45 protein-coding genes (2 of these 45 only partly in view) are annotated in these 57,671 nt (G+C 63.7%); 18 read left to right on the top strand and 27 right to left on the bottom strand.

Translation table 11 applies throughout. The annotated features are described in order from the left end of the window. Positions 1-331, top strand: partial view of an ATP-binding protein gene (locus RQP54_RS11710; RefSeq protein ID WP_315678483.1) — the 3' end only. 2,180 nt of this gene lie to the left of the window's left edge; only the last 331 of its 2,511 coding nucleotides appear in the window; its start codon lies off the left edge, out of view; its stop codon occupies positions 329-331. A gap of 23 nt (positions 332-354) precedes the next feature. Here RQP54_RS11710 and RQP54_RS11705 read toward each other — a convergent pair whose 3' ends face one another. The 4 genes from RQP54_RS11705 to RQP54_RS11690 all read right to left on the bottom strand — a co-directional run bounded on the left by RQP54_RS11705 (position 355) and on the right by RQP54_RS11690 (position 5,751). Next, positions 355-2,658, bottom strand: coding sequence for a PAS domain S-box protein (locus RQP54_RS11705; RefSeq protein WP_315678482.1), 2,304 nt, complete (start codon positions 2,656-2,658; stop codon positions 355-357). Further along, a complete protein-coding gene (locus RQP54_RS11700) occupies positions 2,655-3,323 on the bottom strand; it encodes a substrate-binding periplasmic protein (RefSeq protein WP_315678481.1) in 669 nt (222 codons plus the stop codon). The genes RQP54_RS11705 and RQP54_RS11700 overlap by 4 nt, the downstream gene beginning before the upstream one ends. Positions 3,324-3,645: 322 nt before the next feature. After that, entirely contained in the window at positions 3,646-4,422 is a 777-nt protein-coding gene (locus RQP54_RS11695) for a sulfite exporter TauE/SafE family protein (RefSeq protein ID WP_315678480.1), read from the bottom strand. A 15-nt stretch (positions 4,423-4,437) separates the two neighbouring features. Further along, positions 4,438-5,751 carry an SGNH/GDSL hydrolase family protein gene (locus tag RQP54_RS11690; protein WP_315678479.1) on the bottom strand — a complete coding sequence of 438 codons (1,314 nt, stop codon included), beginning with the start codon at positions 5,749-5,751 and terminating at the stop codon, positions 4,438-4,440. 71 nt (positions 5,752-5,822) lie between these two features. Here RQP54_RS11690 and RQP54_RS11685 point away from each other — a divergent pair, with 71 nt between their 5' ends. Further along, positions 5,823-6,452 carry a hypothetical protein gene (locus RQP54_RS11685; protein WP_315678478.1) on the top strand — a complete coding sequence of 210 codons (630 nt, stop codon included), beginning with the start codon at positions 5,823-5,825 and terminating at the stop codon, positions 6,450-6,452. A 12-nt stretch (positions 6,453-6,464) separates the two neighbouring features. Here the strand turns inward: RQP54_RS11685 and RQP54_RS11680 are convergent, their stop codons facing one another. Genes RQP54_RS11680 through RQP54_RS11660 form a run of 5 tightly spaced genes read right to left on the bottom strand, consistent with a single transcriptional unit; the run spans position 6,465 to position 14,617 of the window. After that, a complete protein-coding gene (locus tag RQP54_RS11680) occupies positions 6,465-7,238 on the bottom strand; it encodes a hypothetical protein (RefSeq protein WP_315678477.1) in 774 nt (257 codons plus the stop codon). Positions 7,239-7,253: 15 nt separating this feature from the next. Next, positions 7,254-8,705 carry a CHASE2 domain-containing protein gene (locus RQP54_RS11675; protein WP_315678476.1) on the bottom strand — a complete coding sequence of 484 codons (1,452 nt, stop codon included), beginning with the start codon at positions 8,703-8,705 and terminating at the stop codon, positions 7,254-7,256. Beyond that, entirely contained in the window at positions 8,702-10,126 is a 1,425-nt protein-coding gene (locus tag RQP54_RS11670; protein WP_315678475.1) for a CHASE2 domain-containing protein, read from the bottom strand. Before RQP54_RS11670 ends, RQP54_RS11675 begins: the two co-directional genes overlap by 4 nt. Continuing rightward, a complete protein-coding gene (locus RQP54_RS11665; RefSeq protein ID WP_315678474.1) occupies positions 10,123-13,011 on the bottom strand; it encodes a caspase family protein in 2,889 nt (962 codons plus the stop codon). The genes RQP54_RS11670 and RQP54_RS11665 overlap by 4 nt, the downstream gene beginning before the upstream one ends. A gap of 4 nt (positions 13,012-13,015) precedes the next feature. Further along, on the bottom strand, positions 13,016-14,617 hold the full coding sequence (locus RQP54_RS11660) for a ShlB/FhaC/HecB family hemolysin secretion/activation protein (protein ID WP_315678472.1): 1,602 nt from the start codon (positions 14,615-14,617) through the stop codon (positions 13,016-13,018). 174 nt (positions 14,618-14,791) lie between these two features. On the opposite strand from RQP54_RS11660, the gene RQP54_RS11655 reads away from it, so the two are divergent. Continuing rightward, complete coding sequence (locus RQP54_RS11655) at positions 14,792-16,264, top strand: NAD(P)/FAD-dependent oxidoreductase (protein ID WP_315678470.1); 1,473 nt, start codon at positions 14,792-14,794, stop codon at positions 16,262-16,264. A 17-nt stretch (positions 16,265-16,281) separates the two neighbouring features. Continuing rightward, positions 16,282-17,091 carry an SDR family NAD(P)-dependent oxidoreductase gene (locus RQP54_RS11650; protein ID WP_315678469.1) on the top strand — a complete coding sequence of 270 codons (810 nt, stop codon included), beginning with the start codon at positions 16,282-16,284 and terminating at the stop codon, positions 17,089-17,091. A 28-nt stretch (positions 17,092-17,119) separates the two neighbouring features. On the opposite strand, the gene RQP54_RS11645 is transcribed toward RQP54_RS11650, so the two are convergent. Next, positions 17,120-17,464 (bottom strand): DUF3088 family protein, encoded by a 345-nt coding sequence (locus RQP54_RS11645; RefSeq protein WP_315678468.1) that lies wholly within the window; start codon positions 17,462-17,464, stop codon positions 17,120-17,122. Positions 17,465-17,506: 42 nt separating this feature from the next. Further along, positions 17,507-19,066: an aminotransferase class V-fold PLP-dependent enzyme gene (locus RQP54_RS11640; protein WP_315678467.1), complete on the bottom strand. Its 1,560-nt coding sequence runs from the start codon at positions 19,064-19,066 to the stop codon at positions 17,507-17,509. A 126-nt stretch (positions 19,067-19,192) separates the two neighbouring features. Between RQP54_RS11640 and RQP54_RS11635 the strand changes: the two genes are divergently transcribed. Next, a complete protein-coding gene (locus RQP54_RS11635) occupies positions 19,193-19,654 on the top strand; it encodes an Lrp/AsnC family transcriptional regulator (RefSeq protein WP_315678466.1) in 462 nt (153 codons plus the stop codon). A gap of 52 nt (positions 19,655-19,706) precedes the next feature. Beyond that, positions 19,707-20,555, top strand: a complete 849-nt coding sequence (locus RQP54_RS11630) for a DUF2189 domain-containing protein (RefSeq protein WP_315678465.1) — start codon at positions 19,707-19,709, stop codon at positions 20,553-20,555. 62 nt (positions 20,556-20,617) lie between these two features. Here the strand turns inward: RQP54_RS11630 and RQP54_RS11625 are convergent, their stop codons facing one another. The 3 genes from RQP54_RS11625 to kynA form a co-directional block, all read right to left on the bottom strand. After that, positions 20,618-21,976 carry a glutamine synthetase family protein gene (locus RQP54_RS11625; RefSeq protein WP_315678463.1) on the bottom strand — a complete coding sequence of 453 codons (1,359 nt, stop codon included), beginning with the start codon at positions 21,974-21,976 and terminating at the stop codon, positions 20,618-20,620. Between the two features lie 33 nt (positions 21,977-22,009). Next, positions 22,010-23,299 carry an FAD-binding oxidoreductase gene (locus RQP54_RS11620; protein WP_315678462.1) on the bottom strand — a complete coding sequence of 430 codons (1,290 nt, stop codon included), beginning with the start codon at positions 23,297-23,299 and terminating at the stop codon, positions 22,010-22,012. A gap of 125 nt (positions 23,300-23,424) precedes the next feature. Further along, entirely contained in the window at positions 23,425-24,267 is an 843-nt protein-coding gene (kynA, locus tag RQP54_RS11615) for a tryptophan 2,3-dioxygenase (RefSeq protein WP_315678461.1), read from the bottom strand. A 226-nt stretch (positions 24,268-24,493) separates the two neighbouring features. On the opposite strand from kynA, the gene RQP54_RS11610 reads away from it, so the two are divergent. Then, positions 24,494-25,918, top strand: a complete 1,425-nt coding sequence (locus RQP54_RS11610; RefSeq protein WP_315678460.1) for a hypothetical protein — start codon at positions 24,494-24,496, stop codon at positions 25,916-25,918. A gap of 7 nt (positions 25,919-25,925) precedes the next feature. On the opposite strand, the gene RQP54_RS11605 is transcribed toward RQP54_RS11610, so the two are convergent. Beyond that, on the bottom strand, positions 25,926-26,678 hold the full coding sequence (locus tag RQP54_RS11605; RefSeq protein WP_315678459.1) for a hypothetical protein: 753 nt from the start codon (positions 26,676-26,678) through the stop codon (positions 25,926-25,928). Positions 26,679-26,728: 50 nt separating this feature from the next. Here RQP54_RS11605 and RQP54_RS11600 point away from each other — a divergent pair, with 50 nt between their 5' ends. Both RQP54_RS11600 and RQP54_RS11595 read left to right on the top strand, forming a co-directional pair. Continuing rightward, positions 26,729-27,211: an EVE domain-containing protein gene (locus tag RQP54_RS11600; protein WP_315678458.1), complete on the top strand. Its 483-nt coding sequence runs from the start codon at positions 26,729-26,731 to the stop codon at positions 27,209-27,211. Then, on the top strand, positions 27,208-27,531 hold the full coding sequence (locus RQP54_RS11595) for a DUF2322 family protein (protein WP_315678457.1): 324 nt from the start codon (positions 27,208-27,210) through the stop codon (positions 27,529-27,531). Before RQP54_RS11600 ends, RQP54_RS11595 begins: the two co-directional genes overlap by 4 nt. A 63-nt stretch (positions 27,532-27,594) precedes the next feature. On the opposite strand, the gene RQP54_RS11590 is transcribed toward RQP54_RS11595, so the two are convergent. Then, positions 27,595-30,075, bottom strand: a complete 2,481-nt coding sequence (locus tag RQP54_RS11590; RefSeq protein ID WP_315678456.1) for a flagellin — start codon at positions 30,073-30,075, stop codon at positions 27,595-27,597. A 216-nt stretch (positions 30,076-30,291) separates the two neighbouring features. Here RQP54_RS11590 and RQP54_RS11585 point away from each other — a divergent pair, with 216 nt between their 5' ends. Further along, positions 30,292-31,482: an MFS transporter gene (locus tag RQP54_RS11585; protein ID WP_315678455.1), complete on the top strand. Its 1,191-nt coding sequence runs from the start codon at positions 30,292-30,294 to the stop codon at positions 31,480-31,482. A 77-nt stretch (positions 31,483-31,559) separates the two neighbouring features. Here RQP54_RS11585 and RQP54_RS11580 read toward each other — a convergent pair whose 3' ends face one another. The 4 genes from RQP54_RS11580 to RQP54_RS11565 all read right to left on the bottom strand — a co-directional run bounded on the left by RQP54_RS11580 (position 31,560) and on the right by RQP54_RS11565 (position 35,597). Next, positions 31,560-32,291 (bottom strand): peptidase, encoded by a 732-nt coding sequence (locus RQP54_RS11580; RefSeq protein WP_409997560.1) that lies wholly within the window; start codon positions 32,289-32,291, stop codon positions 31,560-31,562. An 85-nt stretch (positions 32,292-32,376) separates the two neighbouring features. Then, on the bottom strand, positions 32,377-33,213 hold the full coding sequence (locus RQP54_RS11575; protein ID WP_315678454.1) for a transglutaminase family protein: 837 nt from the start codon (positions 33,211-33,213) through the stop codon (positions 32,377-32,379). Positions 33,214-33,228: 15 nt separating this feature from the next. After that, positions 33,229-34,170, bottom strand: a complete 942-nt coding sequence (locus RQP54_RS11570) for an alpha-E domain-containing protein (protein WP_315678453.1) — start codon at positions 34,168-34,170, stop codon at positions 33,229-33,231. A 2-nt stretch (positions 34,171-34,172) separates the two neighbouring features. Then, the gene (locus RQP54_RS11565) at positions 34,173-35,597 is read right to left on the bottom strand and encodes a circularly permuted type 2 ATP-grasp protein (RefSeq protein WP_315678452.1); all 1,425 of its coding nucleotides are present in this window, start codon (positions 35,595-35,597) and stop codon (positions 34,173-34,175) included. A gap of 146 nt (positions 35,598-35,743) precedes the next feature. Here RQP54_RS11565 and RQP54_RS11560 point away from each other — a divergent pair, with 146 nt between their 5' ends. The 3 genes from RQP54_RS11560 to RQP54_RS11550 are packed head-to-tail and all read left to right on the top strand — an operon-like array spanning position 35,744 to position 39,594. Beyond that, positions 35,744-36,604, top strand: coding sequence for a peptidylprolyl isomerase (locus RQP54_RS11560; RefSeq protein ID WP_315678451.1), 861 nt, complete (start codon positions 35,744-35,746; stop codon positions 36,602-36,604). Next, positions 36,601-37,620, top strand: coding sequence for a HupE/UreJ family protein (locus RQP54_RS11555; RefSeq protein ID WP_315678450.1), 1,020 nt, complete (start codon positions 36,601-36,603; stop codon positions 37,618-37,620). The genes RQP54_RS11560 and RQP54_RS11555 overlap by 4 nt, the downstream gene beginning before the upstream one ends. 39 nt (positions 37,621-37,659) lie before the next feature. Then, positions 37,660-39,594: a DUF3604 domain-containing protein gene (locus tag RQP54_RS11550; protein ID WP_315678448.1), complete on the top strand. Its 1,935-nt coding sequence runs from the start codon at positions 37,660-37,662 to the stop codon at positions 39,592-39,594. Positions 39,595-39,795: 201 nt separating this feature from the next. On the opposite strand, the gene RQP54_RS11545 is transcribed toward RQP54_RS11550, so the two are convergent. The 4 genes from RQP54_RS11545 to RQP54_RS11530 all read right to left on the bottom strand — a co-directional run bounded on the left by RQP54_RS11545 (position 39,796) and on the right by RQP54_RS11530 (position 44,764). After that, positions 39,796-41,271 carry a DUF1254 domain-containing protein gene (locus tag RQP54_RS11545; RefSeq protein ID WP_315678447.1) on the bottom strand — a complete coding sequence of 492 codons (1,476 nt, stop codon included), beginning with the start codon at positions 41,269-41,271 and terminating at the stop codon, positions 39,796-39,798. After that, positions 41,268-43,070: an acyl-CoA dehydrogenase gene (locus tag RQP54_RS11540; RefSeq protein ID WP_315678446.1), complete on the bottom strand. Its 1,803-nt coding sequence runs from the start codon at positions 43,068-43,070 to the stop codon at positions 41,268-41,270. Before RQP54_RS11540 ends, RQP54_RS11545 begins: the two co-directional genes overlap by 4 nt. Positions 43,071-43,221: 151 nt before the next feature. Further along, positions 43,222-44,190, bottom strand: a complete 969-nt coding sequence (locus RQP54_RS11535) for a LysR family transcriptional regulator (RefSeq protein WP_315678444.1) — start codon at positions 44,188-44,190, stop codon at positions 43,222-43,224. Between the two features lie 73 nt (positions 44,191-44,263). Continuing rightward, positions 44,264-44,764, bottom strand: a complete 501-nt coding sequence (locus tag RQP54_RS11530) for a bacteriohemerythrin (RefSeq protein ID WP_315678443.1) — start codon at positions 44,762-44,764, stop codon at positions 44,264-44,266. Positions 44,765-45,101: 337 nt separating this feature from the next. On the opposite strand from RQP54_RS11530, the gene RQP54_RS11525 reads away from it, so the two are divergent. Beyond that, the gene (locus tag RQP54_RS11525; protein WP_315678442.1) at positions 45,102-46,229 is read left to right on the top strand and encodes an HD-GYP domain-containing protein; all 1,128 of its coding nucleotides are present in this window, start codon (positions 45,102-45,104) and stop codon (positions 46,227-46,229) included. A 131-nt stretch (positions 46,230-46,360) separates the two neighbouring features. Here RQP54_RS11525 and lpdA read toward each other — a convergent pair whose 3' ends face one another. Genes lpdA through aceE form a run of 3 tightly spaced genes read right to left on the bottom strand, consistent with a single transcriptional unit; the run spans position 46,361 to position 52,606 of the window. Beyond that, positions 46,361-48,205 carry a dihydrolipoyl dehydrogenase gene (lpdA, locus tag RQP54_RS11520; protein WP_315678441.1) on the bottom strand — a complete coding sequence of 615 codons (1,845 nt, stop codon included), beginning with the start codon at positions 48,203-48,205 and terminating at the stop codon, positions 46,361-46,363. A gap of 15 nt (positions 48,206-48,220) precedes the next feature. After that, positions 48,221-49,882, bottom strand: coding sequence for a dihydrolipoyllysine-residue acetyltransferase (gene aceF / locus RQP54_RS11515; RefSeq protein ID WP_315678440.1), 1,662 nt, complete (start codon positions 49,880-49,882; stop codon positions 48,221-48,223). Between the two features lie 21 nt (positions 49,883-49,903). After that, a complete protein-coding gene (gene aceE, locus RQP54_RS11510) occupies positions 49,904-52,606 on the bottom strand; it encodes a pyruvate dehydrogenase (acetyl-transferring), homodimeric type (RefSeq protein WP_315678439.1) in 2,703 nt (900 codons plus the stop codon). 147 nt (positions 52,607-52,753) lie between these two features. Between aceE and RQP54_RS11505 the strand changes: the two genes are divergently transcribed. The 4 genes from RQP54_RS11505 to RQP54_RS11490 all read left to right on the top strand — a co-directional run. After that, on the top strand, positions 52,754-55,288 hold the full coding sequence (locus RQP54_RS11505) for a PAS domain S-box protein (RefSeq protein WP_315678438.1): 2,535 nt from the start codon (positions 52,754-52,756) through the stop codon (positions 55,286-55,288). 11 nt (positions 55,289-55,299) lie between these two features. Beyond that, entirely contained in the window at positions 55,300-55,932 is a 633-nt protein-coding gene (locus RQP54_RS11500) for a response regulator transcription factor (RefSeq protein ID WP_315678437.1), read from the top strand. Between the two features lie 72 nt (positions 55,933-56,004). Then, on the top strand, positions 56,005-56,874 hold the full coding sequence (gene folD, locus RQP54_RS11495) for a bifunctional methylenetetrahydrofolate dehydrogenase/methenyltetrahydrofolate cyclohydrolase FolD (protein WP_315678436.1): 870 nt from the start codon (positions 56,005-56,007) through the stop codon (positions 56,872-56,874). A gap of 25 nt (positions 56,875-56,899) precedes the next feature. Continuing rightward, positions 56,900-57,671 carry the 5' end (the start) of a M3 family metallopeptidase gene (locus RQP54_RS11490; protein WP_315678825.1) on the top strand. Its footprint extends 1,277 nt past the window's final position, so the window shows 772 of its 2,049 coding nt (coding positions 1-772); the start codon lies at positions 56,900-56,902; the stop codon falls past the right edge of the window.

Raw genomic sequence — 57,671 nt, 5'->3', positions numbered from 1 at the left:
ATTGCTGCGACACATCTTTGCCAATCTGATTTCGAACGCCATCAAATACTCCCCAGCGGGAGGGGAAGTTCTGATCACCACGTCGGATACCGATGGCGGCATCTGCATCACCGTCAGTGATCATGGCATTGGCATACCGGCGAGCGAGTTGCCCCACCTCTTTGAGCCCTTCAGGCGTGCAAGCAATGTCGGCGCCATTTCCGGAACCGGTCTGGGACTATCGATCGTGAAGCAGGCCACCGAGCTGCATGGGGGCCGCGTCCGTGTGGACAGCCAACCGGGGCAAGGAACGAGCTTTGAAGTGCTACTGCCACTGCGCAGTACAACCTGACACCCCCACAACACCGACTTGCCTTAGCTCAGTCGCGGTAGAGAAACCGTGAAAGTGGTTCCCTCCCCCACCTGGGTGCTGACCGCAATCGTTCCCTGGTGCCGCTCGACCGACCGTTTCACGATCGCCAGCCCCAAGCCAGTACCCGGGATATTGCCTACATTGCCAGCACGATGAAAGCTCTCAAACAAACGTGGCACGTCTTCTGGCGGAATCCCGATTCCGCGGTCGCGCACCCGGAAGACCACAGTGTCAGGAGAACATTCGACGTCAAAATCGACCCGAGCGTCAGACGGGGAGTACTTCAGGGCGTTCGAGAGCAGGTTCTCAAATATGTGGCGCAGAATGGACTCATCCATCGAAGCACTTCTCGCGTCCCCAACAATGGTCAGTTGAATGCGGGAGCGTCCTTCGTGCAAGGCGAGTGCTTCCGCGCTGACGTCATTCACCAGCGCATTGCAGAAGTCTTCAATCGACAGCATCGCGGGGTTGAACATGGCTTGGTCCGCATCCTCCTTGCCAATCGTCAGGATGTCTTCCAGCATCTTGGTCATGCGACGCACGGCTGTCGACACGGTGCCCAACAATTCATTGCGCTCCGTCAGCGGTAGACGATCGAAATAGTGCAGCAGCAGATCTGTAGACGACTGTATGGTTGCCAACGGGGTCCTGAACTCGTGCGAGGCCATCGATACGAATCGCGACTTCAACTGGATCAGCTCCCGTTGGCGTTCCAGCGATACCCGTATTTCTTCCTCGGCTTGCTTACGCTCGGTGATATCCCGGATGAAGGAACAGAACTCGAACTTGTTGGCGTCTTCCAACGCAACGCGCGTGATCGCCAATTCAATCGGAAACTCTCGGCCCGCCTTGTCCACCGCCGATATCTCGATGCGGCGATCTATCACCGTACTCGTGCCGGTACGCATGTATCGCGCCATCCCATGCTGGTGGGCTTGCCGGTATTGCTCCGGAATGATCGTCGATGTCAGGTCGCGGCCAATCGCTTCGTCATGGCTCCAGCCAAAAATGCTCTGCGCTTGTTTGTTCCATCCGACGATCAACCCGTTTGAATCGACGCGCACTACCGCATCCAAGGCGGTGTCGACAATGGCCTGGAGCTTTTGCCGGCTCTCCGCCAAACTCTCGAGCGCCATGGTCATTTCCTGGGTGCGCAACGCGATTCGGGATTCAAGGTTGCTGTTCAGGCTTTGGAGTTCCTGTTCTGTTTGCCTGCGCCGCGTAATGTCCCGCACTGTCGCTTGCAGTACTTTCTTTCCTCCGTACTCAAACGCTGACAGCAAAACCTCGGCAGGAAACGGCTTCCCATCGGCCCGCCTATGCATCCACTCGAAACGACACTCGCCGGTGGCCATGGCCTGCCCGATGCGCTCGTTCGCGGCATCCTTCGAAGTGCGTCCGTCGGGCTGGTGGTCAGGGGACAGGTCGGACGGATGGAAGGTCACGAACTCCTCGCGACTGGCAACGCCGAACATGTCCAAGGTACGCTGGTTGCAGTCAAAAAAACCTTGGTCCGTCAGCAGCATGACCGCATCGTTCGAACTGTCATAGATCGCCTTCAGCTTGTCCGCAATGCCGGCCTTTTCTTCCAACAAGATCTTGGTTTGCTGCTCCATGGCCCGTTGGCTGGACAGGACACTGCGAAACCTTTCGACTGCATCCGACAAACGACCGAGTTGGTCAGGTTGCCCCAGCCGCGAGAGGTGGATATCACTGTCACCCTTGGATAGGTGATCGAGCGCAAGCTCGATTTCCTTGAAAGGGCGGGCGATTTGGCGCCCCAGCACAAACAGCATCAGACAAGTGGCCAGGATCAAGAACACGTTGGCCATGACGAACTGAATGATCTGCTGACGCAGTTTTTGGTCACTGTGCATGGTCGACAAGGACACTTGAACCTGGCCGACACGGTACTCCCGCCCCCGCGACACGTAGCTGATGTCGCGGCCCAGGGTGATGCCCTCGGCGCCTGGGGCAAGGATGCCCCCCTTCTCCACCAGAACGGTCCCATCGGCACCGAGGACCCTAAGACCACGCACCTGGGGATCCCCGCCAACAGATTCGCCAACACTGGCAATCGCCAGGGAATTGAGATCAAAGAGCGGACGCGCCAGTGCCTTGGCCAGCACGGCAACCATGCCATCCGCGCGCTCCTGCAATTCAAGCTCGGCACGCGCAGACAAGGACCGGATGGCCCAAAACGCGTGCAACACGCTGGCCAGGGTCAGCGACAGAAATACCGTCGTTCCAATGCGGAAGAAGACGTCATTGGCCCAACGTTGGCGTAGCTGACGGGTCAGAGTCATGGCACTTTCGCGTTGGCCTTGAAGGCATTGGCTTCCGAACGCTGGTACACCTGTGACTTCCTGGCGGTCTCGATTCCCTTCCAGAGAGCGCTCGCCAACGCCGGACGCGATTCCAGCAAGGCATGGGAGAGCATCAAGAAATAGTGCTTCTCCACCAGAGGAATAGGCAGCAACTCCAATTGCCCCGCTACCTTGCGGTCGGCGTTCAGCACGTTCTTGGCGTCGCCCCCGCCGATGGCTGCCGCTGCTACGCGGCCCGCCAGCAACTTGAGCAGGAGTTCCTGCACCGTCCCACTCCCATCGTCCACCGGCACTTGCATCGCTCGAAGCTGGTCACCCACCGAATAACCCAGCTGCACGCCGACGGCGCCATCCAATCCTTGGATGGTCTTGCCATTCCACTCCACAGCGGAACCTTTCTTTCGCACCAAGACATAGCTGTCCGTGTGCAGGCGCTTGTTGGCATCCGGGACAGCGCCACCAGGAAATGCCCCCAGCTCCAGACGATCAGTCTTGTAGCTGGCTGCAAACGCGCCATCAACACGGTTTGCCTGCAATTCGGCAAGGCAACGTTTCCAAGGCATGGGTGCGTAGCTGATACGCACGCCCGCTGTCTGGGCAGAGCGGTTGATCAGTTCGAAGTTGAGCCCGCTTCCGTCCACCATGCGCCACGGCTTGATGTCTACGTCCTCAAAGCAGAAGACCAGTGTTGGAGTGGCTGCGAAAGATGGCCGCTGCCCCACAGGACCCGCGAGCGTGAAACACAGGAACGCAAAAGGCAATGCGAAGCCCCGCACCACATGTCTAACGCCACACAACGCCATTGAGCGCACCTCCTTGCCTAGCATCCGGGCATTGCGCCATCACGCAACGCAACCCCCTGTGCGATTTCATTCTAGTCCGATGCTTCCGGGGCGAGAAGCCATGGCACCGCCGCTGATGACCGCTGTCAAACCCGTGGGCATCCCGTCCGCCACGACTGTCCCGCTATGCCTGCTTCAGAAAGAACGCCACCGTCATGGCCAACCCGATGCCTATGACGCCACGGCGCAGCCACGGGGCAGGCAGCAGGCGTGACCAGTGGGCGCCCCAGTAGCCGCCCAGGGTGCAGGCCAGCATCATCGCCAGGCCCTGTGGCCAGGCAATGAGGCCGCCGGCCACAAAGGTCGCCACCGACAGCAGCGACAGCACCAGCGAACACAGGTTCTTGAGCGCGTTCACCCGGCTCAGCTCGCTTTCGCCCACCACGGTGTACAGCGCCATGAGCAGGATGCCCAGGCCGCCGTTGAAGTAGCCGCCATACACCGACACCAGCAGCAAGCCAATGCCTCGGGCGCTGCCGCCACGTTGACCACCCTGCCCGCCACGGTGGGCGTTGGCCCAGCGCGCAATGGCGGGGCCGAGGGCAAACAAGGCAGTGGCAAACAGCAGCAGCCAGGGCACTACGCCCGAGAACACCTTGGCCGGGGTAACCAGCAGCAGCAGCGCACCCGCCACGCCACCGGCGGCGGCAATGGCGGCCTCGCGCCACAGCACGCGGGGGTCCATGGCGGCCAACTCCTTGCGAAAGCCCAGCGTGCTGCCCAGGTAGCCCGGGCTCACCGCCAGTGCACTGGTGGCATTGGCCGCGATGGGTGGAATGCCGGCCGCAACCAGCGCAGGAAAGGTAAGAAAGCTGCCACCACCGGCCACGGCATTGAGTACGCCTGCGCCAAAGGCACTCACCATCAGCAGGGCCCACTGCCCCCATTCATGCATGTCCATGGAGTTCCGATTCGATCAGTTGGGGCAGGCCCGTGGGGGCAGGTTGGCAAAGGGGTGCGGCAGCGCCTCCAGAAGGGCCTGTGCCAGGGGCGCGGCCATGCCGTGCACATTGCCCGGCGCGCCATAGCCGTCTTCCGTCACCCAGCCGGGAAAGTTTTCGCCGGGCTTGATGTTCAGGGGGTCAGCCTGGGGACCGAAGATGGCCTTGTAGCGGCTCACCATGGTGTAGTTCAGCGGCTGGGCATTGGCGTACAGCACACGGTTGCGCGCACTCCACCCGGCTGCCTGGGTGGCAATGGTGGCCCCAATGTCCACCCAGAACAACCTGGCCCGGGGTGCCACGGCGCGCAGTTGCTGCAGCAGTTCGGCCTGGGCCTCCTCGAAGGACTGCTCGGTCTGGTTGGTGCCCAGCACCAGCACCACCACGTGTGCTTTGGCCACGCGCTCCCGGTCTTCCAGCAGGCCTTGCAAGGCCGACTTGCGCTGCACCACCCCGGGCTGGGTGATGGAGCGACCCACGTCGTGGTTGATGAACACGTCTCCCCCTAGCTGGGCCTTGAGCTTGTCGGCAAAGCCGTCCAGCTGCAGCCCGTAGGCAATGGAGTCGCCCAGCACGTAGGCGTTCTGGCCGTATTTGCGTTTGCAGGCCTCGCTGGGTCCCTGCCCGGCAACAACCGCTGCGATCAGCGCCTGGCCCAATTCGCCGTAGAAACCATGCACGTTGCCGGGGCCGCCATAGCCGGCTTCGGTGGGCCAATCGGCAAAGTTCTTGCCTCCTTCGATATGCAAGGGGTCGGCCTGGGGGCCGAAAATGGCCTTGTAGCGGCTCACCACCTCGTAGCCCAGCACGGAGGCGTTGGCATAGATGGTGCGGTTGCGCTCGCTCCAGCTGGCGGCCTGGGGCGCAATGGTGGCCCCAATGTCCACCCAGTAATACCGCGCTTTGGGCGCCGCGGCCTTGAGTCGCTCCATGAGCTGCTTCTGGGCATCGGCAAACGATGCTTCCATCTGGTTCATGCCCAGGATGACGATGACTACCTTGGCCTGGGCCAGCAGGGCCTTGTCGTCGTCCACCGCCTGCAGGCCCGAGCGCTTGCTCTGGTTACCGGGGGTGGTGATCGAGCGTGCGCCGTCGTAGTTGATGTGCACGTCGAGCCCAGTGCGGGCCTTGAGCTTGTCGGCAAAGCCGTCGAGTTGCAGCCCGTAGGCGATGGAGTCGCCCAGCACGTAGGCCGTGCCACTGGCTGCTGGTGTTTGCGCCAAGGCATTGCAGGCCCACCATGCCAGCAGCCACACTGCCCACTTTGCCCACCCTGCCCCGCCAGCCACCACAAAAACTCCTTGGAACTTGCGTCCGAAAGCAGGCATTATCCGTGCCGGGACCGATTCACTCGATGGGCATGAACAACTTCACACTCCGAATGCACCGCCGCACGGCGCTGGTGGGACTCTTGGCAACCGCAGCCTGCACTGCCATGGCACAGACTTCGGGCAACCTGCCCCTGAAGAACCTGCTGATCGAGGTACGCCAGACCCAGCAGCAGGACACGCAGACACATGGCGTGAACGTGCTGGGTGGCACGCCACTGCAAAGCAGCAGCCGATCGCTCAACGCCAGCAGCGCGCAGCAGAGCCTTGTGCTCAACGGACGGCCGGTGCGGCTGATGAGCGGCAGCAACACGCCCTGGGCCTTCTACCAGTCCTACCTGCGCAATGGCGTTATCGTGGTACTGCCCAGTACGGTGTGGGTGCAATCCGGCACGGGCTTCATGGCCACGCCGCGCTGGAGTGGCGATGGCTTTGTGGAGCTGGAAATACAGGCCCAGGCCGACTTGGGCAACCGGGGGGCGCAGCCAGGCCAAACCACCCAACAAAGCAGTTCGTCCCAGGTGCTGGTACCGCTGAACGAATGGACCACCATTGCCCGGTCAGACACGGGGCAGGACAGCCAGCAAAGCGGCATAGGACAGGTGCGCAACAGCCAGTCCCAGGGCAGCACGGCCCTGCAGGTGCGCGTCAGCCTGCCCTGAGCACAAGCCGCTTCAGCGGGCCTTGGCGTCTTCCAGCGCCTTGAGCTGCTGGATGGTCAGCTCCATGTTGGGCCGAAACTTGATCTGGTCGAACAGCATGGCCTGCAGCATCAGGCGTTGCTCGGCATCCAGCGGTGCGCTTCGGATGGGTTCGAGCTGGCCGTCAATGGTGGCGGTCTGGTCCGCGGGCAGGGTCTTCCAGCGCCAGGTCTCGGTCGCATCGCCGCGGCGGATGGTGAACACGTAGGTCTGGTCCTGCTCGAGCAGCTTGCGCTCGACCCGCAACGATTCACCCTTCTTGATGGCCTGCGTGAGCACCGGCACGGTGGCAGAGTCCTTCACCAGCTGCACCGAGAGTTCGGCGTCCACGTCCGAGCGGTCCAGCAGCACCAGGCCTTCGGCGGGGATGTAGATCTTTTGCGCGCGCTCGAAACTGACGCTGCGCATGTACGCCGCCTGCTGGCGTTCGCGCTTGGTGGTCAATTCCGACCACACCACCGTTACCGAACGCTCTTCGGCACCGGCGTTGGGCTGCGCTGCCACCCCATTGACGGTAATGGGAATGAGGCGCGGCTTGCCATCCTGCCCCACCCAGCTGGCCTGGGCATTGCCGCTGATCAGCCGCAGGGCCGCGCAGTCCTTGGTCAGGAAGGCGGGGGACTTCTCTCCTTCCACCGACTGCACCTTGGCATCGCGGGCCCCGAGCACCATGCAGTTGGCGCTCCAGCCCCATGTGGGGGCCAGGCTGGCGGCAGCCACAGCAACGGTAATGTAAAGACTTTTCATACCGACCTCCAGGTCTCAATGGGCAAGCAATTCATACACCAGCACGGCAGTGGGCAATACGGTCTGGCCGCACAGGCTGGCAGTGGCCAGTGTAATTTCAGCCACGGCGCGCACGCGGCTCACCGGCAGGGGATTTCCGTCCGCATCCGTGCAATTTGTCGCACTGCGGCCACTCAGCGAAGTCCACGCCGTGCGCAGGCTGGCCCAGTCATCCTTGACCGGTTGCAGGAACCCGTGGTGCCACACGTGCGACACGGTGTGGTGCCCGCCGATGTCGGTAAGGCCCCAGTTCCACACGAAGGCCATGGTGCCGATCACCAGCACGGCCATTTCGGCCGACGGAATCCAGAAGTGGGTGTGTGCGCGAAGTACCGCCAGCAGTTCGGACACCAGCCCTACCTGCAGCACCACAAACAGCACCAGCAGCAAGGGCCACAGGCGCAGCTTGAAGAAGCGGTGACCGGTGAAGGATTCCATCCAGGGGTCCACGGCCCGCTTCATCCAACCCTGCACCGCACCGATCTGCAGGGCAATGAGCGCCACCACGATCCACGCGACCGTGATCTGGAACAGGAACGAGGCCTGGCGCTCGCCCTGGACATGCCCCTGCAGCGCCGCTGCATGCAACTGTGCGCCGTAGCGTTCGCCCATGGGGGTGTTGAGCAGATCGGTCACTCCCCAGGTACCGCCAATCACCACCCACTGCGGGTCGATGCCTGCCACCGTCTGTGCCAGCAGGTCCAGGTCACCCTGGAAAGGCACCACCAGCCCGTGGTTCACATAGTCCGGCGCCATGAGGGCCGTGCTGCGCTTGAGCACCGGATTGGCATCGCCCTGTTCCAGGTCTGGCAGGCGCGCGCAGCCGGCATCGGGATGCAGGGCAACGTCCACCAGCGAACCCCGGTACTGCTGGGTACTCACCACATAACCGAACTCGGTAGGCAGGTAGGGCAAGGCCATGCGTACCCCTGCGGCGCACAGGCGCTCGCGCCAATGGCGACGCACGTCGGTGTCGTCGGAGCGTTTGCGCACCGGCTCTGCAAGTACCCAGCGCTGGGGCTTGGTGGCGAAGAAACCGAACAGCGCCTCTTGCGTATCGCCAGGTACGGGGGAAAGGTCCAGGTCGATGACGATGCCGCGGGCGTTGGGCGCGTTGCGCTCCACCACCTCCAGCATGCGTTGCAACTGCTTGCGGTCCAGCGGCGAGCGGCCGCCGTAAAACTGGTCGAAGCCGGTGTCGTCAATGGCGACCATCAGCACCGACGGGCTGATGGAATCCTTGCTGTAGGCCGCCGCACGGCGCAAGTCATTGGCCTGCATGCTGTTGCCCATGTACTTCCAGGCGCCCGTGCTCGAGACCAGAAGCACCATGCCTCCGGCGAGCAAGGTACCGCGCAGCGAATGCAGCAGGATCTCGTGCAGGAAATGGCTGACGAAAGCCTGCCAAAAGTGGGCCACTCGGCTCATGCAAACTCCTTGAGCGCGTAATACAGGGACATCAGGGGCAATACCGTCTCGGCGCCCAGGCGTGCCAGGGAAAACAGCCCTTCGCGCATCAGTTCCCACCGGGAAGGCGCGGTCAGGTCGGCCGGAAAATCCACATGCATCGGCGCAGCGCCGAGCATCGCCACTGCAGCCGCGCGCACGCTGCGCCAGTCGGCCGCAATGGGCACCAATACCAGTTCACGCCAGGCATGGCGGAATCCGCTGTGGAACTGGGGCGCCGTGCGCCCTGCCCCCCAGCTCATGAGTACCGAGCACAAGGTGAATACCGCCACGTTACCGGTGCTGACCCAATAGCCCGTGGCGCCATGCACCATGGCCAGCAGTTCGGAAAAACCGATCACCAGGAAGAAGACCCAGGTGAAGAACACCAAAGGCCGCCCGGTGTCGCGCCAGAACGCATGACCGGGAAGATGCGCCAGGTCACGCATGCGGGTCTGGTCCACGGCGTTATGGAGCAGGCCGCGCAGGGCGCCAATGACGCCGCAGAAGAACCAGATCACCAGCATTTCCTGCACCGGACTGACCATGCGCTCCCCTGCCCGCGCCGCCGCTGCGGCCGCTGCATGGATCTGCACGCCATAGCGCTCACCGAAAGGCGTTCCGAACAGGTCAAGGTGACCCCACCCGCCCCCGACAAACACCAGCTCCGGGGCAAGCCCCTGCAGCATCTGGCCCAATTGCTCCAGATCGCCAGTGAACGGAATGACCACGCCACCCTCCAACATGGCCCCTTGCAGCGGCATGGGCACCTGCGTGAATTCCACCGTGGGGTCGGCGCACGGCAAGGTCACCTGGGTCGCAGCATCTGCCAAGCCCCCGGAATACTGGTGCGTAGGCAGCGGGTAGCCAAATTCGGTAGGTACATAGGGCAAGCCAAAACCGATACCCTTCTTGCACAGGCCTTCACGCCAGCCTTGCAAGGCTTGCGCAGCGTTGGCATCAGTCGGCTTGGGTGCCGGCAGTACCCAGCGCCCAGGCTGTTCCAGCAGCAAGGCTTCAAGCCGCTGCTGCGCTGCCGCCTGGGCAGGCACGGGAGACAGGTCAATGTCCAGCACCACACGGGTCTGCGCCGGGGTGTTGCCAGCAATGGTAGCCAGGAGATCCGCCATGCGGTCGCGTGCCAAAGGCGACTGTCCGCCGAAGAAACGGTCGTAGCCCGTGTCGTCGATGAGGATGACCACGGGTTGCGCCTGGCGCAGCTTCTCCCCAGACCAACGTGCACTGCGCTGCAGGTCGTGCGCATGCATGGTGCTGGTGAAGTACTGGCCCACGCTCGACGTGGCCAGCAGCCAGCCCATCACGCCCCACAGAAAAGACAGCCGGAAGAACGCAAGAAAGCCTTCCGCGAGAAAGGCGCTGAGGAAATAGCCCAGGCGCTTCATCGCGTGGATCGGGCCGCTTTGGCGGAACGGCGTTCAAAAATGAAGTCCGCACCTTGCTGGTGGCCAGCCACTACCGATGCGCCATATTGCGGCGTCTGCGGCAACTCGCTCTCGACCGCCGTACGCACCGATGCAAACACATCCGTGCCGCTGGACCATCCCGCCACCTCGCGGATCTTCTGCATCAGATTCCAGGCAAAGACCGAGTGCCCGTCCTTTCCGGTATCGGCCACGGGCTCGTCACCACCGGAAGACATCATGGTGACAGCACGTTTTTGCAGCAAGTCATCGATGGATCGGACGGTGGGGGTGTCGCCCATCTTGGTTTCGGCGGTAAAGCGTCCGGAATAGCAACTGTCGGCGATCACGGCCATCTGGCGACTCTTGGTGCGGGCCAACAGCTTGTTGATGTCGGAATTGGATACCCAGCCCTTGGGACTGTCGGCCTTTCCGTCGGATGGAATCCAGTACCCCATGCCGGTGGCATCCACCATTTCGCCATGGCCGGCGTAGTACACCATCAGGCTGTCGTTCTCACCCATGTCGGCGGCCAGTGCATTGAGGCTGGCGAACAATTCGGCCTTGGTCGGATTGCTGAGCATGGCAACGTCGTATCCGAGTTCATCCTGCAGGTGTTCGTTCACCGCTTGGGCATCCGGCAGTGCCCCAACGAGTTGGGGAATACGTGCATCTTCATACTGATTGATGCCGATCACCAAGGCCAGTTTGCGCGCAATCTTGGGCACCGCTGGTACCGCGCTGCGCTTGTCACGTGACGTCACCCGGGCTGTGTGCTGTGGCCTACGGCTGTCCTGCAGCGGATCGAGCAGGCACTTGCCACTGGCGCTTTCGGCTGCAGACGTGCACCCGGGCAGGTCGGGCAGGCCTGGGTTGGCCGTCAGGGCCTGGACGGCGTCGGCCAGCAGGTTGCGCTTGTATTCCTGACGCGCCTGGAGAACCTTCCCGATGTCGTCAGGCGTCATCTCCGACACCGGTATCACGCGGAAATAGGTGTTGCTCTGGTCCGATACGATGTACCGGTAACCCGGCAATTGCGCGGCGGCACTGGGCTGCGAGGGCAGGTCCATGTCCGGGTTGCTGGCCACCACCTTGGTTCCGGGCATGCCTGTCACGGGCATGTAGTCCAGGATGCTGCCCGACGCACCGCTGTAACGGGCCTTGCTCTGCAGGCCATTGGCATCGGTCGTGCCAGTGCTGCCACCACCGCTGGAACCCGGCCCCGGGGATGACGTTGAGCCGCCTGCCGACCAAAGGGTCTGGGTCATGGAAACTGAGGCCGAATTGCTGGCCGTGGTCGCCCCCGGTCCTACAAGGCTCAGCGTACCGCTGAGCACCTGCAGATCAATGCCGGTCATGGTCGCACGGGTATCCAAATAGATATTGTTCTGCGCCACGGCCTGAACAACCAGTGTAGGACTGGAGCTGATGGGCGCATTGAGGTAGATGTTGTTGTCGGCCAGCAGCGTCAGGTTGGCGCCACCCGCGGGCACCACTCCGGTCATGGACGCATTCCAGTAGATGTTGCCGGCGTCGGCTCCGGGTCCGCTGGTATCGATGAGCACTGACGCACCGCCGGCCAAGGCTGCCGAGATGGTCGCAACGTTCACGGTGGTCGGACCCAATCCGTTGGACGAGTAGGCCTGCCCCGCTGGAATCGGAGGCAAGGGTCCATTGAGGTTGGCGTCGGCATTGGTGACGGTTATATCGTAGGGGTCGATCAGCCAAGTTCCGCCTCGACCCGCGTTCGCGCTGAGCCGTGGCACCTGCTGCAGATCGAACAGCCCGTGGGTCGAAGTTTCGACAAAGCCCCCGTTGCCGCCTTGGCCACCACCCCGTGCGCTGACCAATCCGCGCAGCGACATGACGTCGTAACCCCACAGCACAATCCGCCCGCCGTTCCCCACGCCAGCGGCGTCCGCTAGGATCTGACCGCTTCCGGCCACGAACAGCTGACGGGCGTCGATGCGGATGTTACCTCCACTGCCTTGGGTGGCGCTGGCCTGCAGCGTGCCGTCCACTTGCACGGTACCGTTGTCACTGGCCACGGTAATGCGCCCACCGCTGGCCTGGGTCTGGCTGCCGACCGCCAAGGCCACGTTGCCGCTGGCCCGCAGCACCACCTCGCCTTGGGCATTGACGCCCATGGAGTCGGCCACGATGCTGCCCTGCTGGTTCACGGCGGCGCCATGTACATCCACCATGCCGGATGAAACGGCGCCACTGTTGGTGACCAGGCCTGCGAGCGACGCCGAACGCACAGCCATGTGGGGCGTACCGGTATCCACCAATTCCACGGCGTCGGTACCGAGCAATGCGACGCTGCCGCCGTCCGCACGCAACGTCCCGCTGTTGGAGACGCTGTGACCCAGCAGCACGATGCGCCCGCCATAGGGAGTCGTGATGTTGCCCTGGTTGAGCACCGTCGCGGTGTTGCCTGGCAGCGCGGAGAAGCGGTAGCGCCCCGCGACGAAATCGTCCGAGGACAGGTACAAGGTCGAAGCCACCAGACCGCCCACATCGACCCGGGCGTTGGCACCAAAGACAATGCCGTTGGGGTTGATGAGCCAGACCTGCCCGTTGCTGCTGAGCGTGCCCAGGATCTGCGACGGATTCCCGCCAGTAACCTGATTCAGCACCCGACTGCTGCTATTGGGAAGCTGGAAGTTGACGGTGTTGCCGCTTCCGATCGAGAACTGCTGCCATTGCAGCACCGACTGGTCGGACGCGGTGATGTTGAGCCGGTTCGGGCTGGTCGTGGCTGTGGCCTGCCCATGCACGACCTGCATCCCTGTGGGCAGGGTCTGCGCGGACAGGTGACAGCACATCAAGGCCACCATGGCAACCCCTGCCGACCGCAGGCGCATGCAACTAGAAATTGTGCGTGAGGTTGACATGAAGACTCCAATCACCGACCTTCGTGTCGGCAGCGGCTTCACCGGCCCGGCCCAGGTCGGCACGCACCAGGGTCCGCGGGCTGGCCTTCCACAAGGTGCTGACGCCGACACTGGAAATGTCGCAAAAGGCCCGTCCCGTAGCGCAGGACCCACCGCCCTGCAAGGCCACATGGCCCGCGTCGGCAAACACACCCAGGACGACGTCCGACTCGCTGCCCGCCTGCCAGAATCCCCAGGGTGCGCGCAACTCCAGCGAGGCGACCGCACCGGCGTCCCCCGAAATCACCCGCTCCGGGTAGCCCCGCACGCTGTTGGCACCGCCAGCACCGAACTGCTCGGCGCCCACCAGCGGCTGGTCGGACCACTGCCCTTCCAACCGGGCCACCGCTGACCACACCGAAGTGACCGGCAGGCTGCCGTTGAAGCTATAGCGCAGGAACTGGTAATCGCGGCGGGCCTTGCTGCGGGCCGCGTGGAAGCGCGCATCATCCGAGGTTTGCGGCGTCCATGGCAGGTTGTGCGCCCATTGCACCGAGGCATTCCACTGCCCGGGCTTTTGCAGCAGGTAGCCCAGCGTCAGGGGCATGACATCGACCGATGCACCGGCGCTACCGCAGCCCGCCGCACCAAAGCTGCCCAGGCTGCAGGTGTTGGTGTAGCTGCGACTCTCAACACCAGCCGACAGCTGATGCTTGGTTTCGCCGAGGAAGGGCACCAGCCAAATGCCCCGCGCACCGACCGAGTTGCCCTGCCCCGAAAACCGCAACTCCCCGGCGCCAGTCTGCGTGGGTGTATTGCGCGTGCTGGATGCCAGGGCCGACACTTCGACGAAAGCTGCGCGGGAGTACAAAGGGCGCTTCAAACTGGCACTCAGGATGGCAACTTGGGAAGGGTCGGTTGGCGATGTCACCGCGCGTGCGCTCAGTTGGGTGTCGCGATCATCGACATTCGCATGCAGGTAGCCCAGGGACAAACGGTAGTTCCCGGTGGCGTCGTTGCCCGAGTTGTCGAACGACACATTCCAGCGTTCGACAGGCTGCTCTTCCACAATGGCCATGGCCTCCACCTGGCCGTGCTTTTCCCCGGGCTGAAACACCACGCGCACGGCCTTGGCGGGATTCTCATTGACCATCAACAACTGCCGATCCAGGGCAAAGAGCGAGGGCGTGGCACCGGGCTCCAGCGCAGGCAGGCTGCGAGCGATGTTGCCCTTGCTGAACTGCTGGTTGCCTGTCACCTGTACCTGACTGAGCTTGCCCTCCACCACTTCGAGCCGAACCACCCCTTGGCTAAGGGTCTGGTCAGGCACCTGAACGATGACCGCCCCGTACCCGTATTCGCGGTATTTGGCCTGCAGCAGCTGCGCCGTTTTCTGGATGTCTGCAAATCCCATCCGACCAACCCGCCCCTCGACCACGGCGAGTACGACATCTGTGGGCAGCAACGTGTTCCCGAAGACCCAGTAGCCCGTGATCTGCGTCGCTACCGGATCCGGCTGCGCCAACGCCGGCGTCGACAGCACCGACAGCGCCAACAGAGGCGCGATGCAGACGGAGGCGGTGAAAGAAAACTTCATCGGGTCGACAGGGGCGTTGGATACGACCCGAATTGCGGGCACGCGCGGCGTTGGCCAATGGCGTCGAATTCTAGCGATGGCCGGCCATCAGATACATTTGCTTACCCCCGATGAACGGGTAAATGCCAAGGAATTCACGGCTTCCAGCCACAAAACCAGGACCCTACCCCAGCAATGACGTCCGCACCACCCGATTGCAGCGACCACGGGCCTGTCGTTGACGTAGTCATCGTCGGTGCCGGCTTGTCCGGCATCGGCGCCGCCAGGCACCTGCAGCGCCACTGCCCGCAATTGCGCTTCATCCTGCTGGAGTCTCGGCAATCCATGGGCGGGACCTGGGACCTGTTCCGCTACCCCGGCATCCGCTCGGACTCGGACATGCACACGCTGGGCTACAACTTCCGTCCCTGGGTTGCACGCAAAGCCATCGCGGACGGACCGGCCATCCTGGACTACATCCGCACCACGGCTGCGGAAGGTGGGATCGACAAGCTGATCCGCTACGACCACCGGGTGATTGCTGCAAATTGGGATTCGGGCAGCGCCCTGTGGACATTGGAGATCGCTCACCCGACTGGCGGAGGCAGCAGCAAACTGCAAACACGCTTCCTGTACATGTGCAGTGGCTACTACAGCTACGCCAGCGGCTACAACCCGCCACTGCCGGGCGAAGAACGCTTTGCCGGGCGCCTCGTCCATCCGCAATTCTGGCCGCAGGACCTGGACTACGCGGGCAAGCGGGTCGTGGTAGTCGGTAGCGGTGCCACCGCGGTGACCCTGGTGCCCGAGTTGGCCAAACACGCCGCACAGGTCACCATGCTGCAGCGCACTCCGGGATACGTGGTCTCGCGCCCGAGCGTGGACCGCTTGGCGCTCTGGTTGGACAGGCACCTGCCTTCGAATTGGGCCTATGCCCTCACGCGCTGGAAGAACGTGCTGCTGGGCATGCTGTTCTTTAGGCTGTCGCAGCGCCGCCCGGCCATGATCCGCCGCTACCTGCTGGACCTGGCTGCCAAGGAACTCGGCAGCGGCTACGACATGCGCCACTTCAGCCCCGACTACAAGCCTTGGGACCAGCGCCTGTGCGCGGTGCCCGACAGTGACCTGTTCACCAGCCTGCGCAACGGCAAGGCCCGGGTGGTGACGGACACCATTGCCGACATCACTGCCCACGGCATCACTTTGGCAAGTGGGAAAACGCTGGACGCGGATGTGATCGTCAAGGCCACCGGGCTGGAACTGGAGATTTTCGGCGGCATGCGCATCTGCGTAGATGGCAAACCCGTTGACGTGGCGCAGGCCGTGGCCTACAAGGGCATGATGCTCTCGGGAGTGCCAAACCTGTTCATGGCCTTCGGCTACACCAACGCATCCTGGACGCTGAAGGCGGACCTGACTGCGGGGTGGGTATGCCGTGCACTGAACCACCTGCACACCCAAGGGCAACGCAGCATCGTCGCCAAGTGGACAGGTGCTTCGCAGACGACCCCGTTCATGGCACTACAGTCCGGCTACGTGGCACGCGCCCAGCACCTCATGCCTCGCCAGGGCATGCACAGTCCATGGCGCGTGCACCAGAACTACCTCGCCGACGTGCTGGCCATCCGCTTCGGGCGGCTCGACGATGGCGTCCTTGAATTCCACTGAACTTCGGAGAGCGGCCCATGCACGTCAAGAATGCAGTTGCAGTGATCACCGGTGCCGGTAGCGGCATCGGCCGGGCCCTGGCCCAGGCCCTGGCGCGCAAAGGCTGCCACCTGGCCATTGCCGACGTTGTGGAAGCCAACCTGCACACCACCGCCGAGCTGTTGGCGGCCTACCCGGTCAAGGTGTCGCTGCACGTGCTCGACGTGGCCAGCCGCGAGGCGGTGGCGGCCTTGCCCGCTGCCGTGCAGGAGGCCCATGGCCACGTGGACATCCTCATCAACAACGCGGGGGTAGCACTGGCCGGCACCTTCGAGCAAACCAGCGAGGCTGATTTCGACTGGCTCATGGAGATCAATTTCCATGGCCTGGTACGCATGACCCGCGCGTTTCTGCCGTTGCTGCGCCAGCGCCCCAAGGCGCGCATCGTCAACATTTCCAGCCTGTTCGGCCTGATCAGCCCGCCCGGGCAGACCGCCTACAGTGCCAGCAAGTTCGCCGTACGGGGGTTTTCCAACGCCCTGCGGCTGGAGCTTGAGAACAGCCCGGTAGGCGTCACGGTGGTGCACCCCGGCGGCATCGCCACCGCCATTGCCAGCAGTGCACGGGTGTCGCAGGGCATCAGCGCGCAGGAATCCGCGAAGCAGCAGGCCCTGGCCGCCAAGATGCTGCGCATGCCACCCGACCGGGCCGCCGACGTGATCGTGCGCGCCATCGAACGCGACCAGGCTCGCGTGCTGGTGGGGCTGGACGCCAAGCTGATGGCCTTGTTGGAGCGTTTGTCTCCGGTGAACTACTGGAAGCTGGTCGGGCGCAAGGCCCAGCTTTAATGCAGTGACCGCGTAGCCTGGAGCAGACCTACAGCGGCAGGCCACCACCCAGGTTCAGGGCGAAGTAGCGGCAGATCGCCTTGGGGTCGTTGATGAAGCGCTGGCCGTTGGCGGTCTGCACGGCATCCAGTTCACGCGGCTGGCTGTTCGGGTGCAGCACCAGCACGGGCGAGCCTTGGTTTTCCTCGCCCAGCAGGGCCACGATCTCGGCGCGCGGACGCACCGGGCCCACGTGCTGCACAGTCAACTGCGTACGCACCGCCGGGTAAAAGGCCAGATACCCCTCCACCAAAGCACAGTCCGGGCAGTAGCGGGCATGGCCATCCTCGACCTTGGCATAGGGACTCAGCATGAAAAGGGTATCGCGGTGCATGGTTGTTGGTTCCTGTCGTGGGGGAAATGGAAAGAATCAAAATTAGTCGAAGCGCGGGCGCAGTGCCAGTCCGCCGGGTATGTGACGTACTGCGCCACCGTGCCCGGCAGCCAGCCAATGGCGGGCGGCCTGGGCACTGCGATTGCCGGTGCGGCACAACAGCACCACCGGGCGTGCCACCGCCGCCTGCTGGGCACACCACGGAGCCCATTGCGCCAGCGGTACGTGCACCGCGCGGCGCCCGTCATGCTCCCACAAGCCACCGGCCTGAACCTCTACCGGGTCGCGCAGGTCCACCAGCACGGCATCGGGTTGGCCCTGCAGAAACGCATTCAGCTGCTCCCAGGGCAAATCCACTTCTTCTGGCAGTGGCCCGCCAGCCGCTACTAGATTCATAGCTGCCTGCGCATGCTCTTTGTGGGCTGCAGCCCAAATCTGACCACATTGACGGATACGGTCGCAGGCTTTTGCAATGGTCTGTGCAGTGTCCAACGCGCCAAAGGACAGCCGGATGGCAGACTCCGCAGCCCATGCCGGCACGCCCATGGCCTGCAGCACATGGCTGGATCCCGGTTTGGCGGCCGAACAGGCGCTTCCAGCGCTCACATGCACTCCGGCAGCGTCCAGCAGGTTCATGACCTCCTTGCTGCTGGCGCCGGGAATGGAAAAGTTCAGGGTGGTGGGCAGGCAGTGTTCCAGCGGCGCGTTGAACACGGCTCCGGGAAAGGCGTCGCGCAGGGCCTGCACCAGATCCGCACGATGGCGCTCCAACACAGCATGCGATGCAAACAGGTCACCGCGCGTCAGGGCATCGCAGACGGCACCCAGTGCGGCAATACCCGGCAGGTTTTCGGTACCGGAACGCTGGTCCGACTCCTGTCCGCCGCCCACGATGAGGGCGCTGTAGGGCGCGCCGGGCGCCACATAGAGCATGCCTACACCCTTGGGAGCATAGAGCTTGTGTCCGGAAAACGCGGCGTAGTCAATGCGCGTGGCCGCCAGGTTCAGCGGCAGCTTGCCCAGCGCCTGCACGCAGTCCACCAGCCAGCGTGCCGGGCTGGCCGTCTGGGCCAGCAGCGCCTCAATGGCAGCCAGGTCGCTGATGACGCCGGTTTCGTTGTTGGCCGCCATGGTGCACAGCAAGGCCGTGTCGTCGAGCCAGTGGCGCAGGGTCACCAGGTCGTGGCGACCATCCGCCCCCACCGGCAGTTCGCACACCTGCAGGTGCAGTTCCAGCACCGCGTTCCAGTGCCGTACGCTCTGCAGCACGGCCTTGTGTTCGGTGGCGCCCACCACCAGCCGGTGTGCCACGGGCAGGCCGGCGTCGCGCTGGCGGCGCAACTGCAGCAGCGCACTGAACACGGCGGTATGGATGGCCTCGGTGGCGCCGCTGAGGAAAACGACCCGCCCCTGCCCGGCACCGATGGCATTGCGCGCACTGGCACGGGCCTGATCCAGCAGGTGCCGGGCGCGAATGCCTTCGCTGTGTGCGCTGCTCGGGTTGCCAAAGGAGACCTCCATGGCCTGCAGGGCGGCCGTTCGCGCCGCGGCACAAGTCGGTGTCGTGGCATTGGCATCAAGGTACAGCGAGGTGCGGTGCATGGGCAGCGGACAAGAGTCGAATGGAAGCGAAGAAGTCTATCGACGCTGCGCAGAACAGACATTCTCTATTTGCCAACAATTGCTTTATTTGTAGCATGAACATTCCATCAGAACGAAAATTAGAACATGCTTGATCGCCTTGACACCCAAATTCTGGAAGCCCTGCAGCAGGACGCCACCCTGTCCGTGGCCCAACTGGGCGAGCGCATCGGCCTGTCGAGCACGCCGTGCTGGAAGCGGGTGAAACGGCTGGAAGAGGAAGGTTTCATCGAGGGCCGGGTGGCGCTGGTGAACCGCAAGAAGGTGGGGCTACCGGTCACGGTATTCGTAAGCATCCGCACCAGCCACCACGACGAGAAGTGGCTGCAGCGCTTTGCCGCCCTGGTGAGTGCCATGCCCGAGGTACAGGAGTTCCACCGCATGAGTGGGGATGTGGACTACCTGCTGAAAGTGGTGACCACCAGCATCGAGGGTTACGACCGCTTCTACAAGAAGCTCATCGCCCAAGCCGAGCTGCAAGGCGTCTCCAGCGCCTTCTCGATGGAGCAGATCAAGAGCAGCACGGTGCTGCCGCTGTCCATCGTGTGAGGCGCGTTTTCCCTACTGGCGCAAACGCATGCCGCTTCACAGAATGGCTGCCATGCAAGCAGACCAGACACCGGCTACCGACAACAACGCCACACCCGCCTCCCCCCGCGCACCGGGTGTACTCGACTTCCGCATCCTCAGCCCGACCCTGGCCAGCCCCGGGCAATGGCTGATGCGCGGTTGGCAGGACTTCCGTGCCGCGCCCGGCATCGGCCTGTTCTTCGGCGCCTGTTTCTGCGCCATGGGCTGGGCGCTGCTCGCGATCTACCAATTTGCTCCGGCCTATACCCTGGCGCTTTCGGCCGGGTTCCTGCTGACCGGCCCCTTCCTGGCGCTGGGCCTGTACCAGGTGAGCCAAAGCCTCGAACGCGGCGAAACACCCACCTGGTGGGGTGCGGTTACGGCATGGAATTCCCACCGCGGACAACTGGCGCTGTTCGGCGGCGTTCTGCTCATCCTGGAGATGCTCTGGGGCCGTTCCTCCATGGTGGTGTTTGCTGTGTCGTTTGACGGCATGCCGGATTTTTCCGGCTCGCTGCTCAAACTCCTGGACCCGCAGAACCTGTCCTTCATCGTGGTGTACACCTGCGTAGGCGCCATCTTCGCGGCGCTGGTGTTTGCAGTCAGCGTCGTCTCCATTCCGATGATGCTGGACCAGGAGGTCGATGCCATCACCGCCGGCTTGACCAGCATCCGACTGGTGCTGTCGCAGTTGCCGGTCATGGTGCTGTGGGGTGCCGTGATCACGGCGCTGGTGGTGCTGGCCATGATTCCGGGGTTTGCCGGCTTGCTGGTGGTGGGGCCGGTCATCGGTCACGCCAGTTGGCACGCCTATCGGGCTTGCGTGGTTTACCAGCCCTACACAGCCCCCAAGCCGCAGTGGTCGCCACCCGCCGAGTGACCGCAGGCGCTACTGTTTCGGTAGCGCTCTACGCAATGTATCTGCGGGCTTGAGCCAGATTTCTATACCAATTCCAGGTAGCGCTGCAATTCCCAGTCGGTCACGGCCTGGTTGAAGCGGCGCACTTCCCACTGGCGCGTCTGCAAGAAGTGGGTCACGAATCCGTCGCCCAGCAGCTCCCGCGCCAGGGCCGAGCGCTCCAGGTTCTCGGTGGCCTCAGAAAGGGTGCGCGGCAGGCGCTCCATGCCTTCGGCGCCCTTGTTGGCCCCGGTCACGGGCGCCTGCAGGCTCAGCTTGTTCTCAATGCCGTACAGGCCCGAAGCCACGGCCGCAGCGATGCCCAGATACGGGTTGGTGTCCGCACCCGGGGTGCGGGTTTCCAGACGCAGGGAACTGGCCGAGCCAGGAATCACGCGCAGTGATACGTTGCGGTTGTCGATGCCCCAGGTCGGCTTGGTGGGCGCCAGGTTGTTGTCCACCAGGCGCTTGTAGCTGTTGATGAACGGGGCATAGAGCGCAAACAGTTGCGGCAGGCAGTGCAGCTGCCCAGCCACGTACTGGCGCATGGTCTCGCTCATGCCATGGTCGCCCTTGGCATCGAAGAAGGCGTTGGCGCCGTCTTTCCACAGGCTCTGGTGCATGTGGCCGCCGCACCCGGCATAGGCCGTGGAGTACTTGGCCAGGAAGGTATTGATCAGGCCATGGCGGCGGCCGATCTCCCGAACCGCCTGTTTGAACAGCATGGCGCGGTCCGCCGCCTCGATGGCCGTGCCGTAGCGGATGGCAGCCTCGAAGTTGCCGGGGCCGGCTTCGGTGTGCAGGGCTTCGAGCGGAATGCCGATTTTCGGCAAGTAATCGAACAGGTCGCGCACGAAGCCATGCTCGGCACTCAGACGGAATGGCGAATAGTTGGTCAGACCCTGGGAGGCCGTCTGCAGGTTGCGGAAACCCTTTTCGCGCAGCGAGATCTCGGTTTCCTTGAGCACGAACCACTCGAACTCCACTCCCACCATGGGTGTGAAGCCCATGGATTCGGCCTTCTTGAGCACCTTCTTCAACACCTGGCGCGGGCAGATGGCCAGGGGCGTACCGTCCGCATTCACATGCTCACCCAGGATGAGCCAGCGGTTGTCGTCCCAAGGCAGTTGCCGCGCAGTGGATGCATCCAGTTGCAATCCGATGTCGTTGTAGCCGGTATGGAAACCGGTGAAGCTCACGTTGTCGTACAGCTCGTCGGCAATGTCCCAGCCGAACAAGGCGCTGGCAATGGTGCCCCCGCCCTTGAGCATGGAGGCCACCTTCTCGCCACTGAGGTGCTTGCCGCGGCACACGCCGTCGATGTCGGTCACGGCAAAACGAACAAAGGGCTCATCCACCAGCGTGGCGGGGTTCAGGGGCGCTCGGATTGTGGTGCTTGTCATCGTGTGTCTCTTCAATGTTGTCGTTGTAATGGTTCAGCGCAGTTTTTCCATCAGCTGGTAGTACCACATGCCAACCGCCAGCAAGGGGTTGCCCAGCAGGTTACCAGCCGGCACGCGGATGTGCTTGAAGCGGGCGAAGGTGTCGAATTTTTCCATGCTGCCGGTGATGGCCTTGGCCATGATCTCGCCCATGATGTGGGTGGTGGCCACACCATGGCCCGAGTAGCCCTGGCAGTAGTACACGTTGCTGGAGAGCTTGCCCAGCATCGGCACGCGGTTCACCACGATACCCATGATGCAGCTCCACTGGTAGTCGATGGGAATCCCCTTGAGCGCCGGGAAAGTCGCCTCGATGGCGGGGCGCAGTTCGGCCGCGATGTCGCGCGACTCCTTGCCCGAGTAGTTGGCACCGCCCCCGAACAACAGGCGCTTGTCGGCGGTGAGGCGGTAGTAATCGAGCACGAAACGGGTGTCGTACACCGCCACGTCCTGCGGGTTCAGTGCCTTCACCTGTTCATCGGTCAGCGGCGCGGTTGTCACGATGCCGCCCGTGGCCGGGAACATCTGGCCGCCGAGCCGTCCCTGCTCCAGCTTGTGGTACGCATCGCCCGCCAGCAGTACGGACTTGGCATTGACGCGCCCCTGCGCCGTCACCAGCGCCGGGTGCTCGCCATGCACGATCTCCAGCACGGGTGAGTTCTCGTAAATCAGGGCGCCCAGACTGGCCGCGGCGCGGGCTTCGCCCAGGCACAGGTTCAACGGGTGCACATGCATGTTGCGCTTGTTGTGCAGGGCGCCAAAGTACAGCGGCGTGCCGAGCATGGCGTGCACCTGCTCCTTGTCCAGCAAGGCCACATCGTCGCCCATGCCACGCGCCACGGCCTCGTCGCGCCCGGCCTGCAATTCGGCTAGGTGGCTGGGCTGGAAGGCTGCGTGCAGATGGCCGTGCTTGAGATCACAGGCAATGCCGTACTTCTCGACCCGGCTCTTGATGATTTCATGCCCGCGCCAGCGCAGGTGCCATATGAAGTCTTCGGCGTCCACACCCACCTGGCCCTGCAACTGGGTGCGCATGGCGCCATCGCCCGACAGGCTGCCGGTGACCTGGCCACCATTGCGGCCCGAAGCACCCCACCCTACCTTGTTGGCCTCGACCACCGCAACCTTGAGGCCACGCTCGGCCAATTCCACCGCCGTGGCAATGCCGGTGAACCCGGCGCCGATGATGGCCACATCCACCTCCACCGTGCCTTGCAGCACCGGGTAGTTGCTTTCCTCGCGGATGGTGGCGGTGTAGTACGAAGGGGTGCGAGTAGCAGTCATGGGCACGCAGATGTGATCACAAAAGCATGTATTGTGGTCACGGATTTACGTGCATGAATGCACAAATGGGTGCTTTTACTTGCCATCCTTTGCAAGCATAAACACCCATGCGCCAGGACGATCTCTCACAAGCCCGTGCGCAGCGACCAGATTTCCGGGAACAGCACCACGTCGAGCATCTTGCGCAGGTAGCTCACGCCACCGGTGCCCCCAGTCCCACGCTTGAAGCCGATGACGCGCTCGACGGTGGTGACGTGGCGGAAACGCCAGAGGCGGAAGGCGTCTTCCAGGTCCGTCAGTTCTTCGCCCAATTGGTACAAGTCCCAGTGCTTGTCGGGGTTGCGGTAGACCTCCAACCAGGCTTGCTCGACGCCTTCACTGGCGGAGTAAGGCTGGGTCCAGTCACGTTCCAAGTGGCTCTGCGGCACGGCAATGCCACGCCGTGCCATCAGGCGCAGGGCTTCGTCGTACAGCGACGGGGCCTCGAACGCTGCCTGCACCAGGGCCAGTCGCTCGGGGCTGTGGGCGTGGGGTTGCAGCATGGTGCGGTTCTTGTTGCCCAATGAGAACTCGATGCATCGGTACTGGAAGCTCTGGAAGCCGCTGCTCTGTCCCAGGTAGGGGCGGATGGCGCTGTACTCGGGCGGTGTCATGGTTGCCAGCACATCCCAGGCGTGCACCAGCTGTTCCATGATCTTGGATACACGCGCCAGCATCTTGAAGGCTAGCGGCAGGTCATCGGCCGCAATGTGGCGCATCGCGCCGGTCAATTCGTGCAGCATCAGCTTCATCCAGAGCTCACTGGTCTGGTGCTGCACGATGAACAGCATCTCGTCGTGGGCGGGCGACAGGCATTTCTGCGCGTTCAGGATGGTGTCGATCTGCAGGTAGTCGCCATAGCTCATGTTCTTGCTGAAATCGAGCTGGGCCTTTTCCTGGGCGACGATGCTCTCGGGAGTCTGTGTCATGCGGTGTCTCTCTTTCTTGGGTCGAGTGGTTCGCTGCAGGCCGTAGCTGCAAGGCCGCGAAAGTAGCATCGGAAAATCCGGTGTGGTGTCGGTTATTTCCAACACCGCGGGTAAATCGGCAAGCGCGGATGTGCGGCACCAAAAGCAGGCACTAATGCGCAATACGGGCGAAAACCTGCATGCACCGCCGTTGCCCAAGGCGCCAAGCCTTCCTACGATGCAGGCCATGACCCACGCCGTCATCAATCGCCTGATCGCTCACTTCCAGCAGTCCCTGTCGGCGCTGGGTGCCTGCGCAAGCATGCAGGACGTGGAGCGCTTGGCCATGGTGGTGCACCGCTGCATGGGCGCGCCTTCGCGTGCCTACCACGACACGGCCCACGTCTTCGCGCTGTGCACCGGGGCCACCCCGATTCAAACCCTGGCGGCCTTGTTCCACGACACCGTCTACTGCCAGCTCGATGCCGGCCTACCCTCCGCGCTGCAGCCGGTTCTGGCCAAGGTCGTACGCGAGCACGATGGCCAGTTGCTGCTTGACGGGACGGACGCCACTACGGCGCACGACCCCGTACTGCGCATGGTGTGCGGGGTGTTTGGTTTCCGGACTGGGCAGGTACTGCCGGCCTACGGCGGCATGAACGAGTTCCTCAGTGCGGTAGCCGCCGCAAGGCTGCTCGCGCCCTTGCTGCCCATGCAGACGCTGCTGCACATCTGCACCTGCATCGAGGCCACGATTGCCTTTCGCACGGTGCCGCCCGAAACACCCCACGCGCTGGAGCAGCTCCACCAGCGCGTGCTGAGCCAGCTGCAGCTTGCCCCTGTCGGACTGGCCCCTGAAGCCGCCGAAGCCGCTGCACAGGCCATGCTCCTGGACGCCGTGGCGCTGGCCAACCGCGACGTCAGTGGTTTCGCCGAGGCCAACCCGGCGGTCTTCCTGTCGCAGACGTGGCTGCTGATCGAAGAGTCCAACAAACCACTCGCGTCTGTCGGCCTGTACACCCTGCGCGAATACCGTGGTGCCTTGCAGCGCATGGAAGCCTTCCTGTGCCAGTTGCACCCCACCAGCGTATTCCAGTCCTGGCACGCCACGCCGGACACACAGGCACTGGTGAGCATGACGGCGCTGGCTGCCAGCAACATTGGGTTTTCACTGCGCTACCTGCGCGCCAAGCTCATGGCCATGGCGGTTCTGGAAGCCTTCGCCCAACTGTCGGGGGGCGATGCACCCATCGCCATGCTGCTCGGCGATGTGTCCGAATACACGACCTCCGGCATGAGCCCACACCTCCGGGCCACGGGCCCGGTGGCCCTGGACATCGATGCGGCCTTGCATGACGTCCTGGCACACGGACGCTCAAGCAGCAGTCAGGCAGACCTCAGTGCCTCACCCACCACCGCGTTCCTGTACCAGGCCATCGGCGAGCAAGGCCTGGCACAGCGCTGGCCTGCGACCGTCCAATTTTTTGCCGACGCGCTGCGGCCCTGGGACTACCTGCAGCGTTGGCCTGCGGCAACGCTCCTGCCCTTGCTGAACCTCTGCATCGACAACGCGATCTCCAGACAGCAACCGTTGCTGGCGCTGCGCCAACGCCTGCAGGACGAGGCAACCTCGACACCGGCGCCAACGCACTGCGCTGCGTTGGCGGCTTAGGCCCCGCTCAGGAAAACCAGGCGCTGGCAGCCTGGGCCATGTTGCTGCGGCTGGCATGCCACATCTGCTCATGCCCCACCACGTGCACTCCGGCCGGTGCATGCTGCAGCGCCAGTGACACGGCATGCGCCACATGCGCCACGCGCAAGGGCTGTTGCGACTGCGGCACCATGTACGAAAACACCGACAGCACCAGGTCGCGCAAGCGCTCCATCCCGCGGGACGGCCGCGCTGAAGGCGGCGGCTTCTGGGCGCTGCGCACCCACACCAGACGCTCGAAACCCAAGGCGGAGACCGCCTGCTCATCGAGGTTGGCAAAGCCCTGCTGCAGGGCCAGGGGCATGTGGCCGCGGGTATGGGGCATGACCACCGCCACCGAACGCACACCGCAGCGTTTGAGCCACGCAGACAGCGCCAGCAGGGTCGTTGGCGACGGTACCCACAGCGCCCGCTCGCGCTCGTAGAACATGCGTGGCGGCTCGAACATCACCACGGCCACGTCGGCCCTTTGGGTTGGCCAGGCGGTCGGATCGTCCCCTGGGCAGACCGTGAGCGCCACCCGGGCTATGCCGGTACGCACGGGCTCGCGCGCCAGCACCTGTACCTGGCCGTAGCGCGCCGAACCCACCAGGCGGCGCAGCACTTCGTTGCCCAGCACACCTGTGGCACCAGCAATCAGCAAGGTCGGCGCCGGGGTGTTGGGTGCAACGTGGCGTTGCGCGCCTTGCAGTACATGCAGGGGTTGGGGCGGGTGGTGCATGGCTAGGCTCGGCAGACAGTGGGGACGCCATTATTTGCCAGAATACCGGCATGACTGTCCGCCCACGCCACTACTGGCTCATGAAATCCGAGCCCGAGGAATGTTCCATCGACGACGCGCTGGCCGCACCCGGTGCCACCGTGGCCTGGACTGGCGTGCGCAACTACCAGGCGCGCAACTTCATGCGCGATGCCATGCAGCCGGGCGACGGCGTACTGTTCTACCACTCGAGCTGCGCTGAACCTGGCGTGGTGGGCATCGCCCGGGTGGCCAGCGCAACACGCACCGACCCGACCCAGTTCGACCCGCAATCGCCCTACTACGACCCCAAGTCGTCGCCAGACCAGCCACGCTGGCTGCTTCTGGACGTGCAGGCGCTGCACAAGACTCGGGTTCTGTCGCTGGCCCAGATGCGCACCCACCCGACCCTGGCCGACATGGTGGTACTCCGCCGCGGCAACCGTCTTTCCATCACCCCGGTGACCACGACCGAGTGGCACACGATTCTTGAGCTATTGGACCTCCCCACATGAACTTTGCCGACACCCTGAAAACCCTGCCCACGGCCGACCACATTGCCGCCATCGAACTGCACGATGCCACCGGAACCACCGTGGCACGGCTCGAAAACAAGCCCGGTTCAGCGGGCTCGGTACGTGTCTACGCCGCACTGACGGCCGAATTCGGCAGCATCAGCCCCGAAGCTGCCCAGCGCGGCCTGGCGCTGTACTGCGAACACACCGACGATGCCCGCCAGCACCCCGGCAAGCACCCGAATATCGACCGGCTGCTGGCGTTGACGAACGGTGGCGAACCGCTGCAGGCACGCCTTCTGCCTCAGATTGAAGCCTGAATGTGCCAATAGCCCGCACAAAAACTGCGTAAACCGCTCCTCTTTCCATAGCGACGCAAAACGTCAGCGAAGCAAGGCCAGGGCCACCCTGTCGTTGACGTTGGCCTGCGCCAGCAGCGCCACCCCAGCGTTTTGCAGGATCTTGGCCTTGGTCGCATTGGCGTATTCCACGGCCACATCGGCATCGCGTATGCGACTGTTGGCCTGGTCAGTCGCCACCCGTGCCTGCTCCAGCGTTTCGGCCGCAAACTGCAGACGGTTGAGCGAGGCCCCGAAATAGCCACGGTGGTTGCTGACGATATCCAATGCCGCATCGGCCACCCGAATGGCCACACCGGCACCATCGGCGGTGCGCAGGCTGACCGAGTTGTAGAGCAGGTAGGAGGCCGCCGGAGACCCCGCCGTCAGGCCCGCGTGGTCAGGCGCCGTGCCACCGATGGTGAACGGCAACTCGGACACCAGCTTGACGGTGCCGCGGTAGGTGGTGGTCCCGGCACCGCCTGCAAGCCCCCCACTGGCGGCGGCCGCGCCCGACTGCACCAGACTGATGTTGCGCCCATCGCTGGAGGACAGCGACAGCGCCGCACCGGAAACGGTGGCCCCAACGCCCGTGCTGGTGACTTTCGCATTGATCGCAGCAGCCATTTCGCTGAGCGTGATGGTCCCGTCCGACGCTGCGCCCGTCAGGCTCAGCGCCGTGCCATTCACGCTCATCTGGTAGTCCGGCGCTGAAACGGTTCCCACCGGTGTGCCATTGCTCGAACTGCCGACCAGTCCGGGAATCTGCCCGGGCGTGGTAGCGAAATTGCTGCTGATCTGCACGCTGAGGCTGGTGCCGTCGGCCTTCGCCATCTGCGCCGTTCCCAGCGCCACAGATCCAGTGTAGCTGTAGGCCCCTGCACTGCCCGATGCAAATGCACCCAGCGCCACGTCGATCTCCGCCGCGCTGACCGTGGCGCCGGCTTCAGCCGCCTTGGTGAAAGCCGTGGTGCCGTCCACCGTCAGCGTGAAGGGGGTGGTTCCCGGGACCGCTGCAACAGCGTTGTTGAAGGTGCCCGTGAACCCCGGCAATACGCCCGGCGTACCCGAATAGTTGGAAGTGATGCCCACCACCATGGGCGTCGCGGCTGCCTTTTCAAGCCGAGCGGTCCGGTCCGAGAAGCTGCCGGTAAAGGTATAGGCACCCGCGCTGGCCGTGGCGAACGTGGCAAACGCCGTGTCGAGTTCGGACGTGCTGACTGACTGCCCCACGCCGCCGCTTTTGGTGAAAACGGTACTGCCATCCACCTGCAGCGTGAAGGGGTCGGGCTGCGCTGCGAAGGTATTTCCCGTAGCGGACTCGTCGAAGGCGGCCGCCCCGAACGCGGCCTGGCCAAACCCTGCGCCGGGGTTGCTGCTGGCCCCCGAAGTCGTCACGGCGCTGATCTGCAGATCGGTTCCGCCGACTTTCTGGAATACCAGATCCCCGCCGGCCACGGTACCTGTGAAGGTGATACCCAGTGCTGACAAGGCACCTGCTTTGGTAGCCAGAGCAGCATCCATGTCCGCCGCAGTGACCGTTGACGAGGTCGGGTCGATGACCGATACGGAATCCACCGAAAACTGGAACTGCCAGCTCAGGTCGCCGGGCGGAACCACATCATCGAAGGTGCCGGACGGGCCGGTGGTGGTAGTGCCGCCACCATCCGAGGCCGCAGCGACGTACGCTCCACTCATGGTGGCATGGATAGGCACCGCGGCCACGCCATCGGACACTGCGGCCACATATGCACCGGTCTGCGTCAGCGTGGTGGGTGTGGCCACGGCGGCGGCCACACCGGTGACCGCAGTGAATGCCACGCCGCTGACGGCATTGGAGGCGCTGGCACCGTAGGAGGGGTTGAGCCCGTTGATGGCCGCGGCGATGTGGGCGGCGTCCCCCTGGGAACCGGCCAAGGCCCCATCAATCCGAAGATCGCCCGACACGAAGCTCGACTCCACACCGCTGCCTGTGGCATCGTAGGTTGGCGGGCCCAGCTTGCCGCCGACCAGCCCCAGGGCCAGGATGGTGGCAGCACGGTCAAACTGCAGCGCAAACGTATCGCCAGGATTGGGTCCCACTTGCAGCATGACCGGGCCAAGCGTTCCGGTCAGCAGCGGCAGGCGGTTGAATTGGGCAGCGCGGGCAACCCGACCGACTTCGGTGATCAGGTCCTTTGCTTCCGCATCCAAGGCAAGGCGGTCGTTGTCGGATTGGCTGCCGTTGGCTGCCTGCAGCGCCAGTTCGCGAATCCGCTGGATCATGGTGGTCTGGCGTGACAAGGCACTTTCTGCTGTCTCCACCATCGACATGCCCTGCAGGGTGTCCCTGCGCCCGACCTCCAGCCCGCGCGACTGCGCCGTCAGACTGGTGCTGATCTTCAATCCCGCGGGGTCGTCCTGGGCCCGGTTGATGCGCAGACCCGAACTCAGACGCTCGAGCGAGCGCACGAGCTCGTTCGAACTCTTCTGAAGCGATCGCATCAGGATCGACGGGGTCACCACACTCTTGATCGAAAAAGCCATGACCTTTGCAACAAATGCGCACCAACACACATCGCGCCATTTCAGGCGCCCCAATTCAGGCAAAAGAATGCCGTCACGTTCACTTTCGGCCACTTCTTGAGTTTCTTGAGAACTTTTTTTCAACAACCGCCAAAAGCCTTCTGGACCACTCCGTGACTGCGCAATTGGTCCGGTGCCAAGCAGCGCTGCAAAACGACAATCGCGGGATCACCCGCAATGAACACCCTCCCCACCCAACAATCCGCTCCCCCGCAGCCGACAGACTGGCGCTCCATCACGGCCCTGAATGCGACCTCCACCCTGGCGCAGGTCGGTCAGTTTGGCGTTCCCTTCATCGTGTTGCCGGTTTGGCTGAGCCAACAGGGCGCCACCCCTGGGCAGTTGGCGCTTTACGCCGCGGCGCTGTGGGCAGGCCACTTGCCCGGCTTGGCAATGGCACCCCAGCTATGCCTGCGCTGGGGGCCACGCCGCGTGATCCTGGCAGCGCTGCTGTGTTCGCTGATGGCTCTGACCCTCATTGCCCTCGGCGCTCCTGCCGTGCAGGTTGGCGCCGGCTTCCTTGCGGGGCTGGGCATGGGCCTGCGCTGGATCGCACTGGAGCCCTGGCTGTACCACATCGCACCGGACCACGCACGCGGCCGGCTGGTGGGCTTCCATGAAACCCTGATCGGCCTGGCGCCGATCGTGGCGCCAGCGCTTTGCGGCTGGTGGGGTGTCAGTGGCATGGTGCCGTTTGGGCTGGCGGCCGGGTTCATCGTCCTGGCCATCGTGCCCTTGCTGGTTGCGCGCCCCGACCCACTGGCCTACCGCGCTCCCGAAATCACCGGTGAAGTGCGTGCGCGACGACGCCACGAAGCTGTGTTTATTGCTGGTGTGGGCGTGGCCCTGATCGGCGGCATGTCGGAATCCGCCTTTGCGGGTCTGTTTCCGCTCTACACCGAAGGGCGTGCAATGGACGTGAGCCAGACCACCACCCTGCTGACCCTGTTTGGCGTGGGCGGCGTAGCCCTGCAGTACCCATTGAGCTGGCTGGCCGACCACCGCGGGCTGCGTGTGGCAGCCTACGCCTGTGCAGGGGGCGTCATCACCAGCGCTGCACTGCTGTCCTGCAGCCTGCCCTGGTGGGCGCTGCAGGTGGCGGTGTTCCTGCTGGGGGGATTCATCACCGCCTACCTCACGCTGGCCCTCATCGCCAGTGCGCTGACCCGCGCGGGCTCCCTGGCCAGCAACGCCAGCGCCTTGTCCATCACCTACACGGCAAGCGCCGTCGTAGGCCCGCTCGGCGCAGGTGCTGCCATCCAACGGTCCGGAGGTGATGCCTTGATGTGGAGCCTGTGCGGCGTGGCGCTGCTTCTCGTGGGCTGGCTGCTGTGGCTGCCAGCCGCGAAGCCCCGTACCGACCACTGATTCAGGCCAGAGCCCTCAAATATATTGCCTATACCGCTATGTTTTCAATAGCAACCAAGCAACGAGCCTGACCCGCATCATTCCCAGTAGCCGGGATCGGGGAGTTCGTTGAATACCTTGCGCAACTGCTCGGCCCACTTGTCGCGAATGGACGCGAAGTACGGATCGCGGCTGTCGATGGTCTTCTGGCGCGTCACACGTCGGCTGTCACGCTCGTAGCACAGCAAATCGAGCGGCAAGCCCACCGACAGGTTGGACTTGATGGTCGAGTCCATCGAGATGAGGCAGCACTTGGCCACCTCGTCGAGGCTGAGCTTTCCGCCGATCACGCGGTCCAGGATGGGCTTTCCGTATTTGGACTCGCCGATCTGGAAATACGGCGTCTCTTCAGTCGCCTCGATGAAGTTGCCGGCGGAGTAGATGTTGAACAACCGGGGCTCTTCGGCACCGACTTGCCCCCCGAAGATGATGTTCACATTGAATTCGATGCCGAACTCCTTGAGCGAAGTGGCGTCGCGCTCGTACACCTTGCGGACCATGTCGCCCACCAACTTGGCAGCGGAAAACATGTTGGGAGCATTCTTCAGGCTCTTTTCCGCGTCATTTTCCATCTGCACCCGCAACCCGCTCGCAATCGACTGGCTGATCGCCAGGTTCCCGGCCGTCATCAGCACCATCACGCGATCACCCGGCACTTCGAAGACATGCATCTTGCGAAACACGCTTATCTGGTCGACACCGGCATTGGTGCGGGAATCCGACAGGAAGACGAGCCCGTTAGGGCTGCGAACGGCAACACAGTAAGTCATTCAGCAATCCAGCAAAACGTGATCATCGGCAAGGCCGCCACTTGGCGCCTGTGCCGGTTGGAGCGTATGCGCAGTGTAGTGCTGCCTATTGGTCAGCGCCAGCGCCACCCTCTTGCACGTTCACATGCACCGAGAGCTGTTCGCCGCTGCCCCCCATGTGGATGCCCCGCACCGGGCTCGCGTCGTTGTAGTCGCGGCCGACGGCAAGGCGACACAGTTCCGGGCCAGCCAGCCGCTGGTGCGTCACGTCCAACCCCACCCAGGCTCCCCGGCCAACATGGGCGCCAGCCAGCCAGACTTCGGCCCAGGCATGGGAAGCTGCGTGCGATGCATCGGTGCGCAAATAACCGCTGACATAGCGCGCAGGCAGACCGACCGAACGGCAGCAGGCCAGCAACACGTGGGTCATGTCCTGGCACACCCCCTTGCCCTTCTCGATGGCATGGATGGCACTGTCCCCCACCGATGTCACGCCTTGCGTGTACTCGATGCGCTCGGCAATGCGGGCCATGAGCGGCATGAATGCCTCACCCGAGTCCAGTGCCCTGCTGTCCACCCCTTGCAAACCGGTGCGCGCCAACTCAGCAATGGCGGCATTGGCCTCGGTGAAAGACGTCGGCAGCGCAAAGGCCAGCGGCGGCACACTGGTGTCGTGGGCCATCAACGCACCGGGCTCGTCCACCGTATCGACCTCACCCACTGCCACCACCTTGATTTCCTGGTGCGGCTCGGTCAGCGAACTCACCATGGCAGTGTTGCCGAAGGCATCGGTCTGCATCCAGCGCCTACCGGGCGCCTCGATGCGCCAGTGACGCACCCGCTGGCCACTGTCGGCCCGCGGCCACAGGCGCATGGTCTGCAGGCTGTAGGACACCGGCGCGGCGTAACGGTACAAAGTTTCGTGGCGAATGCTGAGCAACATATGCGGTCCTTGCGGTCAGGCCATGGGCAAGAGGAAGTCCTGGGCGATCCGGTTTCCCAGGTCGCTCGTGATGTTCAGGAAACGGGTCAGCATGTCGTGCAGGCCCCGCTCCGAGATGTCCTCGATGCGGCTGTAGCGCAGCCGCGAATACAGGGCGCCGGCCAGCCGCAGCGTTTCCTGCGAACGCGAATTGGCGATCAGCGTGAGGATGTGGTGCACTTCCTTCATGCAGGCATGCAGCGAGCGCGGCATGTCTTCACGCAGGATCAGCAGTTCGGCCACCCGCTGCGGCGTGATCGCATCGCGGTAGACCTTGCGGTAGATCTCGAAGGCCGATACCGAGCGCAGCAAGGCGCTCCACTCGTAGTACTCGGCGCTGGCACTGCTTTGGGGGGCCAGCTCGTCGAACTTCACGTCCAGCAGGCGCGCGGTGTTGTCGGCGCGCTCCAGAAAAGTCCCGAGGCGGGCGAAGTGAAAGGCCTCGTCCTGCAGCATGGTGCCCACCGTCACACCGCGTGAGAGGTGGGAGCGGAACTTCACCCACTCGAAGAACTTGGTGAGTTCGCTGCCCTGTACGCTGCCGTGCAGGTGGTTCTGCACCGATTCGCGGGCATCGAGCCAGGTCGTGTTGATGGTTTCCCAGACTTCGGAGGTGACGGTTCCGCGCACCGCATGGCAATTCTCCCGCGCGGCGCGCAGGCACGACAGGATGGACGAGGGGTTGCCCAGGTCCAGCGTCATGAACCGCAGCACGTTCGGCCCGGTGATGACGCCGTATTGCGCGCGGTAGGCCTCCTCCAGCCCGTTGATGCCCAGGGCAGCCCCCCAGTAGCCAGCCTGGGTCCCCGGAGTCTGCAGCGACATGCGGTAGCTCACCTCCAGCATGCGGGCAATGTTTTCTGCCCGCTCGGTGTAGCGGGACATCCAGTACAAATGGTCGGCGGTACGCGACAGCATGCTTATTCCTCCAGAACCCAGGTATCTTTGGTACCGCCACCCTGCGATGAGTTCACCACCAGGGAGCCTGCCTTCAGGGCCACACGGGTCAGGCCCCCTGGCGCCATGCGGACCTCACGCCCCGACAGCACGAAGGGGCGCAGGTCGATGTGCCGCGGGGCAATGCCGGACTCGACAAAGGTCGGACAGGCCGACAGGGCCAGCGTGGGCTGGGCGATGTACTTGTCCGGGTTCGCCTTGACCCGCTCGCGAAAGGCGCTGATTTCGGCCTGGGTCGAGGCCGGGCCCACCAGCATGCCGTAGCCACCGGCCCCGTGCGTCTCCTTGACCACCAGCTGCTCCATGTTCGCCAGCACGTAGCTCAGCTCGTCGGGCTTGCGGCACTGGTAGGTCGGCACGTTGGAGAGGATCGGCTCCTCGCTCAGGTAGAAGCGGATCATGTCCGGTACGTACGGGTAGATGGACTTGTCGTCAGCCACCCCGGTGCCGATGGCGTTGGCCAGCGTCACGCGCCCTGCGCGGTACACCGAGAGCAGCCCGGCCACGCCGAGCGCCGAGTCGGACCGGAAGGCCAACGGGTCGAGAAAGTCGTCATCGATGCGGCGGTAGACCACGTCGACACGGCGCGGGCCCTGAGTGGTACGCATGAACAGCGTCTCATCGTGGACGAACATGTCCTTGCCCTCCACCAGCTCCACCCCGAGCTGCTGGGCCAGGAACGCGTGTTCGAAATAGGCACTGTTGTAGGCGCCGGGCGTGAGCACCACCACGGTCGGGTCGTCCACCCCGGCGGGCGCCGCCTGGCGCAAGGTGTCGAGCAGCAGGTCCGGGTAATGGTCTACCGGGCGCACCTTGTAGCGCCCAAACAGTTCCGGAAACAGCCGCATCATCATGCGGCGGTCTTCCAGCATGTAGCTCACGCCCGAGGGCACCCGCAGGTTGTCTTCCAGTACGTAATAGGCCGCTTCCTGGCCCGGCAAGCTGGCCCGCACGATGTCGATGCCCGCGATGTGGGCATAGATGTCGTTGCGCACCGCCACGCCCTGCATCTCGGGGCGGTACTGGGCATTGCAGAACACCTGCTCAGCCGGCACCAGACCGGCGTTGACGATGCGCTGGGCACCGTAGATGTCGTGGATGAAGGCGTTGAGCGCATTGACCCGTTGGCACAGGCCGCGTTCGAGCAGGGCCCACTCCGAAGCTGGAATGATGCGCGGAACGATGTCGAACGGAATGAGGCGCTCCTTGCCCGCATCCTCGCCATAGACCGCGAACGTGATGCCATAGCGGTGGAACGCAGAGTCGGCCTCGGATCGCTTCTGCGCGATGTGTGAGGGAGGCATCAGCGACAGCCAGTCTTGAAACGGTGCGTAGTGTGCGCGGGTGCCCCCATTTGGGGCATGCATTTCGTCGAAGATGTTTTTCATGGTGCACGCCAGAGTTGCCTGCACCAGTCAAGCAAGTCACGTGCCGACTTTTTTGGTGCAGGCGTCAACGTGGCACCCACACGTCATCGGCCCGCTTTCGCACAGGCGACTACCGGATATCCCCCGCTCCCTTAGCATCGGCTGCCATGCCACACCGCCTCCTCCCCCTGCTGCGGCGCATTGCTGCAGACCCCCTCACCCACTTTCTGGCCTTGGGCCTGGTGATCTTTGGGGCTTACGCCTGGACCCACCCCCAGTCCGGACGCGAGCAAGACATCGTGATCGGCGAGGCCGAGATGGCGCGCCTTCGCACCGACGCCACGACCCAATGGGGCCGCGAGCCCGATGCCCAGCAGATGCAGGGGCTGGTGGACGCGTTGCTGCGCGAGGAGGTCCTGGTTCGCGAGGCCCTGGCACTGGGCCTGGACCGCGACGACACCGTGGTGCGCCGACGCCTGGCGCAGAAGATGGAGTTTCTGGCGCAGCAGGACGTACGTACTCCCGACGAAGCAGACATCCAGGCGTGGTACCAGGCCCACCCCTCGAACTACCAGACACCGGCACGCGTAGTCATGGAACAACGCTACTTCTCCGGCCCCACCGCCCTACAACGCGCTTCTGCAGCGGTGCAGGCCCTGCGCAGGGGCAGCGATGTGAAGGGCGAGCGCTTCATGTTGGCGGGGGCCCCAGTGGCCCAGGATCGCACAACCCTGGCTCGCGACTACGGAGAGTCCTTTGCAGAAGCAGTATGGAACCTGCCCCTGCAGCAATGGTCTGAGCCCCTGGCTTCGCCGCACGGCGTTCACCTGGTGCGTCTGCTGGAACGCCACGAAGCCCGACCTGCCCCGCTCAACAGTGTGCACGACACCGTGGCCGCCGACCTGCTGAACCAGCGCATTGCCCGCGCCCGCGAAGACGCCTACCAAGCCGCGCTGGCAAAGTACCGCGTGACGCTCCCCACTGCCATGGAGGCCCCCGTCTCCACTTCTGTGCGCCCCCAGCCATGACGCGAGCCTTGCACTGGCTGGGGTGCGTCCTGCTGTGGTTCGGCCTGGCGCATGGCGTGGCGGCGCACGAAGCACTTCCGGCTTCGATGATCCTGCGCGAGCAGGCACCCGGGCTGTGGAACCTGGCCTGGCGTGTTCCCGAGGTACAGGGCGCGCCGCTGGAGGTAAGGCCCCTGCTGCCCGCCAGTTGCATACGCACGGGGGCAACCACGCAGTACCAGGCACCCGGCGCGCGCCTGTGGAAATGGACTGTGCGCTGCGGCGACTCTTTTCCCTACGCCGAGCCGCTGGCCTTCGATGGTCTGGAGCTGGCCGGCATCGACGTGCTGGTGCGAGCGCAATGGGTCAGCGGCCACAGCGAAACACGCATTGCCCGCGCCAAAGCGCCTGGGGTGAGCTTTGCAGAAACAGAACACCCCGCCCTGGCGACAAGCGCCTACTTCGGTCTGGGGGTGGAACACATACTCAGCGGCACGGACCATCTGCTCTTTGTGCTGTGCCTGATGCTGCTGGTTCCTGGCTACTGGCCCCTGCTCAAGACCATCACCGCCTTCACGCTGGCACACAGCCTCACACTGGCACTGGCGGCGCTGCAGTGGATCCATGTGCCGCAGCCCCCGATCGAAGCCCTGATCGCGCTCTCCATCCTGTTCCTCGCGCGTGAAATCGCCCAACGGCATCGCCACGCCGGCCCCTCTGCGCCCGGCGAGGCCACGCGCTATTGGCTGGTGGCGTTCGCGTTTGGCCTGTTGCATGGGTTCGGGTTTGCCGGTGCCTTGAGCGAGGTCGGGCTACCGCAGGAGGCCATCGCGCCCGCCCTGCTGCTGTTCAATCTGGGGGTGGAAGCAGGCCAAGTGCTCTTCATTCTGCTGTGCTGGCCTTTACTGCGCCTGGCGTCTCGTTTGGGACAAGTCCACCGGCGCGCTGCCACTATCCTGCCGGTCTACGCCGTGGGTTCCATAGCCGGGTTCTGGTTCCTACAGCGCTTGGTTCCGGTTCTGGGCCTGGGAAGTTGAGAACGACTACAAGCGAGACAAGGAATGATCAGGAAACTCTTGAAATGGTTGGCCGCCTTGCTGGGTATCGCCGTGCTGGGCGTGGCGGGGTTTCTCGTCTTTGCGCAGCGGGCACCCGACCTGGTGCTGTCTGCCTCGAAATCCCTGGCACCGGACAGTTCCGAGGCTCCCGCACCCAACCCCTTGCGCAACGCCTACTTTGGTGAACTGCACTCCCACACCAGCTACTCGCTCGACGCCAAGGTCTTCGGTAATGAGTTGGGGCCGCGCGATGCCTACCGCTTTGCCAAGGGCGAAACCGTGCCCCTGGGCAACACAGGGCTACAGCGTCGCATCGACCAGCCACTGGATTTTGCGGCCGTGACCGACCACGCCGAGGGCATGGGCCTGCTGTCGCAGTGCCACACCCCCGGCAGTGGTGTGTACTGGACCATGGACTGCATCGGTGTGCGCTACCGCATCCTGCTGATGTTTCCACGCTTGTTCAAGTTTGCAACCCAGAGCGGCGCACAGGGCGCCACCTACCACCCCAATACCTGCGGCGACAAGGGTGCCGATTGCATCCGCGCTGCACGCAGCGTCTGGGAAGACAACCAGAACGCCGCCAACGAGCATTACCAGCCGGGCAAGTTCACCACCTTCATCGGCTTCGAATACAGCCCCACCCTGGCCCGTGGGGGCATGCTCCATCGCAACGTCATCTTCCGCGGCGCCAATGTCCCTCCGGGGGTGTTCGGCTCCATTGACGGGTTTGTCGAAGACCTGATGCGCTGGCTCGACACCCAGTGCACCGGCACTTGCCAGGCCATGGCGATACCCCACAACCCCAACTTCTCCTGGGGACTGATGTTCGGCGACACGAATTCGAATGCCTCCCCAGTGACGAGGGAAAGCCTGCAACTGCGGGCCAAGTACGAGCGCCTCGTTGAAGTGTTTCAGGCCAAGGGCAGTTCCGAATGCATGGTCGGTGTGGGCAGCACCGATGAAGAGTGCGCGTTTGAAAACCTCTTCCCGGCCTGCTCCGCGGCAGAAGCCGCCATCGATCCGAAAACAGGCATACATGCGCCACAGTGCGTGTCGGAAAACGACATGGTGCGCAACGTACTCAAGCGCGGACTCGCCGCAGAAAGGACGCTGGGCTTCAACCCCTACAAGTTCGGCTTCGTCGGGGGCACCGACAACCACAATGGTCTGCCTGGTGATACGGATGAAACGACCTTCCAAGGACACGCCGCACCCAATGATGCCTCCCCCGAGCTGCGCTTGGGCATCAAACAGACGCTGGTATCCAAATCACTGGGGCTGCGTCCCGGCGGCATCAACCCCGGCGGACTGACCGGCGTCTGGGCCGAACAGAACACCCGGGAAAGTATCTGGGACGGCCTGAAGCGGCGCGAGTCCTGGGGCACCAGTGGCACCCGTATCCGGGCCCGTTTCTTTGCTGGCTATGACCTGCCCGCCAATCTGCACCAGCAAGCGGACCTGGTCACGGTGGGCTATGCCCGCGGTGTCCCCATGGGTGGGGACCTTCAGGCAGCACCGGCTGGCAAGTCACCGCGATTCGTGGCCTGGGCCACGCGCGACGCCCACTCGGCCCCGCTGCAGAAGCTTCAGGTGGTCAAGGGCTGGGTCGAAGGCGACACCACCAGGGAGCAGGTCTACGACGTTGCCTGCTCCAATGGCCTGCGCCCGGACCCCAAAACGCACCGCTGCCCAGACAACGGCGCCACGGTGAACCTAAAGGACTGCAGCATCTCGCAGGACAGGGGCGCTCCCGAGCTCGCCACTACCTGGACCGACCCCGACTTCCGCCCCGGCGTTTCGGCCTTCTACTACTTGCGTGTGCTGGAAAACCCGGTCTGCCGCTTCAGCCAGCGCGACGCACTGGCCTTGGGCATCCCGCTCCCCGAAGGCATCGCGGCCACCGTTCGCGAGCGCGCCTGGACTTCACCGATCTGGTACACACCGCACTGACATTGGCATGATTCAATGGTACGGGCTGCACAGGCAGCCGGTTTTTCTTTCCAGCGTGCCTTTGTCGCGCACCCCAGCACTCGTGACATCGAATCGGGTGCTCCCCATTGCCCGCCGCAACGAAATCTCAAATTTCCGTTGCCGGGGCAACATTGCCAGAGCAATCCCCCTGCGGGAGGGCATCCGAATACGCCCCCGCTCTCAGACGCCTTTGGAACGGACCACGGCGGGGGGAACGTATCGACCGCTGAGCACGTCCGCCTGTGGCTGGTACATGCGCAGGATGACCCAGAACGCCCCCTGCCCTGTAGGTAACCAGTTGCTGGCCAAAGCCTCAGCCGGGCGCCCCTGCTGGAGGTAGATCGTGAGGCCCCCATCGGCGTCGTGCTGCAGACCGGGTGTTCGGTCTCCAATCGCATAGCGTCCGATCGGATTCTCCTTGAGCTGGTTGTCTGGCAGGCTGTAGACGGTTACGGACCAAAATGCATCCACAGGGGGGAGGCTTTGTGCATCGAAATGCAGCCGATATCTGTGGGAGCCGCTGAGCGGGTTGCTATCACTGTCGATGAACGTCGGCAGGTACACCGCTTCCTCGGGCGCATTGCCGCCATACCCCACCATGCTGATGGTGGAGGCCAACAGGCGGTTTTCCCCGTAGCGTCCAACCGGCGTGCCCATGACCCAGCCATTGCGCAGCGTGCGCAGATCGCGATCACTGGCCAGCACGCGGCGGTATCCGGTTTCCACCGCCTTGCGCAGGCCGCGACGCTGCGCTTCTGTCAATGCGCCAGGATCAAAACGCAGGCCCGGACCAATGTTCAGACGTTTACCCATGCCCAGGACCTCACGATCCTGCTCCCGCACGCCCCCAAACGCCCAGGCGCGGTTCATGATGGAGTACGCGTCCAGCGATTGCCACACAGGGTCGGATACACGGCCGTTTCCTGGCGGCCCCTCTTCGCCCGGTTCGGGGTAATGCGCCTTGTCGTTGAGTGGTTGCAGCCTCAGGCGCTTGAGTTCCGCAACCACCTTGGCCACGTCTTCCGGCACCTCCGGCTGCACCACCATGCGTGCCTGGAGAAACACCCCCGTCGTGCTCGCTTCGATGGCGGGAACCCCTTTGGGTAGCGCGCCGTGCCACCCCGGCGGAACATAGGCATAGACACCGGGTTTGCTCTTGACCCGGCTACCGATATACGAAAAGGTGTTGAGCGCCCAATCCGTCGCCTGGATGGTCCAGTAGCGGTCTAACAAGGGGGGAACCGTCACCAGCACCGGTCCCTGGCGCAGGTCGAGCCAGGCCAGTCCGTACACGGTGTCATTGTTGGGCGTGAAGTCGATTGCAGAACCGGGTTCGGCCAACCGGGGATAGACGTTGAAGGTATTGAGTGGCGCATGCAGCGGCGAACGTCGATCGGTGTCCTTCTCCATCAGGACCTGTGAGCGCGCATAGACCACGCCCATGATGTAGAGCTGGTAGCCGATGGAAAATGCATCCGCCTCAGCGAGGTCGTCCGGCAACGGCCCGAAGTTCTGCTGCAATCGGTAGTTCTTGTAGGCTTGAATTCCAAGGTAGCCACCGGCAATCACCGCAAGAACCACGAGCAACGTTGCGAGAATCGCCCGGCGGTGTGCAAGGATCCCATGGGCGCGGTGCGCCTTGCGCGAACCAGTCATAGCCACTCCTCGGGGGTCGAAAACAGCGTGTCACACCCTGCCATTGCAGGAGACGCCCATGCCACGAAAAGTGGGAGAACCTGTTCCGCAAAAAATCCAGCGCTCGCAGTTCGTGCCTGCAAGAACCGCGGGTTGTATCCGGGCTTGTCAGAGTCCGATCCATTGAGCAATTCCCCTGCAGACTGTGCACCACGCAGCAGCAACGAGGCAACCACCACGGCGCCAAAGAGGCGTTGGTACGCGCAAGCGCCGGAAATGGCGTCGCGTGAGGTGCCTTGACTCTGCGCCAGCATCCAATCCGTAGCGGTGCGCAGGCAATCGGTCGCGTGCGCAAGCGCCCTCCCCGATGCAGACAGAACATCACCACTTTGCTGCGCCGCTGCCGCCTGCGCGCTGAGCCGCTCCAGCAGCTGGCGCACCGGTTCGGCATCGTTGCGTGCCAACTTCCGCGCAACCAGGTCTTGTGCCTGGATGCCATTGGTGCCCTCGAAAATGGACATGATGCGGATGTCACGGTAATGCTGGGCTACACCAGTGTCCTCCACGAAGCCACTGCCACCATGGAGCTGGATGGCCAGGGAGGTCACTTCGCTACCCACCTCGGTGCACCAGGACTTGGCCACCGGGGTCAGCAAGTCTGCCAACGCCTGGTAGTGCTGCCGCTCGGACGGGCTCGGGGCATGACTGGCCATGTCGAAGCAACCTGCCAGGAAGTAGCACAGGGCGCGCATGCCATCGATGTGGCAGCGCATGGTCATGAGCATGCGGCGCACGTCCGGATGGTGCACGATGGGTGCTCCGCGTGCCGCGCCTGGCGGCACGCCTTGCACGCGCAGCCGGGTGTAGGCACAGGCCGCCTGGTAGGCGCGCTCTGCGATGCCCATGGCGCCCAGTGCCGTAGCGAGCCGATTGCTGTTCATCATGGTGAACATGATGCGCATGCCATCCCCTTCCTTGCCGATGAGATACCCCACGGCCCCACCGGCGTCGCCCAACTGCATCATGCAGGTGGGGCTGGCTCGAAAGCCCATGTTCCGTTCCACCTTGGCGCAATGGATGTCGTTGCGAACGCCCGGGCTACCCTGGGCATCGGGCAGGAACTTGGGCACGATGAAGCAGCTGATGCCAGCGGTTCCGGCGGGGGCATTGGGCGTACGGGCAAGCACCAGGTGGACGATGTTGGGGGTCAGGTCGTGATCGGCCCAGCTGATGAAGCGTTTGCTTCCGAACAGACGGTAACTGCCATCTGCCTGCAAGACCGCCTTGGTGCGCAGCGCGCCCAGGTCCGACCCGGCTTCGGGCTCGCTGAGATCCATGGCCCCAGCCCATTCGCCACTGCGCAGCTTGGGTACATACTGTGCCTGCTGTTCGGGCGAAGCGTGCAGCTCCAGCAATTCGATTGCACCCGCGATCAGGCCGGTGAGCATCGAAAAGCTGCCATTGCTGGAGGCCATCAGTTCAATGCCCACTGCATGGACCATCCAGGGGATGCCGGGCTCCTGCGGCGAAGGGTGGCGCGGCAACACGTTCCAGCCACCCTCCATGGTCTGCCGATAGACGTCGGCAAAGGGCGGATAGACCACCACCCTGCCTTGTTCCAGGAACGCCCCCGCGCGGTCGGCGGGCTGGTTGGTGGGTGCCCATACGTCGGCAAAGAAGCGCCCGGCACTAGCGAGCCATCGGCGGGTGGTGTCCGCATTCCACACTTCAAAACCGGGAACCTGGGTCAGGCGGGAGAAGTCAGCGACATGTTCCAGCGCGAACCGGAGGTGGTCTAAGGGGGCGATGTAGTCGTTCATAGCGGTTCCCATGGTGATGGGCCCATCCTAGAACCAGGGATCCATGCAGACAAATGAAGTCTGCTCATGGAACGCCATGAATCACATGAATGACCATTGAGGCATTCCGGCGAGTGCCTGCCGATACGGCAGGCGCCAGCGTTGTCACCAGTCAGGCTTTGGCCAGCGCGCGTCCGTTTTCGGACAAGGCAAACATTTCATCCCGCATCCAGCGGTGCACACGGTCGTCATCGCGCACCCGATGCCAATACAGGTAGACCTGGATCGGCGCAATCGGAATGGGGGTGTCGAACACGCGCAAGGGCATCAGGGCGGCCAATTCTTCCGCGTAACGGCGTGGCATGGTCAGCAACAGGTCGCTCTGTGCCACCACCCGGCAAGCCGAGAGGTAGTGGGCACAACGCAACACCACATGGCGACTCGCCCCGCTCTCTGCCAGGATGCTGTCGATCGGGTCGCGCCCCTCCAGGTGCGTCACCACCGCGTGCCGCGCGCGCAGGTACTCTTTCGACCCGATACGCTGTTGCTGTTGCGGAAACCGCTCGGTCGCCGCCACGATGGCGACCTGCTCGTGCCCCATGTGCACGCAGCGCAAGTCGGGCGAGGCGGCAAAGCGCCGGTCCATGACGAAATCGAGGCCGCCATTGGCCAGCTCCCGTTCAAAATTTTCCCGTGCAACCTCGCGGCACACGACGCGAACGTCAGGCGCCACCTGGTGCAGCCGCCCCATGAGCACCGGCAGGGCCGTGGCCTCGGCCACATCGCGCAGCGCAATGCGGAACTCCGTCTGCAACGCCGCCGGTTCGAAGTCCCCTGCGGCGTGGATGGAACCGAACAAGCCCTGCAGATGCCCGCGGATGTCGGCCATGACGCTGCGGGTGAGGTCTGTGGGCACCATGCGGTTGCCGCTGCGCACGAACAGGGGGTCGTTGAACACCTCCCGCAACCTGCGCAGGGCGTGGCTGATGGCGGGTTGGGTCAGGTGCAGCACACGCGCCGCACCCGAAATGCCGTCATGGGTGTAGATCGCGTCCAGCACCCTGAACAGGTTCAGGTCCAGGCGCGGATCAAAGGCGTAGTTCGAGCCGGACTGCGGGGTGTGGGTCGGGCGCCGGGGCATCTTGTTCGGACCATGGAGGTGTGGATGGATCAGACCCGACGATACCATCCACCACGCCGCCCCCAAACGCCGATCAGCTTGTCCGGCTACCAAACAGCCGGGCCAGGAAGCCCGATGGGTTCGCCGGCTTGGCAACAGCAGCCGAGGGCGCGAGTTGGGTGAGATGTGCCTGCTGGCTGCTGTACCACTTACCAAACCGCAGATCGTGGGTCATGATGTGGCCGATCAGCCACTTGTTCAGGAAGCGCCGCAGTTCCTGCACACGCTCTTCGTCCCAGGCGGAGCCGCTACCCAAGAAGTCCGCCACTTGCGAGGCAAACTCCTCATGCAACTTGAGGTGCTGCTCAAAGGCCGGGTAGCCGCTGCGCTCCATCATTTCCTGCTCATTGGTGAAGTGCGTTACGACGTACTCGAGCAACTCCTCCACCGTCTGGTCTACCGAATCGAGGTTGAGCGCACGCACCAGACTGAAAAGGTGGCGATGCTCCATGTCGACCTGGGCTAAGCCAATCTTGAAACCATCGCGCCATTCAATGACGAACGGGGATTTTCTTGTTTCCGCTACCACTGCCATGAGACACTCCTATGCATGAGGTTGAACACTACGCTGCGGCGCAGCATAGGGTAAACCCGAGCAAACGACTTTGCGCTAGCGCAAAGTCTGCCCACATCATTGATCCAGATTAAGTGGCAGTCATGCAGCACCGTACCGCCAACAGCCAACCCGAAAAATCCGCGTCTCGCCCCAACTGATCGAAGTCGCCTCGTATGCAATGGGGGCGGAACGGAACGCTATGAATAGCGTAGTGTTTGCACTACACTGGTACGCAGGGGAACGGTAACGTCATCGCACTTTGGGGGTCCCTCGTGTGAAATTGCTCCGACTTCCGCGCTCACAGGTTCGCCTGGGGATGAAACTTCCATGGAACGTGCGCGATGAAAATCGCGTGCTGTTGCTGTCCAAGGGCCACATCATCCTGGAGGAAGCCCAGCTCGACGAGTTGCTGGAACGCGGTGCCTTTGTCGACGAAGAAGAAGTCCGGGCCGCCATTGCAGAAGCCGCCGCCAGCAAGACGCTGATCTCCGGCAGAGATCCGCGCAAGTCCTTGGCTGCCGTGAATAGCGTCTATGAGGTATGGGATCAAACCACCGACGCCCTCAAACGCCTGCTCACCGATGAACTGAAAGAACCGGACTTCCCGACGCGGATGCTGGCCTTTGCACAGCACCTCATTGCCACGTTCGACGTCAATCCCGAATACGGCATTTACCGGATCGTGCGCCAGGATCACGCCCAGAACTTTTTCTATGGCTATACCCACGCGGTGTACACCGCCACTGTTTGCCTACTGATTACCCGCCACCTGCAATGGCCGCCCAGCCGAGTTCTGAGCGTGGTGCAAGCGGCGCTGACGATGAACATGGGCATTCTTGACCTGCAAGGACAAATGGCTGCACAGGACTACCCGGTGCGCGACAGGCAGCGTGCCATGCTCACGGCCCACCCGCAGCAGGCCTTGGAACAGCTGCGTTCCCACGGCATCACGGACCCTGAATGGTTGCAGGCCGTAGAACAGCACCATGAACGCGCCGACGGCAGTGGCTACCCCACCGGTTGCACCGACATATCGGAAATGGCGGCCTTGCTGCGGGTGGCCGACGTGTTCGTGGGACGCATCAGCCCCCGCACGCTGCACCCGGCGATCCCGCCCAAGGAAGCGATTGGCCTGCTCTATCGCGAACAGAATGGCAGCGCGGTGGCCACGGCGTTGATCAAGGAATTTGGCATCTACCCACCCGGCGATTGCGTCAAGCTCGCCTCCGGTGAGGTCGGCGTGGTGGTCCAACGCACAGACAATCCCCGTGCCCCGATCGTGGCGGTACTCACGGACGCCCACGCACGCCCGATGACCAAGACCGTGCGCCGCAATACCGATACGCCAGCGCTCTCCATCGTGGAAAGCGTACACGACAAGAACCTGCTCAAGAACCTGGCTCCGGAGCGCCTGTATGGCTTTGCTGCCATGTCGGCAGCCTGATTGGTCCGCTGACGGACATTGCGCGACCGGCACACCGGGCCGATGACGGCACGACACACCATCACAAAGCGGTGACTGCCGCGTGGGCCATGGTGCTGGGGGGCGTGCTCGCCCCCCCCCTGGTGTGTGTCTTACTTGCGCGCAGGCGGCACGTCCGTACAGCTGCCGTGCGCCACTTCCGCCGCCATGCCGATGCTCTCGCCCAGCGTGGGGTGCGGGTGGATGGTCTTGCCGATGTCCACCGCGTCGGCCCCCATCTCGATGGCCAGCGCAATCTCACCGATCATGTCGCCCGCATGGGTGCCCACCATGCAGCCGCCCAGGATCTTGCCGTGGCCGTGGGCTTCCGGAGAGTCATCAAACAGTAGTTTGGTGACGCCCTCGTCACGGCCGTTGGCAATGGCGCGGCCGGAGGCCGTCCAGGGGAACAGGCCCTTCTTAACCTTGATGCCCTGGGCCTTGGCCTGGTCTTCGGTCAGACCGACCCAAGCCACTTCGGGGTCGGTGTAGGCCACGCTGGGAATCACGCGGGCGTTGAAGGCGGCACTGGCCAGTTCCTTGTCGCCCTTGAGTTCACCGGCAATCACCTCGGCGGCCACATGCGCTTCGTGCACCGCCTTGTGCGCCAGCATGGGCTGGCCCACGATGTCACCGATGGCGAAGATGTGGGGCACGTTGGTGCGCATCTGGATGTCGACGTTGATGAAGCCGCGGTCCGTGACGGCCACACCGGCCTTGTCGGCGGCGATCTTCTTGCCATTGGGCGTGCGGCCCACGGCCTGCAGCACCAGGTCATACACCTGTGGTGCGGGGGCGGTGCCGCCCTCTTCCGCCGGAGCGAACGTGACCTCGATGCCTTCGGGCGTAGCCTTGGCCCCGACCGTCTTGGTCTTGAGCATGATGTTGTCGAAACGGTGGGCGTTCATCTTCTGCCAGATCTTGACCAGATCGCGGTCGGCGCCCTGCATCAGGCCGTCCATCATTTCCACCACGTCCAGGCGTGCGCCCAGCGTGCTGTAGACGGTGCCCATTTCTAGGCCGATGATGCCGCCGCCCAGGATGAGCATGCGCTTGGGAACTTCCTTGAGCGCCAAGGCACCAGTGCTGTCCACCACACGCGGATCGTCGGGCATGAAGGGCAGGCGCACAGCCTGGCTGCCCGCAGCGATGATGGCATTCTTGAACGCCACGACCTTCTTGGTACCGGTCTTGTCCTGCCCGCTGCCGGTGGTTTCTTCCACTTCCAGGTGGTTGGGCCCCACAAAGGCGCCGTAGCCGCGCAGGAAAGTCACCTTGCGCATCTTGGCCATGGCGGCCAGGCCGCCGGTGAGCTTGCCGATGACTTTTTCCTTGTGGCCGCGCAGCTTGTCGATGTTGACAACGGGGGCGCCAAAGTCCACGCCCACGTCGGCCATGTGGCGCACTTCGTCCATGACGGCGGCCACGTGCAGCAGCGCCTTCGACGGGATGCAGCCTACGTTCAGACACACACCACCGAGGGTGCTGTAGCGTTCGACGACAACGACCTTGAGGCCGAGGTCAGCGGCTCGGAAAGCGGCCGAGTAGCCACCGGGGCCGCCGCCCAGCACCAGCACGTCGCACTCCAGGTCGGCAACACCTTTGAAACTTTCGCCAAAGCTGGCCGCCACCGGGGCCGCCGCAGGCGCTACGGAAACAGGAGCTGCCTGCGCAGTTTTTGCGGGGGCTGGAGCCACATTTGGCACAGAATCAGCTGCACCGGCCGCTTCCAGCAGCACCACCACCGAGCCTTCTTTCACCTTGTCGCCAAGCTTGACTTTCAGCTCCTTGACCACCCCGCCCTGGCTGGACGGAATTTCCATGGAAGCCTTGTCGCTCTCCACGGTAATGAGGCTTTGCTCGGCCTTGATGGTGTCACCCACCTTGACCAGCAACTCGATCACGGCCACTTCGTCGAAGTCGCCAATGTCGGGAACCTTGATTTCTACGATCGCCATGTTGGTTCCTTCGGTTTACAGCATCACCCGGCGGAAGTCGCCCAGGATCTGCGCCAGGTAGACGTTGAAGCGTGCGGCAGCGGCGCCGTCGATCACGCGGTGGTCCCAGGTCAGCGACAGCGGGAGCATCAGGCGCGGCTGGAAGGCCTTGCCGTCCCACACCGGCTCCATGGTGCTCTTGCACACCCCGAGGATGGCCACTTCGGGCGCGTTGATGATGGGCGTGAAGTAGCGCCCGCCAATGCCGCCCAGGCTGGAGATGGTGAAGGTGGCACCCGACATTTCGGCGGGGCTGAGCTTGCCTTCACGCGCCTTCTTGGCCAGTTCCGACATTTCCTGGCTGATCTGGAAGATGCCTTTCTTGTCGGCATCCTTGATCACCGGCACCATCAGGCCGTTGGGCGTGTCGGCCGCGAAGCCGATGTGCCAGTAGTTCTTGTAGACCAAGGCGTCGCCGTCGAGGCTGCTGTTGAACTCGGGGTACTTCTTGAGCGCGGCCACGCAGGCCTTGATCAAGAAGGCCAGCATCGTGACCTTGATGCCCGACTTCTCGTTTTCCTTGTTGGTGGCAACGCGGAAGGCTTCCAGGTCGGTGATGTCGGCATCGTCGTGGTTGGTGACGGCCGGAATCATGATGGCGTTGCGCAGCAGGTTGGCACCGCTGATCTTCTTGATGCGGCCCAGTTCCTTTAGCTCGATGGGGCCGAACTTGGCGAAGTCCACCTTGGGCCAGGGAATGAGGCCCAGTGCTGCACCATCGCCAGCCGCCGGTGCGGCCTTGGCGGCCGCGGCAATGGCGGCGGTCTGCACCGCGCCGCCCATCACCGCCTTGGTGAAGGCCTGCACGTCGGCCTGGGTGATGCGGCCTTTGGGGCCGGAGCCCTTCACCTCGGCCAACGGCACGCCGAGCTCGCGGGCGAACTTGCGCACCGAGGGGCTGGCATGGGGCACTTTCACGGCCAGGGCCGTGGGGTTGTGGGCGGGCACAGCGGCAGCGGCTACCGCGGGCGTTGCAGCCGGGGCTGCGACCGCTGGCGCTGCCGCGGCGGCCGCTGCCGGTGCGCTGGCGGCAGGCGCAGCGGCGGCACCACCGGCCGCGCCTTCGAGCACCAGCACCAAGTCGCCCTGGTTCACGGTGTCGCCCACCTTGACCTTGATTTCCTTCACCACGCCAGCATGGCTGGAGGGAATCTCCATGGAGGCCTTGTCGCTTTCCACGGTGATCAGGCTCTGCTCGGCCTTGACGGTGTCGCCCACCTTCACCAGCAGCTCGATGACGGCCACGTCCTTGAAGTCACCAATGTCGGGCACGGTGACATTCACGGGACCGGACGAGGCTGCAGTCGCTACAGAAACAGGAGCTGCTTGCGCACTTTCTACGAGGGCTGGAGCCGGATTCGGCACAGAGGCGGGCGCTGCGGGTGCAGCTGCAGCAGCATCGGCTGAGTCCAGCAGCAGCACCACGGAGCCTTCCTTCACCTTGTCGCCCAGCTTCACCTGCAAGGCCTTGACGACGCCGGCGTGGCTGGAAGGAATTTCCATGGAGGCCTTATCGCTCTCCACGGTGATAAGGCTTTGCTCGGCCTTGACGGTGTCGCCGGGCTTGACCAGCAGCTCAATCACCGCGACCTCGTCGAAGTCGCCAATGTCGGGAACCTTGATTTCAATAGTTGCCATGTTGGGTTACTCCGATCCGTGTCAGGCGTACAGGGGGTTGATGGCTTCGGTCTTGATACCGTACTTGGCAATGGCCTCGCTCACCTTGGCCAGCGGCACGCTGCCTTCTTCGGCCAGGGCCTTGAGCGCGGCCACCACGATGTAGTGGCGGTTGATCTCGAAGTGCTCGCGCAGCTTGGAGCGGAAGTCGCTGCGGCCGAAGCCGTCGGTGCCCAGCACCTTGTAGGTACGGCCCTTGGGAATGAAGGCGCGGATCTGCTCGCCGTAGTTCTTCATGTAGTCGGTGGAGCACACCACGGGGCCGGTGTGCTTGTCGAGCTGCTGCGCCACGAAAGGCACACGCGGCGCGGCCTCGGGGTGCAGCAGGTTCCAGCGTTCGCAGTCCTGGCCGTCGCGGGCCAGTTCATTGAAGCTTGGGCAGCTCCACACATTGGCCGCCACGCCCCAGTCCAGCGCCAGCAGTTCCTGTGCGGCCAGGCTTTCGCGCAGGATCGAGCCCGAGCCCAGCAGCTGCACGCGCGGCGTCATCTTGGGCCCTTCCTTGCACAGGTACATGCCCTTGATGATCTGCTCTTCGGTGCCGGCGGTCAGGCCCGGCATGGCGTAGTTCTCGTTCAGCAGGGTCAGGTAGTAGAAGACGTTTTCCTGGCGCTCCACCATGCGCTTCAAGCCGTGGTGGATGATGACGCCCACTTCGTGCGCGAACGTCGGGTCGTAGCTCACGCAGTTCGGAATGGTGCCGGCCAGGATGTGGCTGTGCCCGTCCTCGTGCTGCAGGCCCTCGCCGTTGAGCGTGGTACGCCCCGAGGTACCGCCCAGCAGGAAGCCGCGGGCCTGCATGTCACCGGCCGCCCAGGCCAGGTCACCGATGCGCTGGAAGCCGAACATCGAGTAGTAGACGAAGAACGGCACCATGATGCGGTTGCTGGTGCTGTAGCTGGTGGCCGCCGCAATCCAGCTGGCCATGCCACCGGCTTCGTTGATGCCTTCCTGCAGGATCTGGCCGGCCTTGTCTTCGCGGTAGTACATCACCTGGTCCTTGTCCACCGGGGTGTACATCTGGCCCTTGGGGTTGTAGATGCCGATCTGGCGGAACAGGCCTTCCATGCCGAAGGTGCGGGCCTCGTCCACCAGGATGGGTACCACGCGCGGGCCCAGGGCTTGGTCGCGCAGCAGCTGCGTCAAAAAGCGCACGTAGGCCTGGGTGGTACTGATCTCGCGGCCTTCCGCCGTGGGCTCCAGCACGGCCTTGAAGGTTTCCAGTGCCGGCACGGTGAAATGCTCGTCGGCCTTGACGCGACGGTGCGGCAAATAGCCGCCCAGCGCCTTGCGGCGCTCGTGCAGGTAGCGCATTTCCGGCGTGTCGTCGGCCGGCTTGTAGTAGGGAATGTCGGCCAGCTGGCTGTCGGGAATGGGGATGCCGAAGCGGTCGCGGATGTACTTGATGTCCTCGTCGCTGAGCTTCTTTGTCTGGTGCACGGTATTCTTGCCTTCACCGGCCTTGCCCATGCCATAGCCCTTGACTGTCTTGACCAGCAGCACGGTGGGCTGACCGGTTTTCGTGTTGTGGGCGGCATGGAAGGCTGCGTACACCTTCTCGGGCTGGTGGCCGCCGCGGCGCAGTTCGAACACCTCTTCGTCAGTCATGTGCTCGACCAGCTTGAGCGTTTCGGGGTACTTGCCAAAGAAGTTCTTGCGCACAAAGGCACCGTCGTTGGCTTTCATGGCCTGGTAGTCGCCATCCAGGGTTTCCATCATGAGCTGCTTCAATTTGCCGCTCTTGTCGCGCGCCAGCAGTTCGTCCCAGCCCTTGCCCCAGATCAGCTTGATGACGTTCCAGCCGGAACCACGGAACTCGCCTTCGAGCTCCTGGATGATCTTGCCGTTGCCGCGCACCGGGCCGTCCAGGCGCTGCAGGTTGCAGTTCACCACAAAGATCAGGTTATCCAGCCCTTCACGGGCGGCCAGGCCGATGGCGCCCAGGGATTCGGGCTCGTCCATCTCGCCATCGCCCATGAAGGCCCAGACCTTGCGGTTCTCGGTATTGGCAATGCCGCGGGCATGCAGGTACTTGAGGAAACGGGCCTGGTAGATGGCCATCAAGGGCCCCAGCCCCATGGACACGGTAGGGAACTGCCAGAACTCGGGCATCAGCTTGGGGTGCGGGTAGCTCGGCAGGCCCTTGCCGTCCACTTCCTGGCGGAAGCTGTCGAGTTGCGCTTCAGTCAGACGTCCTTCCAAGTAAGCGCGGGCGTAGATGCCGGGGGCGCTGTGGCCCTGGATGTAGAGGCAGTCACCGCCGTGGTTTTCGCTTTCAGCGTGCCAGAAGTGGTTGAAGCCGGCACCGAACATGCTGGCCACCGAGGCGAAGGAGCCGATGTGGCCACCCAAGTCACCACCGTCGGCGGGGTTGAGGCGGTTGGCGCGCACCACCATGGCCATGGCGTTCCAGCGCATGTAGGCGCGCAGGCGCTTCTCGATTTGGATGTTGCCCGGGCAGTGGGCTTCCTGGTCCGGCTCAATGGTATTCACATAGCCGGTGTTGGCCGAGAACGGCATGTCGATGCTGTTCTGGCGCGCATGTTCGAGCAATTCCTCCAACAGGGCGTGGGCGCGGTCAGGCCCTTCTGCCTCGATGACGGCGCTCAAGGCGTCCAGCCATTCCTGGGTTTCCTGGGAATCGTAGAGGGCGTTCACACCTTGCGGTGCAGCTTGAGCGGACATGCGTATCTCCTTTTGGGTATTGCGCGAATTTAGTACGACAGCTCTAGTTTCTCATAACTTTCTCATTTTTTCAACATGCGCTATATGATTTCGTATTGTGATATTTGAGACGGTTTTGTCGGGAACGCCTCTCCTACACTCAGCGCCATGCCTTTGCCCCCCTTGAAAGAATTGCCCGACCAACTGGGCATCCCTACCGTCAGCAAGGCGAGGCGCTGGTGGAAGCGCCTCACGCCCTACCGTCAGGATCGCTTCGCCATGCTGGCCCCATTGGCCGCGGTATTGCTGTTCTTCAGCGCCATCGTGGCGGCCCTGGGGTACCTGCGCATCGAAGAGATCGAGCGCGAGCACGAGGCCGTGCAGCGGGATGTGGAATACACCCAGCAGCGGCTTCGACTGCGTCTACTGGAGCGCCAGGAGCAATTCATGCGCGTGGCCCGCGAAATCGCCAACCGTGAACTCGACCCCACAGAATTCAAGGTGCGCGCAGAAGCCATGATCAACCAGTACCCCGAACTGCAGGGCGTGGCTTGGGTGGACGAACGGCGCCGGGTCCGTGCCAGTCTCGGAACGGCGAGTCTGGCGGCGTTCCAACTCACGGCCAGCACACCGCTGTCGCAGCGCGGCGACACCGAAGCGGGCTTCCTGCAGGCACGCGAAAGCAACCAGGTCACCTACCTGCAGCGCATCTGGACCACCAACGATCCGCCATTGCTGCAGATGCACGTCCCCCTGAGCGACCGGGCGCGCTTTGCAGGCGTGCTGCTGGCCGAGTATTCGGTCGATGCGCTCTATCGCTATGGCGTGCCCTCCGAGGTCACCGCGCGCTATGCGGTTTCGCTGCTGGACAGCAACGGCGCCCTGCTGGCCGGTAGCGTGGTCCCGAACAAGAAGCTGATCAGCCCCTGGCTGCCGTGGGCCACCCCGCCCAACGAGCACACCATGGATGTCTCGCCCGTCGGGCCGGGCCTGAAGATCCGCGCCCAGGCCTACCGGGCATCGCTCGGCGTCATCGGCAGCGGCTTGTTCTGGCTCGTCACCGCATTGAGCATCATGACCGCCTGGATGCTGATCGCCAACTGGCGCCACACGCGTCGCCGTCTCCAGGCACAACAGGCCCTGATGTCGGAAACCAACTTCCGTCGCGCCATGGAAAACTCCATACTCACCGGCATGCGCGCGATGGACCTGCAGGGCCGCATCACCTACGTGAATGCGGCGTTCTGCCAGATGACCGGTTGGTCCGAAGCGGACCTGGTGGGACGTACGGCCCCGTTCCCCTACTGGCCCGAAAGCGACCGGGAAATGTTGCAGCAGCGGATGGCGGAAGAGCTCAGCGGCATCACCGCGCTGGGCGGCTTCCAGATGCGTGTGAAGCGCCGCGACGGCACTGTGTTTGAGGCACGCCTGTACACCAGCCCGCTGATCGACTCCATGGGCACCCAGACCGGCTGGATGACCTCCATGACCGACATCACCGAGCCTAACCGGGTGCGGGAACAGCTCAGTGAATCGCACCAGCGCTTCACCACGGTGCTCGAAGCCCTGGATGCATCCATTTCCGTGGCGCCGCTGGGCAGCGAGGAAGTCCTGTTCGCGAACAAGCTCTACCGCCAGTGGTTCGGCACCAGCGCCAACGGGCACCTGCAGCTCATCGCCCAGGCCGGCATGCCGCAAAGCAGCCCCAACGACGACGCCGATGACGACGTGGACGCCTTTGCGGGCTTGCCCATCTCCGCCCTGCCCGATACCGAAACCGAACGCTCGGAGCTGTACATCCCGGCACTCGACAAGTGGCTCGAAGTGCGTACACGGTACCTGAGCTGGGTTGACGGGCGCCTGGCCCAGATGGTGATCGCAAGCGACATCACCAGCCAGCGCCTGGCCGAGGAGCAGGCTGCAACCCAGGCCGAGCGGGCCCAGACGGCCAGCCGCCTCATCACCATGGGTGAAATGGCGTCCAGCGTGGCCCACGAGCTGAACCAGCCACTGACCGCCATCAACAACTACTGCAACGGCATGCTGTCCCGCATCAAGGCAGGAAACATCACCGAACCCGACCTGCTCAGTGCCCTGGAGAAGACCGCCAAGCAGGCCCATCGGGCCGGACAGATCATCCAGCGCATCCGCGCCTTCGTGAAGCGCAGCGAGCCCAACCGCACGCTGTCCGACGTCAACACCATGGTGGCCGAGGCTGTGGAACTGGCCGAAATCGAGCTGCGCAAATTCAACGTGCGCCTCAACCACTACGTGGCCTCGCGCATTCCTCCGCTGATGGTCGACCCGATCCTGATCGAGCAGGTACTGGTGAACCTGCTGCGCAATGCCGCCCAGGCCATCGATGAAGCGCTGCGACAGACACCGCAGCGCATCGTAGAACTGCGGGTGGTACCGCGTCGCCTGGACGACCAGCCCGTGGTCGAGTTTTCAGTGCAGGACACCGGCAAGGGGCTGTCGCCGGAAGTTGAGGCGCGCCTGTATGAAGCCTTCTATTCCACGAAGCCCGAAGGCATGGGCATTGGCCTGTCCTTGTGCCGCTCCATTGTCGAATCGCACATGGGTCGGATGAGTGCGCAGAACCTCTACAATGGCGACGAAGTCGTGGGCTGCCGCTTCTCGTTCTGGATTCCCATGTCCGAGCAGGCCGCACCTGCCGCCGTCGACACCACAACCAACCGCTAGCTTTCAACCCCATGAGCCTGATCCCCAAAAAAGGAACCGTTTACGTAGTGGATGACGACGAAGCCGTGCGCGATTCGCTGCAGTGGCTGCTGGAGGGCCGCGACTACCGGGTGCGCTGCTTCGACTCTGCCGAATCCTTCCTGAGCCGCTATGACGCGCGCGAAGTGGCCTGCCTGATCGTCGACATCCGCATGGCGGGCATGACCGGTCTGGAGCTCCAGACCCGACTCATCGACATGCGCTCGCCACTGCCCATCACCTTCATCACCGGTCACGGCGATGTTCCGATGGCCGTTTCCACCATGAAGAAAGGCGCGGTCGATTTCATCCAGAAGCCCTTCAATGAAGACCAGATCGCTGCCCTGGTGGAGCGCATGCTGGAACTGGCACGCGAATCCTTCGCCGAAACCCAGGAAGCGGCCAGCCGCGACGCCCTGCTGTCCAAACTCACCATGCGCGAATCGCAGGTGCTGGAACGCATCGTGGCCGGTCGCCTGAACAAGCAGATTGCCGACGACCTGGCCATCAGCATCAAGACGGTGGAGGCGCACCGCGCCAACATCATGGAAAAGCTCGGCGCCAATACCGTGGCCGACCTGCTCAAGATTGCGCTGGGCCAAGTGCCACAAAAGGCCACCAGCTAAGACGCTTCCGTTTTCATAGCTACCCACGCCCGCTGCCATTGACCTGCGGGCGTTTTTCATTGGAGAACCCCCATGACCACCGCCCAAATCATCGACGGCAATGCCCTGTCCAAGCAACTGCGTGGCGAAGTAGCCACCCGTGCCGCGGCCCTGAAGGCCCGCGGCCTCACCCCCGGACTCGCCGTGGTCCTGGTGGGCGACAACCAGGCCAGCCAGGTGTATGTGCGCAACAAGGTCAAGGCATGTGAAGAGGCCGGCCTTCACTCGGTGCTGGAAAAGTACGATGCATCCATGACGGAAGCCGAACTGCTGGCCCGTGTCGAAGCCCTGAACAACGACCCCAGCATCCACGGCATCCTGGTGCAGCTGCCCTTGCCAAAGCACATCGACGACCACAAGGTCATTGAAGCCATTTCCCCGGCCAAGGACGTGGACGGCTTCCACGTGGCCAGCGCCGGGGCCCTGATGGTGGGCGAGACCGGCTTCAAGGCCTGCACCCCGTATGGTTGCATGAAGATGCTGGAAAGCATTGGCATGAAGGACCTGCGCGGCAAGCACGCCGTGGTCATCGGCCGCTCCAACATCGTGGGCAAGCCCATGGCCATGATGCTGCTGCAGGCCAATGCCACGGTCACCATCACCCACAGTGGCACCGCCGACCTGGGTGCCATGACGCGCCAGGCCGACGTGGTGGTGGCAGCCGTGGGCAAGCGCAATGTGTTGACCAAAGACATGGTCAAGCCCGGTGCCGTGGTCATTGACGTGGGCATGAACCGCAATGACGAGGGCAAGCTCTGCGGCGACGTGGACTACGCCGGGGTCAGCGAAGTCGCTGGCTTCATCACCCCCGTGCCTGGCGGCGTGGGCCCCATGACCATCACCATGCTGCTGGTCAACACCATGGAATCGGCCGAACGCGAAGCAGCGGCCCGCGGCTTGTAATCCCTCCCTTTGCCCATAGCTCCTGCTGATGAATCCCCTGCTCAGTACCTCCGCCCTGCCCCTGTTTGACCAGATCCGCCCGGAGCATGTTGCCCCGGCTGTGGACGCGCTGCTGGCCGACTGCGAAGCAGCCCTGGCCAAAGTCACGGCCGACGACTTCCCCGCCGACTGGGCTGCCATGTCGACGGCGCTGGATGTGACTACCGAGCGCCTGGGCGTGGCCTGGGGGGCCGTGGGCCACCTCAACAGCGTGGCCGACACGCCCGAGCTGCGCGCCGCCTACAACGAAGCGCTGCCCAAGGTCACCGACTTCTACACCCGCCTCGGTGCCGACGAGCGCCTGTACGCCAAGTACAAGGCCATGAACCCGGAGGCGCTGACTCCCGCCCAACGCCAGGCCCGCTCCAACGCGCTGCGCGGCTTTCGCTTAGGCGGAGCCGAACTGCAGGGAGCTGCGCGCGAGCGTTTTGCCCAGATCCAGGAGCGCCAGGCCGAGCTGGGGCAGAAGTTCAGCGAGAACACGCTCGACGCCACCGACGCCTTTGCCTACTACGCCACGCTCGCCGAGCTCGACGGCGTGCCGACCGATGTGGTGCAGGCCGCCCGCGCAGGCGCCGAGAAGGATGGCAAAGAAGGCTACAAGCTCACCCTGAAGATGCCCTGCTACCTGCCGGTGATGCAATTTGCCACCAGCAGCGCGTTGCGCGAAAAACTCTACCGTGCCTACGTGACCCGCGCCTCTGACCAGGCCGAGCCCGCCGTGCCGGAACGCGACAATTCCCCCATCATCAGCGAGC

Origin of the sequence: Curvibacter sp. APW13 (assembly GCF_032337135.1) — a bacterium.
In the GTDB taxonomy this organism is placed as follows: Bacteria; Pseudomonadota; Gammaproteobacteria; order Burkholderiales; family Burkholderiaceae_C; genus Allorhodoferax.
This window is presented reverse-complemented; position numbering and strand designations above follow the sequence as displayed.

What these genes read in the sequence shown, in the direction of transcription:
- RQP54_RS11545 (WP_315678447.1), bottom strand. Translation starts at nt 41,271, where the DNA reads ATGACTGGTTCGCGCAAGGCGCACCGCGCCCATGGGATCCTTGCACAC.
- RQP54_RS11525 (WP_315678442.1), top strand. Translation starts at nt 45,102, where the DNA reads ATGAAACTTCCATGGAACGTGCGCGATGAAAATCGCGTGCTGTTGCTG.
- RQP54_RS11600 (WP_315678458.1), top strand. Translation starts at nt 26,729, where the DNA reads ATGACTGTCCGCCCACGCCACTACTGGCTCATGAAATCCGAGCCCGAG.
- RQP54_RS11675 (WP_315678476.1), bottom strand. Translation starts at nt 8,705, where the DNA reads ATGAGCCGAGTGGCCCACTTTTGGCAGGCTTTCGTCAGCCATTTCCTG.
- RQP54_RS11535 (WP_315678444.1), bottom strand. Translation starts at nt 44,190, where the DNA reads ATGCCCCGGCGCCCGACCCACACCCCGCAGTCCGGCTCGAACTACGCC.
- RQP54_RS11560 (WP_315678451.1), top strand. Translation starts at nt 35,744, where the DNA reads ATGCCACACCGCCTCCTCCCCCTGCTGCGGCGCATTGCTGCAGACCCC.
- RQP54_RS11625 (WP_315678463.1), bottom strand. Translation starts at nt 21,976, where the DNA reads ATGACAAGCACCACAATCCGAGCGCCCCTGAACCCCGCCACGCTGGTG.
- RQP54_RS11670 (WP_315678475.1), bottom strand. Translation starts at nt 10,126, where the DNA reads ATGAAGCGCCTGGGCTATTTCCTCAGCGCCTTTCTCGCGGAAGGCTTT.
- RQP54_RS11700 (WP_315678481.1), bottom strand. Translation starts at nt 3,323, where the DNA reads ATGGTGGACGGAAGCGGGCTCAACTTCGAACTGATCAACCGCTCTGCC.
- aceE (WP_315678439.1), bottom strand. Translation starts at nt 52,606, where the DNA reads ATGTCCGCTCAAGCTGCACCGCAAGGTGTGAACGCCCTCTACGATTCC.
- RQP54_RS11650 (WP_315678469.1), top strand. Translation starts at nt 16,282, where the DNA reads ATGCACGTCAAGAATGCAGTTGCAGTGATCACCGGTGCCGGTAGCGGC.
- RQP54_RS11585 (WP_315678455.1), top strand. Translation starts at nt 30,292, where the DNA reads ATGAACACCCTCCCCACCCAACAATCCGCTCCCCCGCAGCCGACAGAC.
- RQP54_RS11530 (WP_315678443.1), bottom strand. Translation starts at nt 44,764, where the DNA reads ATGGCAGTGGTAGCGGAAACAAGAAAATCCCCGTTCGTCATTGAATGG.
- RQP54_RS11680 (WP_315678477.1), bottom strand. Translation starts at nt 7,238, where the DNA reads ATGAAAAGTCTTTACATTACCGTTGCTGTGGCTGCCGCCAGCCTGGCC.
- RQP54_RS11665 (WP_315678474.1), bottom strand. Translation starts at nt 13,011, where the DNA reads ATGCGCCTGCGGTCGGCAGGGGTTGCCATGGTGGCCTTGATGTGCTGT.
- lpdA (WP_315678441.1), bottom strand. Translation starts at nt 48,205, where the DNA reads ATGGCGATCGTAGAAATCAAGGTTCCCGACATTGGCGACTTCGACGAA.
- RQP54_RS11610 (WP_315678460.1), top strand. Translation starts at nt 24,494, where the DNA reads ATGACCCACGCCGTCATCAATCGCCTGATCGCTCACTTCCAGCAGTCC.
- RQP54_RS11645 (WP_315678468.1), bottom strand. Translation starts at nt 17,464, where the DNA reads ATGCACCGCGATACCCTTTTCATGCTGAGTCCCTATGCCAAGGTCGAG.
- folD (WP_315678436.1), top strand. Translation starts at nt 56,005, where the DNA reads ATGACCACCGCCCAAATCATCGACGGCAATGCCCTGTCCAAGCAACTG.
- RQP54_RS11695 (WP_315678480.1), bottom strand. Translation starts at nt 4,422, where the DNA reads ATGGACATGCATGAATGGGGGCAGTGGGCCCTGCTGATGGTGAGTGCC.
- RQP54_RS11635 (WP_315678466.1), top strand. Translation starts at nt 19,193, where the DNA reads ATGCTTGATCGCCTTGACACCCAAATTCTGGAAGCCCTGCAGCAGGAC.
- RQP54_RS11580 (WP_409997560.1), bottom strand. Translation starts at nt 32,291, where the DNA reads ATGACTTACTGTGTTGCCGTTCGCAGCCCTAACGGGCTCGTCTTCCTG.
- RQP54_RS11705 (WP_315678482.1), bottom strand. Translation starts at nt 2,658, where the DNA reads ATGACTCTGACCCGTCAGCTACGCCAACGTTGGGCCAATGACGTCTTC.
- RQP54_RS11595 (WP_315678457.1), top strand. Translation starts at nt 27,208, where the DNA reads ATGAACTTTGCCGACACCCTGAAAACCCTGCCCACGGCCGACCACATT.
- RQP54_RS11555 (WP_315678450.1), top strand. Translation starts at nt 36,601, where the DNA reads ATGACGCGAGCCTTGCACTGGCTGGGGTGCGTCCTGCTGTGGTTCGGC.
- RQP54_RS11565 (WP_315678452.1), bottom strand. Translation starts at nt 35,597, where the DNA reads ATGAAAAACATCTTCGACGAAATGCATGCCCCAAATGGGGGCACCCGC.
- RQP54_RS11655 (WP_315678470.1), top strand. Translation starts at nt 14,792, where the DNA reads ATGACGTCCGCACCACCCGATTGCAGCGACCACGGGCCTGTCGTTGAC.
- RQP54_RS11570 (WP_315678453.1), bottom strand. Translation starts at nt 34,170, where the DNA reads ATGCTGTCGCGTACCGCCGACCATTTGTACTGGATGTCCCGCTACACC.
- RQP54_RS11685 (WP_315678478.1), top strand. Translation starts at nt 5,823, where the DNA reads ATGAACAACTTCACACTCCGAATGCACCGCCGCACGGCGCTGGTGGGA.
- RQP54_RS11575 (WP_315678454.1), bottom strand. Translation starts at nt 33,213, where the DNA reads ATGTTGCTCAGCATTCGCCACGAAACTTTGTACCGTTACGCCGCGCCG.
- RQP54_RS11660 (WP_315678472.1), bottom strand. Translation starts at nt 14,617, where the DNA reads ATGAAGTTTTCTTTCACCGCCTCCGTCTGCATCGCGCCTCTGTTGGCG.
- RQP54_RS11505 (WP_315678438.1), top strand. Translation starts at nt 52,754, where the DNA reads ATGCCTTTGCCCCCCTTGAAAGAATTGCCCGACCAACTGGGCATCCCT.
- RQP54_RS11590 (WP_315678456.1), bottom strand. Translation starts at nt 30,075, where the DNA reads ATGGCTTTTTCGATCAAGAGTGTGGTGACCCCGTCGATCCTGATGCGA.
- RQP54_RS11640 (WP_315678467.1), bottom strand. Translation starts at nt 19,066, where the DNA reads ATGCACCGCACCTCGCTGTACCTTGATGCCAATGCCACGACACCGACT.
- kynA (WP_315678461.1), bottom strand. Translation starts at nt 24,267, where the DNA reads ATGACACAGACTCCCGAGAGCATCGTCGCCCAGGAAAAGGCCCAGCTC.
- RQP54_RS11605 (WP_315678459.1), bottom strand. Translation starts at nt 26,678, where the DNA reads ATGCACCACCCGCCCCAACCCCTGCATGTACTGCAAGGCGCGCAACGC.
- RQP54_RS11630 (WP_315678465.1), top strand. Translation starts at nt 19,707, where the DNA reads ATGCAAGCAGACCAGACACCGGCTACCGACAACAACGCCACACCCGCC.
- aceF (WP_315678440.1), bottom strand. Translation starts at nt 49,882, where the DNA reads ATGGCAACTATTGAAATCAAGGTTCCCGACATTGGCGACTTCGACGAG.
- RQP54_RS11620 (WP_315678462.1), bottom strand. Translation starts at nt 23,299, where the DNA reads ATGACTGCTACTCGCACCCCTTCGTACTACACCGCCACCATCCGCGAG.
- RQP54_RS11540 (WP_315678446.1), bottom strand. Translation starts at nt 43,070, where the DNA reads ATGAACGACTACATCGCCCCCTTAGACCACCTCCGGTTCGCGCTGGAA.
- RQP54_RS11500 (WP_315678437.1), top strand. Translation starts at nt 55,300, where the DNA reads ATGAGCCTGATCCCCAAAAAAGGAACCGTTTACGTAGTGGATGACGAC.